This is a genomic window from Catenovulum agarivorans YM01, from assembly GCF_000281085.1.
Lineage (GTDB): Bacteria > Pseudomonadota > Gammaproteobacteria > Enterobacterales > Alteromonadaceae > Catenovulum > Catenovulum agarivorans.
Map to the genome: position 1 here is coordinate 115343 of NZ_AJWM01000048.1, position 41242 is coordinate 156584.

The 41242-nt window shown below is 41.3% G+C and carries 33 protein-coding genes, 2 tRNA genes and 1 riboswitch; of the genes, 20 read left to right on the forward strand and 15 right to left on the reverse strand.

Annotation, left to right across the window (positions count from 1 at the left end; genetic code table 11):
- The first annotated feature begins 494 nt into the window (after positions 1–494).
- A complete protein-coding gene (locus WSC_RS0101120; RefSeq protein ID WP_016954073.1) occupies positions 495–815 on the forward strand; it encodes a hypothetical protein in 321 nt (106 codons plus the stop codon).
- Between the two features lie 38 nt (positions 816–853).
- On the opposite strand, the gene WSC_RS0101125 is transcribed toward WSC_RS0101120, so the two are convergent.
- The 5 genes from WSC_RS0101125 to WSC_RS0101145 form a co-directional block, all read right to left on the reverse strand.
- On the reverse strand, positions 854–1672 hold the full coding sequence (locus WSC_RS0101125; RefSeq protein WP_169315450.1) for a DUF1338 domain-containing protein: 819 nt from the start codon (positions 1670–1672) through the stop codon (positions 854–856).
- Positions 1673–1764: 92 nt separating this feature from the next.
- A complete protein-coding gene (locus WSC_RS0101130) occupies positions 1765–2286 on the reverse strand; it encodes a GNAT family N-acetyltransferase (protein ID WP_016954075.1) in 522 nt (173 codons plus the stop codon).
- 85 nt (positions 2287–2371) lie between these two features.
- Entirely contained in the window at positions 2372–3967 is a 1596-nt protein-coding gene (locus WSC_RS0101135) for a cation:proton antiporter family protein (RefSeq protein ID WP_016954076.1), read from the reverse strand.
- A 131-nt stretch (positions 3968–4098) separates the two neighbouring features.
- Positions 4099–5880, reverse strand: a complete 1782-nt coding sequence (locus tag WSC_RS0101140; RefSeq protein WP_016954077.1) for a sodium:solute symporter family protein — start codon at positions 5878–5880, stop codon at positions 4099–4101.
- A gap of 2 nt (positions 5881–5882) precedes the next feature.
- Complete coding sequence (locus tag WSC_RS0101145; protein WP_016954078.1) at positions 5883–6143, reverse strand: DUF4212 domain-containing protein; 261 nt, start codon at positions 6141–6143, stop codon at positions 5883–5885.
- A 235-nt stretch (positions 6144–6378) separates the two neighbouring features.
- On the opposite strand from WSC_RS0101145, the gene WSC_RS0101150 reads away from it, so the two are divergent.
- Positions 6379–7431, forward strand: coding sequence for an aldo/keto reductase (locus tag WSC_RS0101150; RefSeq protein ID WP_016954079.1), 1053 nt, complete (start codon positions 6379–6381; stop codon positions 7429–7431).
- Positions 7432–7845: 414 nt separating this feature from the next.
- Here the strand turns inward: WSC_RS0101150 and tcdA are convergent, their stop codons facing one another.
- From tcdA to WSC_RS0101200, 9 genes are all read right to left on the reverse strand, one after another.
- A complete protein-coding gene (gene tcdA / locus WSC_RS0101160) occupies positions 7846–8649 on the reverse strand; it encodes a tRNA cyclic N6-threonylcarbamoyladenosine(37) synthase TcdA (RefSeq protein WP_026016599.1) in 804 nt (267 codons plus the stop codon).
- 88 nt (positions 8650–8737) lie between these two features.
- Entirely contained in the window at positions 8738–11476 is a 2739-nt protein-coding gene (locus tag WSC_RS0101165; protein WP_016954082.1) for a hypothetical protein, read from the reverse strand.
- A gap of 159 nt (positions 11477–11635) precedes the next feature.
- Positions 11636–13423: an allophanate hydrolase gene (gene atzF, locus WSC_RS0101170; protein ID WP_016954083.1), complete on the reverse strand. Its 1788-nt coding sequence runs from the start codon at positions 13421–13423 to the stop codon at positions 11636–11638.
- 4 nt (positions 13424–13427) lie between these two features.
- Positions 13428–17033, reverse strand: a complete 3606-nt coding sequence (uca, locus tag WSC_RS0101175; protein WP_016954084.1) for an urea carboxylase — start codon at positions 17031–17033, stop codon at positions 13428–13430.
- A gap of 91 nt (positions 17034–17124) precedes the next feature.
- Entirely contained in the window at positions 17125–17763 is a 639-nt protein-coding gene (locus WSC_RS0101180; protein WP_016954085.1) for an urea amidolyase associated protein UAAP2, read from the reverse strand.
- A gap of 10 nt (positions 17764–17773) precedes the next feature.
- Positions 17774–18484, reverse strand: coding sequence for an urea amidolyase associated protein UAAP1 (locus WSC_RS0101185; protein ID WP_016954086.1), 711 nt, complete (start codon positions 18482–18484; stop codon positions 17774–17776).
- Positions 18481–19263: an ABC transporter ATP-binding protein gene (locus WSC_RS0101190; protein ID WP_016954087.1), complete on the reverse strand. Its 783-nt coding sequence runs from the start codon at positions 19261–19263 to the stop codon at positions 18481–18483. The genes WSC_RS0101185 and WSC_RS0101190 overlap by 4 nt, the downstream gene beginning before the upstream one ends.
- Positions 19260–20084 carry an ABC transporter permease gene (locus WSC_RS0101195; RefSeq protein ID WP_016954088.1) on the reverse strand — a complete coding sequence of 275 codons (825 nt, stop codon included), beginning with the start codon at positions 20082–20084 and terminating at the stop codon, positions 19260–19262. The genes WSC_RS0101190 and WSC_RS0101195 overlap by 4 nt, the downstream gene beginning before the upstream one ends.
- 91 nt (positions 20085–20175) lie before the next feature.
- Complete coding sequence (locus tag WSC_RS0101200; RefSeq protein WP_016954089.1) at positions 20176–21207, reverse strand: putative urea ABC transporter substrate-binding protein; 1032 nt, start codon at positions 21205–21207, stop codon at positions 20176–20178.
- A 56-nt stretch (positions 21208–21263) separates the two neighbouring features.
- Positions 21264–21416: riboswitch (guanidine-I (ykkC/yxkD leader) on the reverse strand.
- Between the two features lie 221 nt (positions 21417–21637).
- On the opposite strand from WSC_RS0101200, the gene WSC_RS0101205 reads away from it, so the two are divergent.
- The 5 genes from WSC_RS0101205 (at position 21638) to greA (ending at position 28170) form a co-directional block, all read left to right on the forward strand.
- Positions 21638–22246 carry a flavin reductase family protein gene (locus WSC_RS0101205; protein WP_016954090.1) on the forward strand — a complete coding sequence of 203 codons (609 nt, stop codon included), beginning with the start codon at positions 21638–21640 and terminating at the stop codon, positions 22244–22246.
- 57 nt (positions 22247–22303) lie between these two features.
- A complete protein-coding gene (gene dapB / locus WSC_RS0101210; protein ID WP_016954091.1) occupies positions 22304–23101 on the forward strand; it encodes a 4-hydroxy-tetrahydrodipicolinate reductase in 798 nt (265 codons plus the stop codon).
- Positions 23102–23325: 224 nt separating this feature from the next.
- Complete coding sequence (gene carA, locus WSC_RS0101215) at positions 23326–24453, forward strand: glutamine-hydrolyzing carbamoyl-phosphate synthase small subunit (RefSeq protein ID WP_016954092.1); 1128 nt, start codon at positions 23326–23328, stop codon at positions 24451–24453.
- 22 nt (positions 24454–24475) lie between these two features.
- Positions 24476–27697 carry a carbamoyl-phosphate synthase large subunit gene (gene carB / locus WSC_RS0101220; RefSeq protein ID WP_016954093.1) on the forward strand — a complete coding sequence of 1074 codons (3222 nt, stop codon included), beginning with the start codon at positions 24476–24478 and terminating at the stop codon, positions 27695–27697.
- Positions 27694–28170 (forward strand): transcription elongation factor GreA, encoded by a 477-nt coding sequence (gene greA / locus WSC_RS0101225; RefSeq protein WP_016954094.1) that lies wholly within the window; start codon positions 27694–27696, stop codon positions 28168–28170. The genes carB and greA overlap by 4 nt, the downstream gene beginning before the upstream one ends.
- A gap of 60 nt (positions 28171–28230) precedes the next feature.
- Here the strand turns inward: greA and yhbY are convergent, their stop codons facing one another.
- Positions 28231–28527: a ribosome assembly RNA-binding protein YhbY gene (gene yhbY / locus WSC_RS0101230; protein WP_016954095.1), complete on the reverse strand. Its 297-nt coding sequence runs from the start codon at positions 28525–28527 to the stop codon at positions 28231–28233.
- A gap of 83 nt (positions 28528–28610) precedes the next feature.
- On the opposite strand from yhbY, the gene rlmE reads away from it, so the two are divergent.
- The 13 genes from rlmE to truB all read left to right on the forward strand — a co-directional run bounded on the left by rlmE (position 28611) and on the right by truB (position 41106).
- Positions 28611–29240, forward strand: coding sequence for a 23S rRNA (uridine(2552)-2'-O)-methyltransferase RlmE (gene rlmE / locus WSC_RS0101235; RefSeq protein WP_016954096.1), 630 nt, complete (start codon positions 28611–28613; stop codon positions 29238–29240).
- A 21-nt stretch (positions 29241–29261) separates the two neighbouring features.
- Positions 29262–31220 carry an ATP-dependent zinc metalloprotease FtsH gene (gene ftsH / locus WSC_RS0101240; RefSeq protein WP_026016600.1) on the forward strand — a complete coding sequence of 653 codons (1959 nt, stop codon included), beginning with the start codon at positions 29262–29264 and terminating at the stop codon, positions 31218–31220.
- Between the two features lie 53 nt (positions 31221–31273).
- Positions 31274–32098: a dihydropteroate synthase gene (gene folP / locus WSC_RS0101245; protein ID WP_016954098.1), complete on the forward strand. Its 825-nt coding sequence runs from the start codon at positions 31274–31276 to the stop codon at positions 32096–32098.
- A gap of 1 nt (position 32099) precedes the next feature.
- Positions 32100–33437, forward strand: a complete 1338-nt coding sequence (gene glmM / locus WSC_RS0101250; protein ID WP_016954099.1) for a phosphoglucosamine mutase — start codon at positions 32100–32102, stop codon at positions 33435–33437.
- An 87-nt stretch (positions 33438–33524) separates the two neighbouring features.
- On the forward strand, positions 33525–34292 hold the full coding sequence (tpiA, locus tag WSC_RS0101255) for a triose-phosphate isomerase (protein WP_016954100.1): 768 nt from the start codon (positions 33525–33527) through the stop codon (positions 34290–34292).
- Positions 34293–34631 (forward strand): preprotein translocase subunit SecG, encoded by a 339-nt coding sequence (gene secG, locus WSC_RS0101260; RefSeq protein ID WP_016954101.1) that lies wholly within the window; start codon positions 34293–34295, stop codon positions 34629–34631.
- Between the two features lie 16 nt (positions 34632–34647).
- Positions 34648–34733 (forward strand) — tRNA-Leu (locus WSC_RS0101265).
- Between the two features lie 76 nt (positions 34734–34809).
- Positions 34810–34886: transfer RNA gene (locus WSC_RS0101270), tRNA-Met, on the forward strand.
- Positions 34887–34969: 83 nt separating this feature from the next.
- A complete protein-coding gene (rimP, locus tag WSC_RS0101275) occupies positions 34970–35425 on the forward strand; it encodes a ribosome maturation factor RimP (RefSeq protein WP_026016601.1) in 456 nt (151 codons plus the stop codon).
- A 24-nt stretch (positions 35426–35449) separates the two neighbouring features.
- Entirely contained in the window at positions 35450–36958 is a 1509-nt protein-coding gene (gene nusA, locus WSC_RS0101280) for a transcription termination factor NusA (protein WP_016954103.1), read from the forward strand.
- Positions 36959–36978: 20 nt separating this feature from the next.
- Positions 36979–39663, forward strand: a complete 2685-nt coding sequence (gene infB, locus WSC_RS0101285; RefSeq protein ID WP_016954104.1) for a translation initiation factor IF-2 — start codon at positions 36979–36981, stop codon at positions 39661–39663.
- Positions 39664–39744: 81 nt separating this feature from the next.
- Entirely contained in the window at positions 39745–40170 is a 426-nt protein-coding gene (gene rbfA, locus WSC_RS0101290) for a 30S ribosome-binding factor RbfA (protein ID WP_016954105.1), read from the forward strand.
- 33 nt (positions 40171–40203) lie between these two features.
- Positions 40204–41106, forward strand: coding sequence for a tRNA pseudouridine(55) synthase TruB (gene truB / locus WSC_RS0101295; RefSeq protein WP_016954106.1), 903 nt, complete (start codon positions 40204–40206; stop codon positions 41104–41106).
- Positions 41107–41242 lie beyond the last annotated feature (136 nt).

The following is a 41242-nucleotide window of genomic DNA, read 5'->3' on the forward strand; positions in this document are numbered from 1 at the left end:
TTTCCTATAGTGTACTGGAACTGGTATTGCTTGAATAATTAGGGCAGGGAAGGTCAAGCTGGTTGCAGTGATTCGGCGCTTTTTACATTGTGCAATATAGGGAAATTGCTAGAGCAATAACTTTTTTATTGCTGTATATTTTTTGTGTTATGTCTAGCTATGGTATTCCTAAAATTTAATCGAGATTATTCTTCTTATGCAAAGGTCGCAACACCAATGTATGATGGGGGTTGGGAGTTAGGGACAATGAACCAACCTCCGATTGCATGGATGCAATCGGCGAGCGACCACGGATGGCTAGAAGCGTTTGGTGAATTGACCCTAACTCTCAAGCCCACTTGCACCTATTTACCAGCGATTTCATTTTGTGAAATTTTGCTCACAACACACCAATTCAACTTGGTAACTACAGAGGTGCTATGATTGTTGTTTATTTATTCACCTAGTTGTTCTATATTTAACAAAGAAATTCGCACGATTTTAAGGTGAGTAGTATGGCGATTAATTCAATTCAATCTGGTTTAAATCAATCAATTTTGCAGCAAACATTTGCGCAAAATAAACCATCGTTAACCGCTAACTCAATCAACCTTGCTCAACAAAACCAAGCGCAAACAAAAGAAGAGTTACTCGCCGGCGTTGCTGCTCAGCAAATAGGTGTCACTGGTAACTTATTATCCGGCATAGGCAAGGGCGACCCTTTAACAGATAAGCTAGTATCTTTTTCCGTGCAAGCCAACACTGCGTTAGCGAATAGTAAATTACCAACAGATGTTGGTAATGTTGTTGGGCGCATTATCAACGAAACAGTTTAAGCTAGCTTTTAGTTACTCTGTTATCCCCCAAATCCAGATTACTGATTTCTATCTGTGCTTTGGAAAATTTTATCTGCTGAATTTGGTACAAAACCATCAAACTGTTGGCCATCTTCATCGCTAAAACGCTGAGCAAATTCGTAATAACAGGTAGGTATAGAATACATACCATCATTAAATGGCATTTTTTTCTGATACGCCAAAGTAGATGATTGCAGCAGCCTGTCTTGTTCAGAGCCCTTAATTTCACCGCCATGCACATTCAGTTTATAACCAAGGAGTTTTAGTGATTGATTGACTTGCTCTATATTTATACTGTCACCACCTTTGGTTTTTAAGCTATTAACCAAAATGGTAAAGTGATTGGCGTGAAAACCTAGCGCTGCCCACCAAGCCGCATATTCAGACACGTTTGCCAGCGCCAAATATTCATCATAGGTACACGACCACAAGCGGCCAGCATATAATAAACGTTCTGTTTTTAATTTATTCGCCGGAATTTGTGCCACTTTGTCGGTTAACAGCTTTTGCACCTTTGTTGGAAATTCATTCAAGATTAATTGTGAGATAAATATTTTTGGCCAACTCGTTTCTGTTGGGTGTTGGTAATATTTCGCTTTAAGCTTTTTTTCAGTGAAGTTATAGGTATCTTGTTCAACAAATCCATATTTTTCAAAAAACTGCGCGAGGACAAATATATTGATATCAGGGTGATCAAGTGTGCGCAGTGCAATATGGTCATTGACGACTTGTTGATTGGGCGACAACAAATCATGGATTTTATCCGCATCAGGGTTGAGGGCGACATAATCAACCCAGAGCTTGTGCATTAAATGAGGAAAGCTTGGACGTGCCATAACACCACCCATTGAGCATTATTTAATCTAGTCAGTATAGTCGGGGATTTGTAACTGCGCTATGTTGGGTATGCTGACACTGTGCTGCTATTTCAAAGCTCCATCTGCATCCACTGAGTTTGCTCTTGCGGTTGTCCATAATATTGCCATTGGTGTTTGCGGAAAAATCGCATGGCTAAATTGTTATTGATGTTTATTTTGCTTAAGAGCTGCTGCTTTTGTTGTTGTTTAAAATAGCCATACACGTGCTGCAATATCACCTCTGCAAAACCTGAACTACGATATTGGCGGCGTAAAAAGAGGTTGTTTAAATAATTCGAGTTCGCTTGGTTATCACTACTGTATTCAATTAAACCTATTACTTCATCGTGCCAATAAACCAGTTCAATATGATAATCCGCTTGGTTAATTTTTTGCGCCAAAGTTATTTTGTTACTAGCAGGACAAAAAGCTTCAACGTGTCCTTGATTGAGGAATTCAAGCTCGCGGTAAAACTCTAAACAAGTGTCTACTTGGTTGGCATCAACCGCAATATATTTAAGTTCGTTTTCTAATTGAGGGAGCAGTTGTTGAGCAACTGATTTGTGTGTAGATGGCTTGTGTGGGGGCATCATACCTTACTTCCTGTAGTCAAATTTAGTGTGTGTAAAAAATATAGTTGCTGAGTCTTACCCCCACAAGTAAGACCAGCAAAAAAATTTATTGATGTGCTAAAGGTAAAGCCGAATCAGCTTGCCTTAACAGGTTTAAACTTTCTTTGGCAAAACCTGTACCTATCTCTTTGTGGTAGTTAAATACAGTATGAGCGCCAGCTTTAACTAACAATTCGCTTTCGTCTGTGTATTGAGATATCGCCGCTATTTGCCCTTGGTAGTTACATAGTTTCAGCTGCATAATGACGTTTTTCATGTCGGCTAAAGACGGCAGTGCAAGCATTACTAACTGAACTTGATGTAAGTTTATTTGTTCCCAAAATTCGATATCTTCAGCATCCGCTAAAGCAACTTTCCTGTTGGCTAGGTTATGTTTATCAATGCGGTCGGAATCAGCATCTATCCCCCAGACTTTCTCACCAATTAATTCCGACAAAGCATCGTAACTACCACTACCGACACGTCCCATACCTACTATCAGTACTTCGGCTGAGGTTGGTAAATTAGGGCAGGTATTGTTGACCGTTGCATCGGCTTCATATTTAAGAATGTGCTTTTTATAGCGGCTAAAATATAAATGGGCATTTTTGAATACTAGGCTGCTAACGATAAAAGATAAGGTTACTGCGATAGCAATTGCAACTAACCAATCTGGCGCTAACCAGTTTTTCTCAACTGATATTTTCGCAACAATTAAACCAAATTCACTAAAGTTGGCTAGTGCCATAGCCGTCAAAAAGCTGGTACGTGCACGCAATTTTAGTTTCGCCAATATGTAGAAGAAAATAGCGAATTTAACTGGTATTAGCGCAACAAGTGTTATGGCTAACGCGAAGGTTTCCCATGTAGGCAGTGCGGTAAAACCGATAGAGATAAAAAAGCCAATTAAGAACAAATCTTTAAAGTTCATCAAAGATTTATATAACTCGTTGGATTTAACGTGTGAGCTTAATAGCATGCCAGCTATAAGTGCGCCTAAATCACCTTTTAAATCAACCGCATAAAAGAGTTCATAACCACCAAAGGCAAAGCAGAAACCAATTAAGGGCAATAACTCACCGTGACCAGCTTGGTCGAGTAATTTATTGAAGATTTTACGCGCTGGAATCAGTAGCACCAGCAACAATGCCCAAATGCTTGGTAATGCGCCTAAGGCCGCAACTAAAAAGATCACGGCAGCAAAGTCTTGAATAACTAAAATACCAATTGAAACTTTACCGTGGCGGGTTTTCAGCTCACCGGTTTCTTCGAGTATTTTTGCCACACAAACTGTACTTGAAAAGCTCAAGGCAAAACCTATTAATGCTGCGGTTTGCCATGAAATATCAAATAAAGCTGTGGTGGTAATAACCCCAAAAAATAGACTGCCGAGTGCTACAATAACTGTGGTGATCACCATAGGGTGGATCGCACCACCGAGCACAACTTTATCAGTCAGTTCTTTAACTTTTACTTTTAAGCCTATGGTAAAGAGTAGCAGGGTGATACCGAGATCTGCGAGGGTTTCCACGTTTTGCAAAGGCGAAATGCCATAAGCGTGCATAGCAAAACCTGCAATTAGATAGCCTATCATAGGTGGCAAACCTATTTGTTTTAACGCAAATCCAAAAACAAAAACGATGAGAATCCAATAAAAATCCATGCAGAAAACCCTGTAACCAAGTTAACACCTATCATAAAGGAAAGCTTGAACTGTGTTAAGCATGACTTTTAGTGGTTTTTCAAATAGCTGGATAAAGCAGGCCACTTGGCAGCAACCTGCTAATAGAGGAGTTAAGGCGTACGAATATCTTCAACTAACTGAGCAATTTCAGCTGGTGGCTCTGCAGTTGTGCGTGCAACCACATTAGCTACAGTAAAGTTGATTAATGCGCCAATTGCACCAAAAGCTTCCGGTGAAATACCTAACCACCAATTATCAGGGGTATTAGCAAATAATTCTGTACCTTGCACAAAGAAGAAACCTTTGTACGCGAAGATATATAATAATGTAGTCAACAAACCAGCTAACATACCTGCAATTGCACCATGGTTGTTAATGCGTTTGCTAAAGATTCCCATCATAAGCGCTGGAAAAATACTCGCGGCAGCTAAACCAAAGGCGAGGGCAACCACTTGAGCTGCAAAACCAGGTGGATTTATACCTAAATAACCAGCGATTAAAATTGCCCCTGCCATAGCCATGCGACCCGCGTTCAGTTCTGCTTTTTCTGAAATATCTGGTTTAAAGGTGCGTTTTAATAAATCATGCGAAATAGCTGAAGATATTGCCAATAATAAGCCAGCTGCAGTTGAAAGCGCTGCTGCAATACCGCCCGCTGCAACTAAGGCGATCACCCAATTTGGCAATTGCGCGATTTCTGGGTTAGCTAACACCATAATGTCGCGGTCAACTTTAGTTAACTCATTACCCTGCCAACCTTGTTCTGCTGCTTTGGCGGCAAAGTCTGGGTTTTTGTCATTGTAATATTGTATTTGGCCGTCGCCGTTTTTATCTTCAACTTGCAGTAAACCTGTATTTTCCCAAGTGCTAAACCATTGCGGTTTGTCGGTTACTTCAAGTGAGTTAACTTTTGCGGGTAAAGCTTGTTCTGTACCAGCGACTTCAGTCACTTCAGGCTGGACGGTTTTTAACACATTAAACATCGCCATAGCACCAACAGCAGGTGCTGTGGTGTATAAAATTGCGATAAATACCAACGCCCAACCTGCAGAGCTACGTGCTTCTTTAACACCGGGTACGGTAAAGAAGCGAATTATTACATGTGGTAAACCGGCTGTACCTATCATCAATGACATGGTGAGTAGAAACAAATTCATGTCAGAGCCTTTTTGCTCGGTAAATGCCGCAAAACCGAGATCTTTGAGGGTGGCATCCAGTTTATCGAGGAGATAAATTCCATCCCCGCTGGCCATTTCAGAGCCTAAGCCTAATTGTGGCAGTGGATTGCCAGTTAATTGCAGTGATATAAACACAGCTGGTACTGTGTAGGCGAAAATCAAAATCACATACTGGGCGATTTGGGTATAGGTAATGCCTTTCATGCCACCTAATACAGCGTAGACAAATACAATCGCCATACCCACCATTACGCCAGCTTCAAATTCGATTTCTAAGAAGCGGCTAAATGCAACACCAACGCCTTTCATTTGGCCGATTACATAGGTAATAGACGCGACTAGTAAACAAATGACAGCCACTATGCGTGCGCCATTAGAGTAAAATCTATCGCCAATAAATTCAGGTACAGTGAATTTGCCAAACTTTCGTAAATAAGGGGCAAGTAACAGCGCCAGTAAAACGTAGCCTCCAGTCCAGCCCATTAGGTAAGCGGATGCATCATAACCAATAAAGGCGATTAGTCCGGCCATAGAAATAAACGAAGCGGCTGACATCCAATCGGCTGCAGTTGCCATACCATTGGCTACAGGGTGAATGCCTTTACCTGCGACATAAAATTCGCCAGTGCTGCCAGCGCGGGCTAGTATGGCAATACCCATGTAGATTAAAAAGGTGCCGCCAACAACAAGGTAGATCATACTTTGTAAGTCCATTTTTATTCTCCTTGTTGGTATTTTTGGTCGAGTTTATTCATTTGTTTGGCGTAGAAAAATATCAAGCCGACAAAGGTGTAAATGGAACCTTGTTGGGCAAACCAAAAGCCTAGCGGGTAACCACCTAAACGCCATTGGTTAAAAAAGTCAGCCGCAAGTATGCCAGCGCCAAAAGACACAACAAACCAGACGGTAAGACAAATTGCTAAAAGTTTGAGGTTGGCTCGCCAATACTGTTGAGCCGGCTTGAGTGAGTTAGCCATGTTTTTCCCTAATTTTATAATGTTTATATTTTGTTTCCTAAAAGTTAGCATGTATTGATATTAGGTTAAATGGAAAAATGTCTACTGGTGGCATTTTATGTTCGTTTTTGACAGGCCCTAGCTTTGTTGCCAATCAAGCAATAGATTGGAGTTAATTCACTTATTTATCTGTTAACCTAGCTTTGTTATCTTAAACAGTATTTGTTAAACGCTTTTTATTGGGATAAAACGAATAATGAAATATAGTCAATTAGGCTCAAGTGGTCTGTCAGTATCACGCGTTTGTTTAGGCACTATGACTTGGGGCAATCAGAACACCCAAGAAGATGCAAATGAACAAATTGAATATGCATTAGCGCAAGGTATCAATTTTATTGATACAGCAGAGATGTATGCTGTACCTCCCAGCCCAGAAACTTATGGCGCAACAGAAACAATCATTGGTAATTGGATTAACGCGAATAAATCTCGCAGGGATGAATTTGTGTTAGCCAGTAAAATTGCCGGCAATGGCATTCCGTGGATACGTGATGGAGGGGATATTACTGGTGAAGCTGTCACTAAGGCAATTGATGCTTCATTGGGGCGTTTGCAAACAGATTGTATCGATTTATATCAATTGCATTGGCCAAACCGCACATCCCCGCATTTTGGTAAGCACATGCCAAACTTTATCTCTTTTACTGATGTGGATGCAGAGCAGCACACAGCGCAAATGCGCGAAATTTTGCAGGCTGCCGAGCAAGCGGTAAAAGCAGGGAAAATTCGTTATTTAGGGTTATCCGACGATACACCTTGGGGCATTAATCAGTTTGTGCAATTGAGTAAAGAATTCAACTTGCCACGTATCACGTCAATTCAAAATGAGTTTAGTTTGTTACATACCAAAGACTGGCCGTATTTAATTGAAAACTGTGTCCACCAAGATGTTGCTTATTTACCTTGGTCTCCGCTAGGTGGTGGTGTTTTAAGCGGTAAATATTTAAATGGTGCGAAACCTGAAGGTTCACGTTGGAGCCAGTCGCAACGCAATGGTTTGTTCCGCGATACTGAAAACACGCATAAAGCCGTTGCTGCATATAAACAAATTGCTGAACAACATGGCATGACAGCAAGTCAGTTAGCGTTGGCTTGGTGTGATCAGGTGGATGGTGTTACTTCTACTATTATTGGCGCTACTTCGATGGCCCAGTTGAAAGAAGATATAGATGCTTTTGCTATTGAGTTATCAGAAGAAGTTTTACAGCAAGTGGCTGAAGTTCAGCAACAATACCCAGCACCTTTTTAGGTGTTTCGAATCCGCTGTGCACTAGGTGGCATAGAAGCTCAAGTTGGTTGGGATATTTTTTGAAAAATCGCTGCAAGGCCATCCATGGCCCGCTCTCAAACGGTATCCCTACCGATTGGAAGTTTTTCAAAAAACACTCCCAACCAACTTTCACACATCAATTCAGCTGCTAAAAAGAAGTTTCTGCAAGAAGTTAAATTGTTCGGTAAAAGTAGGCTTAAATACGATTGGTTGGAAGGCTGAAGCAGCGCTTGAAGTGGTAATAAAGTGCTGGGGCAATAACTTAGAGCAAAATCTCTTTTTCAGGGATGAAAAAGCGAAGCTTACATGGACGTACTTGCAGCGTTTTTGCGAAAGTTATGGCCTAGCACTTTGTGGCATAGTTCATTGAGTCTAGCAGCAACTATTGCCGAATTATTTATTACCACTAACTCTATTCAAAACCAAAGATGCAGCAAAAAAACCAAAGGTGCCAGTAACCACTGTGGCGGCACCAAAACCCGTCGCACAATCTAACTTAGCCACTTCACCACTTTCAGGTTTGGCTAAACTAGTCTGCCCACAGGCGGTTGGATACTTTAACTGCTCAGTAGAATAAATTGCCTCTACGCCAAATTTACGTTTGGTATTTTTCGAAAAATTATACTCGCGGCGCAAAGTATTGCGCACCTTAGCCAGTAACGGGTCTTGAATGGTTTTGGCAAGGTCGGCCACTTTAATCTGTGTAGGATCTAACTGACCGCCTGCGCCACCAATAGTGACAATGCGAATTTTATTGCGTTTGCAATGGGCAATCATGGCCGCTTTAGATAAAACACTATCGGTAGCGTCCACCACATAATCAAGGTCGCTAGTTAAATATTCAGCTAAGTTCTCTTTAACGACAAAATCTTCTACTGCGTTCACAACACAATCTGGATTAATCAGTTTAACTCTTTGCTCCATAGCTAAACTTTTAGATTGACCGTACTGTCCGGTCACCGCATGAATTTGCCTATTGGTATTCGAAACACAAATATCATCTAAATCATACAAACTGAGTTTACCAATGCCACTGCGCGCGAGTGCTTCAACAATCCAACTACCAACACCACCTAAACCAACAACAGCCACGTGTGCAGCATTAATTTTTTGTAGGCCTTCAACGCCATATAAACGCTGGGTACCACCAAAGCGGTTGTCGAAATTGTCTGTACGCACTGTAAAACCTTGAGTCATTTGCGATAAAGGCGCGATTATAGCCAAAGATTGGCAAAAAGTGCAGCGCTCAGCACTCGATATTGAGTGCTGAACCTAAACAGTCGTTTTATAGAGGTAGGTTAAAACCAAATTGGAACTTGTTTTGCTCAGTAATTAAATCATCGTCGCTATATATATACTGCAGGCCAAGGGTTACATTGAGTTTGTTGAGCGTTAGCACGTCAAAATCTAAACCCAAAACCATTTGGTTGATTTTTACATCAACTAAATTGTTTGCTTGCTCAATATCATAGTGCCTAAACGCTAATGCCAGTTTCTCTCGGCGCAATGAGAAGGGCGACTTTAACGAATACCATGACAAGTTGAATACTTTAGATGCAGAAATTTCGGCGAAAGAAACCGATTTTGCAAATACATCACCTTTAAGTGAAGGCAAAACAAATTTACTTGGATCTGGATTGGTAAATTCGTAGGTGTCTTGCAGCTCAACACCTAAACGATTGAGTGGATCTACGTTTTGTAAGTTGGTTTGTGAATGTTTTATCTTTCCTTGTAGATAAAATTCATTGGCAAGGTCAGTTGCAAGCAACATTTGTCCGCCGGTTATCTTGCTTTCTCTATCTTCAGTTGCGTAGGCGCTCGCGGCAAAAGCCTCGTTATACAACCAGCTATTTGCATAATGTTCAGTGCGGCTGATATTTAATGCGACAGACAGCGGTTCACGTTCGTCCAACTTATAATCTTGATAATAGTTGGTGTCTAATTCGGCGCGCCAGAAACCTGATTGCAAAAACGGAATTTTAATTTGTGCAGCAAAACCAGAGTCGCGTGTTTGCGTTGTTGCATCATTATCAAAACCATTGTTGGCGACATAATAGGCTTGTAAGCCAGTCAACAAAAAGGTTTGGTTATTACTGATGCTGATGCCAACCAGATCTGAGTAATCACTGTCGCGCATTGCCCACAAACCAATTTGTGTTCTATCTAGCGGGTCGGCTATTAATGCACTAACGCTATACAAGGTCTTGATTTCTTCTTCGCCTTTGTCGTTTTCTTCGGTGACACTGCCAAGCGCGATATGGCCACCACTAAACCTGAGGTTATTGAATAAACCATAGGTTTTTTCATCGGTGATTTTTTTATCGGGTAACTCAGTAACGGCCACTTGCGGTTGCTGTTCAGTTGTTGCTTGTTTGTCCCAAACTAGCTTAACCACAAAAGGTGTTTGTTGGCTGATTTTGGGTGTTTCAAGTGAATAATAATATTCGTCTTTAGATATGGCCGAAACTAACACTTGGTCATTAACTAATTTAGCATCCACCACGTTATCTGCGGCTAATACACGTTCAATAGACCCTTGGTTGGTTCGGTATAAGCTACTGCCGTGTTCACTATTGGCAATAAAATAAACATGGCCTTGTTTATCTACATCAACCACTATGCCGTAGTGTCCGGTAAAGCTAACCAATGCTTGGTTATTTTTAAATAAGGTACGCTCGCGGCCACTTTGGACAAAATAGTATAGGTTATCTTGATGAACGAGCACTGAAGAATTTACTTGCGCAAATAACTTATCGCCGACATATAACTGCGGTTGTTCAAATGATTTACTGCTTTCAAAATAAACCGCACGGCCATCAGTTAAATATCCTTGGATAATTTTGCCTTCGCTGCCTGGTTTTATATGTGCACTTTCATCAAATAAACCTTGTTGGCTGCGCCACACTGAGGTTTTTCGGCCTGAAACAGTATAAAAATCATCGCCTATCGCAAATACTTTGCCTAAGGCTAGCCTGGTTTTATCTGACTTTAGACTCGAATTTTGTATATTAAATTGCTGCAGAATTGGCGCACTCACCGCATCTGGATTGGTTAAAAATATAATCTGCTCAGCTTGTCTATTCATAGGCGCAAATTGTTTTGAGCTGGTTATGATTTTGCCATTGGCTAATTGCATGTCTTGTGCGTCTTGTTGCAATTTTTGTTGCCAAGCAAACAAACTGTCGTTGAAATTTACCCCTAAAGTATTACGCATTGGACGGTTAACCATAAACGGCCAATACCAGTGGCGCGAGCGCATTTTAAAATATTTGTTAACTTTGTCTAAGCCATACTGCTCAGCTAAATAATGCTGATATTGCGAGCCAAAAATATAAAACCCTTCAGCATAAGGGAAGTTAAGTGTGTTGTTGTACATGCGTTCAGGGGTTAAATAACCTGCTTTGGCGTGTACGTTAGTCATGGCGCGATATAAACCACTATATAAGCGGCCACCATTGCCGTGCCAAGACTCGTTTAAGATGGCGTTGCCTTCTAAAATAAAACTAGATTCAAAAATATTTGGATTAATGCTCGGAATTATCGGCGTCATTAAACTGCCATTGCCTAACACTTTGTATAAGGTTTTCGAAACAAAGTTATTTTTTGCTGTAGTTTGATAATTGTGGGCCGTTTCGTGCAACAACAAAGTATCTAACCAAGAGGTTGCGGCAAAATAATCGACCATTTGCGCACCACCCATGTAATTTATTTGCCTGGTCACTGGGAATGGCGTGGCAAAACCATTGGCAATTTGATTATGTGACGACATCAAACCTACATACAAAGTATCATCTAATTTAAAACCAAAAGTTTTTTCATACTGGTGCTGTAAATATTCTTCAACTGCGGCAGCGTGCTCTGCATGTTCTTTATGCTCTTTAGGGAAGATAAGTCGGGTATTGGCCACATCTTTGGTGTAATAGGTTTCATCGTGCGCAACCGATGTCGAATTTTGTCCAACCAGTCCTTGTGCTTGCGTTTGTGCCGAGATTGCTAACGCGAGCAATGCAAAATATTTGTACATGTTATTCCTTGAACTTATTCTATTGAGTTTTAGGCAATTTTTAATTTCTGAATCATAGCAGAACAAGATGAAGAAAATAATCGAATTAAATATTAAGGCTGGATGAAGGTTTACCCTACAGGACAGCAGGGCAAACCTTGAGAATGATTAACCTAAGGACTAATGGGATTGTTTGTATTTACGCCAGCTAGCAAACTCACTGATATTCTTGCCACTTTGTGCTGTGCTTTCGGCAATAAACCCACTGACAAAACGGCCATCGGCTAATTCAACTTTACCTATGCCTAGCGGTTCGGCGATACCTTTTACAAAAGAGGCAAAATGTTCAGTTGGCATACGCCATACTTCCACTTCAAAGCTTTGAGTGGCACCTGTTGAACGAATTAATGCAGGACGTTCAACTTGGCCTGGCACCGAATACATTTGATACGCTTTGGCGGTTGTAGTTTGTTCAAGCAATAAGGCGTTGCGTTCTAACAATTGCCAGTTTAGCGCCATGCCGGATAAATGCGCACCACACACGGCAATATCGATAAATCCGCTGTTCTCATTAGTATTCAGACTGTCTTTATTAAACGGCCATTCAGTTGCGCCTAATGTCAGCTGATTTTGCTGCATCACTTTATCTGCGTAAGCCAACAACTTTTGATCTTGCATCGCAAAACTAAACAGGGTAACACCAAATGGCATTTTTTTATCGGTAAACCCAGTTGGTACAGCAATCGCTGAATAATCCAATAAATTCATAAAGTTGGTGTAGTAACCCAAATTTGAGTTATAGCCAATTGGATTTTCATTAATCTCTTTACGGGTGTAATGCCGACCTGCGGTTGGCGTGAGTAAAAAGTCAGCTTGGCCAACAATTAAGTCCGCCTGCTTTTTTAACGCTTGCAGTTGATACAGTGCAGCAAAACAGTCAGTTGCTAAAGGTTTATTGCCTGAGCTGATAATAGTGCGGGTGACATCCAGCATTGCTTGTGGATTATTTTCAATAATATCCTGTGTTGCGATATATCGTTCGGCAACCCAAGGGCCTTCGTACAGGAGTTTTGCCGCTTGCAGCATAGGTGAAAAATCTAGCTCAAGTTTAGCGCCACCCAACGCTTCAAGCTGACTAACCGCTTTGGCAAATTCGGCCTGATAAAAATCATCCGCAAAAAATTCGAGTTGATCAGCTAAAGGTACAGCAAAGGTAAAACTGTCTTTTGTCAGTACCGGCTTTTGGTTTGCGAGTGGATTGGCACGCGAATAACAATCCTCGCCGTCATATTGTGCGGCAACCTGAAATACCTGATTAGCGTCGCTCGCGGTTAACGCAAAAATACTGACACAATCTAAACTGCGGCATGCTGGCACTACACCAGAGGTAGATAACAAACCTTTACTCGGTTTCAGACCAACTAAATTATTAAAGCAGGCCGGCACACGTCCCGAACCTGCGGTATCTGTCCCCAATGCAAAACTAACAGTGCCTAATGCAGTTGCAACCGCTGAGCCAGAACTTGAACCACCGGAAATATAATCAGAGTTAAATGCATTAGGTGTTTCACCATACGGTGAGCGAGTGCCAACTAGACCGGTCGCAAACTGATCTAAATTGGTTTTACCAATTGGGATCGCACCTGCTTCTATTAGTTGCTGCACAACAAAAGCCGACTTTTCTGCCACATAACTAAACTCGGGGCAGGCGGCTGTTGTTGGCACACCGGCTAAATCAATATTGTCTTTTATCGCAAAGGGTACGCCATATAGAGGATGAGTTTGTGGTGATTTATTTTTTAATCCGTCTAAATAGGGTTTAAGTTCAGATTCATTTAACAGATAAATCCAGACCGATTGCTGAGTTTTGGCGTGTTGAACTAGGCTTAATATTAAGTTATCGGGTGTAATAAGCTTGTTTGTATAAGCCGAGTGCAGTTCACCAATGGTTAAATTTGTTTGATTCATGTTGTTATTCACCTTGTAAAATCATTAATGCTTGACCGGCTTGTACTTGCTGACCTTCTTTAACTAAGACTTTGACTATTTGGGCATTTTCAGTCGCGGCAATATCAATTTCCATTTTCATCGACTCAAGCACAATCATAGATTGACCAGAGGCAACTTGTTGGCCGGCTTGGCTAGTCACTTTCCACACGCTACCGGCTGCGCTTGCCTCCATTAAGTATTGGTTATCTGCAAGTTGAATTTCTTCACTTTTTTGCTCTGCATCTGCTTCGAATGAATAATTCAGTTGACCTGTGCGTTTCCACTCAGCCATTTCGGCGGCAAAAGCTTGTTCTCTTTGTTTGGTGAATTGTTCAATGTCGTCTTGATTATCTTGCCACTGCTGAATCAGTTCAGGCATAGAAACTGTGGCGCTTTCTATTTTGGGCTGCCATTTACCCAAGGGGAAATCTTCACGAATTTGCATTAACTCTTCATGGCTGACCGGATAATATTTAACCTGATCAAATAAGCGTAGTAACCAAGGTTGATTAAATACATGATTGCTGCGATAGCGATTCCACATTTGCACAGTGCGACCAACAAACTGATATCCGCCCGGACCTTCCATACCATAAATACACATGTAAGCGCCGCCAATACCCACTGAGTTTTCAGCTGTCCAAGTACGTGCTGGGTTATATTTGGTGGTCACTAAACGGTGGCATTTATCCAGTGGCGTAGCCACTGGTGCACCTAAATACACATCGCCCAAACCTAGTACTAAATAATGAGCGTTAAATACAATATCTTTGACCTGTTCAATGCTTTCCAAGCCATTAATACGTTTAATAAACTCTAAATTGGAAGGACACCAAGGTGCATCTTTACGTACAGATTGCATATATTTATCAATGGCTTGCTGACAGGCTTTGTCATTCCAACTTAGTGGCAGGTGGACGATACGCGATTCAAAACTGAGTTTACGCGTATCACCTAGTGCTAAATCCACTTGCTTAACTGTTTGAATTAGAGAGGCTAGATCAACCAGTAAGTTATCGTAATGGATTTGCAGTGAACGAATGCCCGGGGTTAACTCTAAAACGCCATGAATGTTTTCAGCCTGTAAAGCTTCTAACAAGGCCTGCACTCGTGCACGTAAGGTTAAGTCTAAAACTAATTCACCATATTCAACCAATAAAAACTTATCGCCAGCGGCGCGAAATACTAGGCCAGGCTCACCATCATCCGTTTCTAATCTATCTAAAATAGGTGTGGTAATAGCCGTTGGTGCATAATCACAAGCTTGTTTGGCCAACTTGGCAATTTGGCTATTTTGTGCGATTTCAATTTGTTTAGCTGACGCTAAATCAACTACTTCAAAATTTAAGTTATCTCCGGCTTTTAACTGACCAAGTTTCCATAAATCTGCAGCAATGACTGTGAAGGGGCAAACAAAACCACCTAAACTTGGGCCATCAGGGCCTAATATAACTGGCATATCACCAGTAAAATCAACAGTGCCAAATGCATAAGCATTGTCGTGAATGTTTGATGGGTGCAAACCTGCTTCGCCACCAGTTTCACGTGCCCACTCAGGTTTAGGGCCTATTAAGCGAATACCTGTACGGCTGGAGTTATAGTGAATTTTCCAAGTATGCGACTGAATGGTTTTAATATCTTCTTCAGTGAAAAAGTCTGGCGCTCCATGTGGGCCGTATATCACACGCAAGGTCCAATCCTGGGTGACTGGCGCAATTACATCTTGTGGAATTTGCTTAACTGGCTGCAAGCTCACTTTTTTAGCAATAGATAAAAAGTCACCCATGCGCAATGCACGGCCACAATGTCCACCAAACTGACCTAGGGTAAAGGTACTTTTGCTGCCCAAATAATCTGGACATTGAATGCCGCCGCTTACCGCCATATATGCGCGGGCGCCAGCTGCCGTTACTTTGCCTATTTTTAACGTTTGACCGGTTTTAATATTTATCACCTGATGGTTTTGCTGAGGCTTGTCGTCTAAAGTAATTTCAATTTCAGCCCCTGTGATCACTACCTGGCAACCTTGATAAAACTTTAAGCTTGGTCCTTGCAGGGTTATTTCTAAGCCAGCTGCATCATCTGGGTTGTTTAATAAACGGTTGGCTAACCTGAACGAATAAAAATCGAAAGGGCCTGATGGTGGTACACCTATATCCCAATAACCTGTGCGTGCTGGGTAATCCTGAATTGTGGTCATGGTTCCGGCTTTTAATACTTCAAAACCGGCAAATTGCGCCTGAAAATTATTTAAGCTGCGGGTGAAAATCTTGCCTTGTTTAAAATTATCGTCTGCTAAAATTTGCTGAACATAATCAATATTGGTAATGACGCCATAGACTTTTGCATCAGTTAAGGCTTTATCTAGTTTGGCAATTGCACTATCGCGGTTATGCGCATGTACTATGACTTTTGCGAGCATAGGATCAAAAAATGGCGAAACCGTTAAACCAGCTTCAACCCAGTGGTCAACCCTTACACCATCAGTTGGCCATTCAACCTGAGTTAATAATCCAGCTGACGGCTGGAAGTTTTTTGCTGGGTTTTCAGCATAAATACGTGCTTGAATAGCATGGCCTACAGGTTTAATTGTATCCAATGCCGATAAATCTAATGGCTGATTTTGCATGCTTTCGCTGAAAGCCACTTTTAACATCCATTCCACCAAATCAAGCTGATAACACATCTCGGTGACTCCGTGCTCAACTTGTAGGCGGGTATTTACTTCTAAGAAGTAGAATTTGTCTTGTTCGTGATCGTAAATAAACTCAACTGTGCCAGCATTTAAATAATCAATTGAAGCCATTAAATTTTTTGCTGTGGCTAACATAGCGTTGCGTGTAGCCGCTGGTAAGTTAGCTGCTGGGGTTTCTTCAATGACTTTTTGGTTACGACGTTGGCTAGAGCAGTCGCGCTCACCTAAAGTGACCACTTGACCAAAACCGTTGCCGATAACTTGCACTTCTATATGGCGGGCTTTTTCAACAAATTTTTCGACAAATACACCATCGTTGGCAAAGTTTTGTGCGCCTAAATGTTTAACATTGACAAAGGCTTTTTCAAGCTCAGCGCTTGAATCACATCTTTGCATGCCGATGCCACCGCCACCTGCGGTGCTTTTTAGCATGACAGGGTAGCCAACTTTTTCAGCAAAGCTGACTAACTCTTGTATGTCTGAAATCAGGCCACTACCTGGAACTAATGGCACATTGGCTTTTTCTGCGATTTCACGCGCCTGATGTTTTAACCCAAAGTCGATCATTTGCTGAGCACGCGGACCAATAAAGGCGATATTTTGTTGTTTTAATTTGTCAGCGAAGGTCGCGTTTTCACTTAAAAAGCCATAACCCGGATGGATCGCCTGTGCGCCGGTTAGTTTGGCTATTTCAATTATTTTATCTTGATCTAAATAGGTTGTAGCTGCCGCACCTGGCCCCAAGCTGTAAGCTTCGTCAGCTTGGGTTACGTGTAATGATTCTTTATCTGCTTCTGAATAAACGGCAATGCTTTTTATACCGAGCTTTTTTAATGTGCGAATGATTCGACAGGCGATAGCGCCCCGGTTTGCGATAAGAACTGTGTTAAACATGGCGTTTTACTCGTCTTTGCGGGTCGTCCCGCATCAAACTTGTACAAATATTCAGGTCGTCCTGAATATTGAGCCGAATGGCTGTTTTGAATTAATTCCAGATTAAAACTTCAATCGGAGTTGGGTTATATGCGTTACAAGGGTTATTCAGCTGGGGGCAGTTAGAAATCAATACCACCACATCCATTAACGCCTCTAACTCAACATATTTGCCAGCACCACTAATGCCATCTGCAAAACTCAATTTGCCATCGGCAGTAACAGGTACATTCATAAAAAAGTTAATGTTATGCGTGATGTCTTTTTTACTTAAACCCAGCTCTTCATTTTCAGCAATCGCTAATAACCAGCTGTCTCGACAAGCATGCATGCACTTTTTTTCAAGTGCATAACGCACTGTATTGCTCTCAGTAGCGCAAGCGCCACCTATGGTATCGTGTCGGCCACAGGTATCTGCAACAATTTTTAGCATAGGATTACATTCGTTCGACATTAGCACTGTACCAGCTGTTAGATACAAGTTACCTTGCTCACGTATGGTGTCGGTTGCGCTATAGCGCTCACTTGGGTCGTTGGCGTTGTAAAACAAAGTATCAGCCGCCTGATTGCCTTCTAAATCCAAAATACGAATTGTTTGGCCTTGTTTAACCACTTTTAAATAATAATCACCGGCATCAACTACTTCTTGGCGAATTGCTTGTCCGGCTTGTAACTTACTTTCTTTAATCACAATCTGACTCCTACAAACCTAAGTGATATAAACGATTATTTTCATAACCGCGCTGATTTTCTGCACAGGAATTTTTGCACAAATCATCTTCAGTCATTGGCGCTGATTTTAAAATTTGGTACTCAACTTCAAATTCCGGATAGTCAGTATCTGTATTTAGCGGGTGCGGACAGGTATGGAATAACACTAAAGTATCCATTTCAAATCTCAGCTCAATAAAATCACCGGCTTTTGATTGCTCAGTTGAATAAGTCAAATTACCTTGATCATTCGGTTCAACTTTACTGAATAAATTTAGGTTTGCGGCTAAATCTTGTTTGTTTAAACCGTATTTGGCTGCTTCAACTAAAAACGCATCGTGGCCGTTTTGTTTCCAGTTGTTTCTGTGGTTTTGGTAATCACGTTTGCCCCATTTTTTTTCAACCTGAGCTGCATTGCTGCTACCACAAACAGTGTCATGCCAGCCAAAGCTGTCTTCAGTAATTGCACAAAAAATGCGTCCCATATCTGAATATAGACAATGGCCTTTGGTGAGTTTAAAAGTGTGTTGGCACTTTAATGTGTCGGGGGCGTTATAACGTTCAAGTAAATTTTCAGGGTTGTAAAATAAAACGCCAACATTAGCCCCTCCGGTTTTGTCAATTAAACGTAGGCTAGTACCACGCCGCATTTTCATTGACCAATGTTTGCCTGATGGCAAAGTGTCTTTGTATAACATCATAGATTAGCTACCTTCTTTACGTACTTTTCAGCTAGCGATTGGCCTGTGGCCAGGTGAGCTGGTTCATTTAATTGCAAGTCATAAGTAATTTGTGCACCGTAAGCGCTTGGCACTTGAGGGTCTTGGCGCACCTTATCAAACACCCAAAGGCGTGAGCCCAAGTCAAAACCCTCTTGGATATCATGTGTCACCATAAAAATGGTTAGTTTGTTTTCTTTCCAAACTTTGCGAATGAGTTGGTGCATATCTTTACGAATACCTGGATCGAGCGCGCCAAACGGTTCGTCTAGCAATAAAATTTTCGGTGATTTCATCAATGCTTGGGCAATGGCTAGACGCTGTTGCATACCACCAGATAACTGATGCGGATATTTGTCTATAGCATGGGCTAAACCGACTGCTTGAATAAATTCGAGTGCTTTATGTTTTATTGCCTGTTTTTGTTTGCCAAAAGTACGGCCGAAAAATTTCGATGCAGCAAATTCGTCAGCTATCATGACGTTTTGTAAAACGCTTAAATGCGGAAATACCGAGTACTTTTGAAAAACAATGCCACGTTGCTCATTTGGCTCAGCTGCTATCGGTTGGTTATCAAGTAAAATTTGTCCTTTGGTAGCAGTTTCGCTGCCTAAAATCATTTTGAGCAAAGTGGTTTTACCGCAACCAGATGCGCCGACCATTGAAACAAATTCGCCTTCATTAACGCTGAGATTGAGCCGCTCAAGAATTTGCACGTCACCGTAAGATTTCCAAACGTTGTCAATTTTTAATAAACTCATTTGCCAGCCTCCTGTTGGTGATACCAAGGAAAACACAGCTCAGATATTTTGCGCAGACTAAAATCCATAGCAAAGGCTAGTGCGGTAATCCAAAGTACGTAAGGTAAGATCACGTCCATTGACATGTAGCGCCGCACTAGAAAGATTCGATAACCTAAACCTTCTTGTGCTGCAATAGCTTCAGCGGCAATTAAAAACAGCCAAGCAGTACCGAGTGAAAGCCTAACTGCCGTGATTAATCTAGGCATGATTTGTGGCAAAACCACTCGAATGGCAACTAACCAAGTATTGGCCCCTAGCGTTTGTGCTTTGACAATAATTTCTGATGGCAACTGTCGGACTTGATTTTGGATATCTCGAATAATAACTGGCGCTGTACCTATTATGATCAGCATAACTTTGGCTAATTCACCTAATCCAAAACTAATGAATAATATAGGTAAAATCGCCATAGGTGGGATCAGAGATACAATGGTAATCAGGGGGGAAAAGCCAGTACGTAATACAGGTAATAAGCCCGATAACATACCAAAGAGTAACCCTGCTGAAGCGCTAATCAGTACCCCTAGGCCAATACGATATAAACTCGCGCCTGTATCCTCCCAAAATAAATATTCACCGCTGCGTTTATCTTCGGTAAATGCCATACGCTCAACTGCATCAGAAATTTGCGTAAAGCTTGGTAGTAACTTATCGTAAGGGTTTTCGGCTAATCTTTCGTTTGAAGCATTCCAATACAAGATTAAAATAACTACAAAAGGAATAATCGCTAAAAACCCTTTAAGCGGACGCGATGGCTCTATGTTCATTAATTTTTTCATAGGTCACTTCTGTAATGGCTTAAATTCGATGAAATGCAGCGCAGGCGTGTATATATACTAGCTACCAGCGCTACACATTGAGTTTTAATGCTTATAGTTTTCCATCTACTGCCATTTGCATGTAGCTTGGGTCGAAACGTAGCTTGATATTTTGTGGATTACCAAATACGCCGTTTGGGGTTTCAATGCCGATAAAGCCAGCATCGGGTGCACCATCTCCGAGTAACCCATGTTCAAAAGAAAACTCAGCAACGTATTTCATTGTTTTGGTTAAACTTGGGTCTTGCGTGAAAGCCACTGCATCTTTGGCTGAATAGAACATCTTAGTGCTGGCTAATTGAGCTTTATAGCCGGCTAAGTCTGTACCTGATGCTTTAGCCATATGCTCAAGCACAGCATCGTCCGACATCTTCTGCATAATTTCGTACCATGCACCGGTTAAGGCTTTGCCGAATTTGGGATTAGCTTTCAACGTTGCTGTATTGACCACCATTAAGTCAATTATTTCGCCAGGAATGTTTGATGAATCAAAAACTTTGTTTGCACTAGGCTGTTTTTCTATTTCAGACAGTAGTGGGTTCCATGTCACCACTGAAGTCACATCTTTTGTTGAGAAAGCAGCAACTAAATCAGCATCGGATGTATTTACCACATCTACATCCCGTTCAGATAAACCGACGGACTCTAAACCACGCGCCAATAAATAATGCGATACACTTAATTCGACTAAATTAATTTTTTGCCCTTTAATTTCAGATAAGGTCGCTTTATCTTTTAATACAACACCGTCGTTACCATTGGAGAAATCGCCGACAATTAAGGCTGTGCTATCGACAAAACTGGCAGCTGGAATGGTTAAAGCATCCATGTTGGTCATGCTGCAGGCATCAAATTGCCCAGCAGTGTATTGGTTGATTGATTCGATATAGTCGTTGATTTGTACTACGTCTATTTCAATATCGTATTTGTCGGCCCACTTTTTAATAATGCCCGAACTGTCGCCGTATTCCCAAGGCATCCAGCCAACGTAAATTGACCAACAAATCGAAAATTTATCTTTTGCGAAAATACTGCTTGGGGTGAGTAATGCGAGTAGTAGGGTGAGCGTTGTTATACTTTTCATGTTGCGTTCTCCAAAGTTTACACGGTTTCTGGGCACAGGAGGTCTAATTAAATTGAACCTCCCGGGCTTTTATCCCGCCGTGTAACCCTTGCTTGCGCAAACACAAAAACCACAAGCAACATTGCTATAGGAAGTTGTGCAGCTAGGTTGGTAACTCTCGGACCAGACATTTATTCATCAAATAAACCGGAACCCTAGTCGCCTGTTTAGCTTCGTGCTGGTTCAATTTAATTGAACCCCTGCAGTTATTTATCAGCATATACTATGCCAAAGATGAATTAAACACTTTTTATTGGCTCTGTAGAATGAGGGTGTTTATTTAACGTAACATACAGCTAAAGTTGTCACTGTTTGGTGAATGTTTTTGGTGCGTTTGCATTGTATTGGTGCTTTGGCAAACAATAGGAAAATTTAGTTTGGGAGAATAACAATGTTAATAGATTTAGCTAAGCTAAGTCCGACGGAAATCTATTTTTTAATGACACAAACGGTTGTGCCTAGGCCGGTAGCTTGGGTGTTAACGCAACATAAAAGTAAGCATTTCAATTTGGCGCCGTATTCGTATTTTACTGCGGTGAGCAGTGAACCGCCTTTATTAATGTATTCAGGTGGTAAAAAGCCAACGGGCGAGCTGAAAGATTCGATCGCTAATTTTGAATACAACAAACATTGTGTTGTGCATATTGCCTCTGCTAGTCAAGTGCAGCAAATGCAAGATAGTGCCAATACGTTGGCTGCTGAAGAATCGGAGATAGATGCTTATAATATTGAAACAACTGAGTTTGATGGCTTTCCACTGCCTAGGGTTAAAGATTGTCCAATTGCATTTGGCTGTGAGTTACATCAAACAATTGAAATGGGTGATAAACCACAAACTTTAGTTTTTGTTGAAATTAAACAAATATATATTGCCGATGACGTAGTGGGGTTAGACGCCAAACAAAGATTGAAAACCGATGTACTCAGAATAGACCCCATTGCCCGTTTGGGTGGGCGTGAATATGCCAACTTAAAAGAAATCGTTTTGGCAAAAATTTGAAATCTACAGTAGAGCGACTAAAATGCGCGCAGAATTGAATTATTAGGTAAAGTAAAAATGACAAAAATCGGTATTTTCGGCGCAAATGGCCGAATGGGTCGTGCGTTAATAGAAGCGTGTGAACAAAACGAAGCGGTAACATTACATCAAGCATTTGTCCGTGAGGGCTCAGCATTTAATGGTATTGATGTAGGTGAAATTGCTGGTATTGGCAATTTAGGTTTACCTGCGCAAGTTTGTACTGATGCTGCTTCTGCTGACGTGTATATAGATTTTACTTTGCCGGATGCCAGCATTAACAACATTCGTTGGTGTGTGGCTAATAACAAACCTATCATTATTGGTACCACGGGTTTTAGCAAAGAACAATTGGCAGAAGTAAAAGCTGCTGGTGAGAAAATTCCTGTTGTTTTTGCTGCAAATATGAGTGTTGGTGTTAATTTATTGTTTAAGTTGCTCGAAATGGCAAGTAAAGTCATGGGCGACTACACGGATATCGAAATTTGGGAAGCGCACCATAGGTTCAAAAAAGACGCACCATCAGGCACTGCTCTAGCTTTAGGTCAAGTTATTGCCGATACATTAGGCCGTGATTTAGACGAAAAGGCTATTTATGGCCGCGAAGGTAACACAGGCGAAAGACCGCGTGATGAAATAGGTTTTGCGACAATTCGCGCTGGTGACATAGTGGGTGAGCACACAGTGATGTTTGCCGATATTGGAGAGCGCATCGAAATAACCCATAAAGCTTCTAGCCGTTTAACTTTTGCAAAAGGCGCAGTAAGAGCGGCACATTGGTTGAGTGATAAACCAACAGCGCTTTACGATATGCAAGACGTTTTAGGCTTGAAGTAAAGATTAAACTTATAATTTTGTCTGTTTTAGGTTTTTTTTGTGCTTAAACGACTATTTGTCATGGTTTTGCAATTTTTATTAGCAAAAAAGAATGAATTCATCTAAAATAGACAAGATTTATCTGCAGCGAATTGAAAGTTCGCTCTCATTCACATTCAAAGAATTTCAAGAACGGGTTGCTGTTGTTCAAATGGCTCCCGTTTTTTAATGTTCAGGAGGTCGTTTTGGCTGAAACCGCCTTGCTAGTGCTACAAGATGGCACTGTATTCAAGGGCACCTCAATTGGTGCTGAGGGGATGTCTGTTGGTGAAGTAGTATTTAATACTTCTATGACAGGTTATCAGGAAATATTAACCGATCCATCCTATGCTGAGCAGATCGTAACTTTAACCTATCCTCATATTGGTAACACAGGTACCAATGCAGAAGATGAAGAGTCTGCAAACATTTGGGCTAAAGGCTTAGTTATTCGCGATCTTCCACTACTAGCTTCAAACTTCAGAAATCAACAAAGCTTATCAGAATATTTGCAAGCGCGCGGTATCGTAGCAATCGCAGATATAGATACACGTCGTTTAACACGTGTTTTACGAGAAAAGGGCGCACAGAACGGCGCAATTATTGTTGGCGATGACGCTGAAAAAGCATTAGCGGCTGCAAAAGCTTTCCCTGGTTTGAAAGGCATGGATTTAGCCAAAGAAGTAACAGTATCTGAAAGCTACCAATGGAATGAAAAAACTTGGCAGTTAGGCGAAGGCCACCAAGTTCAAACTGAAAAACAGTTTAAAGTAGTTGCATATGACTTTGGGGTAAAACGTAACATTTTACGCATGTTGGCTGACCGCGGTTGTGACTTAACAGTTGTGCCAGCTCAAACACCAGCAAGTGAAGTGTTGGCAATGAACCCAGACGGAATTTTCTTATCAAATGGACCTGGTGACCCAGAACCATGTGATTATGCAATTGCCGCAATTAAACAAATTCTTGAAACAGACATTCCTGTATTTGGAATTTGTTTAGGTCACCAATTGTTGGCATTAGCCAGCGGTGCACAAACTCAAAAAATGAAGTTCGGCCACCATGGTGCTAACCACCCAGTGCAAGACATCGAGTCGGGTGTGGTTATGATTACCAGCCAAAACCATGGTTTTGCGGTTGATGAAGCTTCATTACCAGCAAACTTAGTTGCAACGCATAAGTCTTTGTTTGATGGTACTTTGCAAGGTATTCATCGCACGGATAAACCAGCGTTTAGCTTCCAAGGTCACCCTGAAGCTAGCCCAGGCCCACATGAGGCGGCGGTTTTATTCGACCACTTTATTGAGTTAATGCAAGCTGCAAAAGCTAAATAACGAGCCAGATAGAGAGACTGCAATGCCAAAACGTACTGATATAAAAAGTATTTTGATTCTTGGAGCTGGCCCTATTGTTATCGGTCAGGCCTGTGAATTTGACTATTCAGGTACACAAGCCTGTAAAGCTTTAAGAGAAGAGGGTTATCGAGTTATCTTAGTTAACTCTAACCCTGCAACTATTATGACTGACCCTGAAATGGCGGACTCAACTTATATTGAGCCAATTCATTGGGAAGTGGTTGCTAAAATTATTGAAAAAGAACGTCCGGACGCTGTATTACCAACTATGGGTGGTCAAACCGCACTAAACTGTGCGCTTGATTTAGACCGCCATGGTGTTTTAGCTAAATTTGGTTGTGAATTAATCGGCGCAACAGCTGATGCAATCGACAAAGCTGAAAACCGTGAGCGTTTCGACAAAGCGATGAAAAACATCGGCCTTGAGTGTCCGCGTGCTGAAACTGCGCACTCAATGGAAGAAGCTATGGATGTATTATCACGCATCGGCTTCCCATGTATTATCCGCCCTTCATTTACTATGGGCGGCTCTGGTGGTGGTATCGCTTATAACATCGAAGAGTTTGAGGAAATTTGTACTCGTGGTTTAGACCTATCACCAACCAACGAATTATTAATTGATGAATCATTAATTGGTTGGAAAGAGTACGAAATGGAAGTGGTTCGTGACAAAAAAGACAACTGTATCATTGTTTGTTCAATTGAAAACTTTGATCCTATGGGCGTTCACACTGGTGACTCTATTACAGTTGCACCAGCACAAACCTTAACTGATAAAGAATATCAAATCATGCGTAATGCCTCTATGGCAGTACTGCGTGAAATCGGCGTAGAAACCGGTGGTTCAAACGTACAGTTTGGTATCAACCCTGATACTGGCCGTATGGTTATCATTGAGATGAACCCTCGTGTATCTCGTTCATCTGCGTTAGCGTCTAAAGCAACTGGTTTCCCAATTGCTAAAATCGCCGCTAAATTAGCAGTTGGTTATACGCTAGATGAACTAGACAACGACATCACAGGTGGTAAAACACCAGCATCGTTTGAGCCTTCAATCGATTATGTTGTAACTAAGATCCCAAGATTTAACTTCGAAAAATTTGCCGGTGCAAACGACAGATTAACCACTCAAATGAAATCTGTTGGTGAGGTAATGGCAATTGGCCGTAACCAACAAGAGTCAATGCAAAAAGCATTGCGTGGTTTAGAAGTGGGTGTAAGTGGTTTTGATCCAATTATCGATATTACCGACCCTGAAGCGAAAGCGAAAATTCGCCATGAGTTAAAAGAGCCAGGTGCAGAGCGTATTTGGTACATAGCGGATGCTTACCGTGCTGGTTGGACAACAGAAGAAATTTTTGCAATTACCAAAATCGATAAATGGTTCTTGGTGCAAATTGAAGACATTATTAAATCTGAGCAAGCTATCTCTGATAAAGGTTTAGCTGGTTTAGATAAAGATTTCTTATACAGCTTAAAACGTAAAGGTTTTGCTGATATTCGCATCGCTGACTTAATTGGTGTTGCTGAAAGCGAAGTACGTAAAAAACGTCAACAATTTGAAATCTTCCCGGTTTACAAGCGTGTTGATACTTGTGCGGCAGAATTCTCTACTTCTACTGCTTATATGTATTCAAGCTATGACGAAGAGTGTGAAGCGCAACCAACTGATAAAGATAAAATTATCGTATTAGGTGGTGGCCCTAACCGCATCGGTCAAGGTATTGAGTTCGACTACTGCTGTGTACATGCTGCTATGGCATTGCGTGAAGACGGTTACGAAACCATTATGGTTAACTGTAATCCTGAAACCGTATCAACTGACTACGACACATCAGACCGTTTATACTTCGAGCCTGTTACTTTAGAAGACGTTCTTGAGATTGTTCGTTTAGAAAAACCTAAAGGTGTGATCGTTCAATACGGTGGTCAAACACCACTTAAACTAGCACGAGCTTTAGAAGCGAATGGTGTACCTATTATCGGTACTTCACCTGATGCAATTGACCGAGCAGAAGACCGTGAACGTTTCCAACAAGCAATTGAGCGTTTAGGCTTAAAACAGCCACCAAATGCAACGGTAAAAACAATGGAAGAAGCTTTGGCTAATGCAGCTGATATCGGCTTCCCATTAGTTGTTCGTCCATCTTATGTATTAGGTGGCCGTGCAATGGAAATTGTTTACGATATTAACGACTTAAAACGTTATTTGAACGAAGCGGTAAAAGTATCTAACGACTCGCCAGTATTGTTAGACCGTTTCTTAGATGACGCGATTGAAGTAGATATCGACGCTATCTGTGACGGCGAAAAAGTAGTGATTGGCGGTATTATGGAACATATCGAACAAGCGGGTGTTCACTCTGGTGACTCAGCCTGTTCATTACCTCCATATTCTTTAAGCCAAGAAATTCAAGACGGTTTACGTGAACAAGTAACTAAACTTGCATTTGAATTAAACGTAATCGGCTTGATGAACACTCAGTTCGCAGTTAAAGATAACGAAATTTATTTAATTGAAGTTAACCCGCGTGCAGCACGTACTGTGCCGTTTGTATCAAAAGCGACTGCTATTCCATTAGCTAAAGTTGCCGCACGTGTTATGGTTGGCCAGTCTTTAACCCAGCAAGGTGTAACTAAAGAAATTATTCCACCTTATTACTCAGTTAAAGAAGTGGTTATTCCATTTAACAAATTCCCAGGTGTAGACCCTATCTTAGGCCCAGAAATGCGCTCTACTGGTGAGGTTATGGGTATTGGTGATACATTCGCTGAGGCCTTTGCTAAATCTCGTTTAGGTGCGGGTGATTCTGTGCCAAAAACTGGCCGTGTTTTATTATCTGTTCGTGACAGTGATAAAAAACGTGTTGCTGAGCTTGCAAAAGAGTTAACCAAAATTGGTTATCAAATTGATGCAACTAAAGGTACTGCGGTTATCATTGAAGAAGCGGGTATCGAAGTACGTACAGTTAATAAAGTTTCTGAAGGTCGCCCACATATAGTTGACCGTATTAAAAACGGTGAGTATACCTATATTGTAAACACCACAGAAGGTCGTCAGGCTATTACTGATTCTGTACCAATTCGCCGTGGCGCTTTACGTTATAAAGTAAACTACACAACTACGTTAAATGCAGCATTCGCTACTTGTTTAGCGCATGAAGCTGACGATAGAAATGTGGTTAACTCTGTACAGTCGTTACATCAAAGGGTAGAAGCATGAATCAATTTCCAATGACAGTTTTAGGTGCAGAAGCACTTAAAGCCGAACTTGAAGATCTTAAACGTGTTAAACGGCCGCAAATTATTGCGGCTATTGCTGACGCACGTGAACACGGCGATTTAAAAGAAAACGCTGAATACCATGCTGCACGTGAGCAGCAGGGTTTTTGTGAAGGTCGCATTCAAGAAATTGAAGCTAAGTTATCAAATGCACAAATTATTGATGTGACCAAAATGCCAAATAATGGTCGAGTTATTTTTGGTGCAACCGTTAGTATTGAAAATGTCGAAACGGGCGAAGAAGTAACTTATCGCATTGTTGGTGATGATGAAGCTGATATTAAGAAAAAATTGATTTCAGTAAACTCACCAATTGCGCGTGCCATGATAGGTAAAGAAATCGACGATGCATTTACTCTAACAACACCTTCAAGTGAAGTAGAGTACGAAATTGTTAAAGTTGAATATATTTAACGATAACGATTAGCGGATTAAAAAAGCCGACTTAATGTCGGCTTTTTTGTAGTTTGATGATTAAGCTTTAGGAAGTGTGATCTTTTTCTCTTCCGAAGCCTTATATAAAATTAACGTATGGCCGATAGTTTGTACGTGAAAGGCTTGAGTTTCACGCACAATTGCGTCTATGATGGCTTTTTTTAGATCGCGTTCATCGGTTGGAATTTTAACTTTAATTAATTCGTGATGGCTCAAAGCGTTTTCAACTTCAGCTAAAACGCCTTCAGTTAAACCGTTATTACCAAGTTGCACGACAGGTTTGAGCGAATGTGCTAAACCTTTTAAATATTGTTTCTGTTTAGTGGATAAGTTCATATTTTCACTTTTTGGATGACAAAGCTTGAATTTTCGGTATTTTAACGCCATCTAAAGCGTATTACTAATTAAACCCACTTATAATGGTACAGAAAAAGAAATCCGCCAGTAGTAAACGCTGGTTAAAAGAGCATCACGACGACCACTATGTGCAAAAAGCACGCAAAATGGGTCTACGTTCTCGTGCTGTGTTCAAATTAGAAGAAATTCACAATAAAGATAAACTGTTTCGCCCAGCTATGACTGTAGTGGATCTCGGTGCTGCACCGGGTGGATGGTCGCAATACGCTGTTGAGCAAGTTGGCCAAAAAGGTGATGTGATTGCTTGTGACATACTCGAAATGGACTCAATTGCTGGGGTAGATTTCCTGCAAGGTGATTTTCGTGAAGAAGCTGTGCTAAATGCACTGTTAGATCGTATACAGGGTAAGTGTGTTGATGTATTGTTGTCGGATATGGCGCCAAATATGAGTGGCAACGAAACGGTAGATCAGGCAAGATCCATGTACTTGGTAGAATTAGCACTGGATATGTGCAAACAAGTACTGAAAAAAGATGGTAAATTTGTAGTAAAAGTTTTTCAGGGAGCGGGTTTCGATCCATTTCTAAAAGATGTTAGAAGTGCATTTAAGCAGGTCAAAATTCGCAAACCAGATTCGTCGCGTGGCCGTTCACGTGAAGTGTATTTTGTAGCATCTGGTTTCAAATATTAAGTCGACAAAGAGGTTAGTGTCTTGAGTGATATGGCAAAAAACTTAATTTTATGGGTCGTTATTGCTGTTGTGTTAATGACCGTGTTTCAGAGTTTTTCACCTGGTGGTGGCTCTGAACGAAAAGTGGAATACAGCACCTTCGTAAAAGAAGTTGATCAAGGCATGGTGCGTGAAGTTAAAATTGACCCGCAGACAGGGGTTATTATTGGCACACGCAGAACTGGCGACAAGTTTGAAACAGTCTTCCCAATGCGTGACGACAAAATTTTAGACGAATTATTAAATAAAAATGTAAAAGTAGAAGGCATCGAACCTGAAGAGCCTAGTTTACTAGGAACCATTTTTATTTCTTGGTTCCCTATGATTTTGCTTATCGCAGTATGGATTTTCTTCATGCGTCAAATGCAAGGTGGCGGCGGTAAAGGCGCTATGTCATTTGGTAAAAGCAAAGCGCGCTTAATGAGCGAAGACCAAATCAAAACGACTTTTGCCGACGTTGCTGGTTGTGACGAAGCAAAAGAAGAAGTAACAGAATTAGTTGATTACTTGAAAGACCCAAGCAAATTCCAAAAATTAGGCGGTAAAATTCCTAAAGGCGTATTGATGGTGGGTCCTCCAGGTACAGGTAAAACTTTATTAGCTAAAGCAATAGCGGGTGAAGCGAAAGTTCCTTTCTTTACCATTTCTGGTTCAGACTTTGTTGAAATGTTTGTGGGTGTTGGTGCTTCACGTGTGCGTGATATGTTCGACCAAGCGAAAAAATCAGCGCCTTGTATCATCTTTATCGATGAAATTGATGCAGTAGGTCGCCAACGTGGTGCTGGTTTAGGTGGTGGTCATGACGAACGTGAACAAACACTTAACCAAATGTTAGTTGAGATGGATGGTTTTGAAGGCAACGAAGGTATTATAGTGATTGCTGCAACCAACCGTCCTGATGTACTTGACCCTGCATTATTACGTCCTGGCCGTTTTGACCGCCAAGTTGTGGTTGGTTTACCGGATGTTCGTGGCCGTGAGCACATTTTAAAAGTACATATGCGTAAAGTGCCTTTAGGTGATGATGTTGAAGCATCTTTAATTGCACGTGGTACACCGGGTTTCTCTGGTGCAGATTTAGCAAACTTAGTTAATGAAGCCGCATTGTTTGCTGCGCGTAACAACAAACGTCTTGTTTCAATGGAAGAGTTTGAAAAAGCTAAAGACAAGATAATGATGGGCGCAGAGCGCAAATCTATGGTGATGAGCGAATCTGAAAAAGAAATGACAGCTTATCACGAAGCAGGTCACGCTATTGTTGGTCGTTTAGTACCTGAGCATGATCCAGTTTACAAAGTCAGTATTATTCCACGTGGTCGTGCCTTAGGTGTGACTATGTATTTGCCTGAGCAAGACAGAGTAAGTCATAGCAAACAACATTTAGAAAGCATGATTGCGAGTTTATACGGTGGTCGTTTAGCTGAAAAAATCATCTATGGTATGGATAAAGTAACCACAGGTGCTTCAAACGATATTGAAAGAGCTACCGAAATTGCACGTAAAATGGTTACTCAATGGGGTTTATCTGAAACCTTAGGGCCAATTTTATATGCAGATGAAGAAGGTGAAGTTTTCATGGGACGTAGCTCAGCAAAATCTAAGAGCATGTCAGATGAAACCGCTAAAGCAATTGATGTTGAAGTGCGTTCAGTACTAGATCGTAATTATCAATTAGCCGAAAGCTTGCTAAATGAAAACATAGATATTTTGCATACAATGAAAGATGCGCTAATGAAGTATGAAACTATTGATGCAAAACAAATTGATGATTTAATGGCGCGTCGTGATGTACGTCCACCACAAGATTGGACTAAAGATCAAGACAACAAACCACCTAAATCAGGCTCTGATACTGCTACAGAATCAAAAGCTGATTCTGCAGAACAAAGCAAACCAGAGCAAAGTGTTACGTCCGACACTGACGATTTAACCGCAAAATAACAGCTTTAAACAAAAAGCCCCTTAACGGGGCTTTTTAATAGTTATACCCATTAATGAAAATACAACAGCTTATTCAACAATCTTCTCGCCCGCTAGTCATGGGCATACTCAATGTTACGCCCGACAGTTTTAGTGATGGTGGCCATTTCCATTTATTAGATTCAGCCCTTATACATTGCCAACAAATGTTGGATTTAGGTGTGGATATTATTGATATAGGAGGAGAGTCAACTCGCCCGGGTGCTGAATATGTGCCATTAGAGCAAGAAATGCAGCGCGTTTTACCTGTGTTAGAGCGTATCAAACAAGAATTTGATACTTATGTATCCATTGATACCTATAAACCTCAGTTGATGGCTGAAGCGATTAACTTAGGTGCAGACATGATTAATGATGTGCGCGCACTCGCTGAGCCTGAAGCATTAAGTGTAGTGGCAGCTTCAGAGGTAGATGTGTGTTTAATGCATATGCGCGGTAATCCTCGTACCATGCAGCAAAACACTGAATACAGCAATGTTGTGGATGAAGTAAACAACTTTTTGCAACAACGCATTCAAGCTTGTCTTGATATGGGTATTAAACCGCAGCGAATTTGTATTGACCCAGGTTTTGGTTTTGGTAAATCGGTTGAACAAAATTATCAGATGTTGCTGCAGTTTGAACAGTTTCAACAATTAGGTTATCCGGTGTTAGCCGGTTTATCACGCAAATCCATGTTGGGCGCAGTTACGACAAAAGAGCCTGCAGAACGAATAGATGCCAGTGTTGCTGCTGCTACAATAGCGGCAATGAAAGGCGCAAATATAATAAGAGTGCATGATGTCGCGCAGACGATAGATGCTATGGCAGTAGTCGCTGCCACTTTAAAGGAGCAATAAAATGAGTAGACAATATTTTGGAACCGACGGTATTCGTGGTGAAGTAGGTAAAGGGGTTATTACCCCTGAGTTTGTTATGAAGTTAGGTTGGGCCGTTGGTCGAGTATTATCTAGCCAAGGTACACATAAAGTTTTAATTGGTAAAGATACGCGTATTTCCGGTTATATGTTGGAATCAGCGCTAGAATCTGGTTTGTCTGCAGCCGGGGTTAATATTGGTTTATTGGGCCCAATGCCAACACCTGCTATTGCTTACTTAAGCCGCACTTTTAGAGCGGATGCGGGTATTGTGATTAGCGCATCACACAATCCTTATCAAGACAACGGTATTAAATTCTTCTCGCGTAATGGCACTAAGTTAGGTGATGAAATCGAATTGGCGATTGAAGCTGAAATCAACAAGCCTATGACCATAGTAGAATCTTCTAAATTAGGTAAAGCAAAACGCATTGATGATGCCGCTGGTCGTTATATCGAATTTTGTAAAAGCCGCTATCCGTCGGATATGTCATTGAAAGGTTTAAAAATCGTCGTTGATTGTGCCAATGGTGCGACATATCACATAGCGCCGAATGTTTTACGTGAACTGGGCGCTGAAGTGATTGAAATTGGGACGTCTCCGGATGGTGTCAATATCAATTTGAATTGCGGCGCAACTTCATTAAAAGCTTTACAAGAAAAAGTATTAGAAATCCAGGCTGATGTAGGTTTTGCGTTAGATGGTGATGGTGACCGTTTAATGATGGTTGACCATAAAGGCAATGTAATTGACGGTGATCAGTTAGTCTTTATTATTGCACGTGACGCACTGCGCCGTGGTGAAATGCATGGTGGTGTAGTTGGTACTGTTATGAGCAATTTAGGCATGGAAATTGGCGTTAAGCGTTTAGGTATTCCATTTGCTCGCAGTAAAGTGGGTGACAGATATGTACTTGAATTATTACAACAAAACGGCTGGTACATAGGCGGTGAAAGCTCGGGTCATATCATTAATTTACATTCAACTTCTACTGGTGACGGTATTATTTCGGGTTTACAAGTTCTACGTGCAATGCAAACCTCAGAAATGTCGTTATATGAACTGAGTTTAGGTATGGATAAATACCCACAAACTCTAATCAATGTGCGATACGCTGATGGTCAAGAGCCATTAGAAACTGACTTAGTTAAACAAGCTGTTGCGGATGTAGAAGCCAGTTTAGGTGATACAGGCCGTGTACTGATGCGTAAATCCGGTACTGAGCCTGTTATTCGTGTTATGGTTGAGGGTGAAAATGCAACAGTTGTTGAAGATCATGCAAAATCAATTGCGTCAGCAGTTGAACAAGCGGTGAAATAATCTTCTGTTTTGATTTTTAATTGTAATTTTTCTTGTAACCATGTCAGATGATAGTTACAATCTCGGCCGCTTTTAGACGGAGTGGTTATGACAAGACGCAAACCAGTTGTTGCAGCTAACTGGAAAATGAATGGTAGCAGACAGTTAGTTGACAGTTTGCTACAACAAATTAAACAGTCAGGTGTCGACCAACAGTTGGATGTAGTGCTTAGTCCACCGGCAACTTTATATAGTTATGTTGATAATGCGATTAAGCAGCTAGATGTAAATGTTTTTCTAGCTGCACAGAATATCAACGAATTAGACTGCGGTGCTTACACAGGTGAAATATCCGCCCATTTAGCCAAAGAAAGTGGCTGTAATTGGGTGATTTGTGGCCACTCTGAAAGACGTTCATTGTTTAACGAAAGTTCTAAAACAACGGCGCAGAAATTTATTAAAGCACAAAGTTTAGGTATGAAGCCGGTACTTTGTGTTGGTGAAACCACAGAAGAGCATGAACAAGGTAAAACATATTCGCGTTTAACTGCGCAAATTGAAACCATTCTGCACTTAGGTGGGATAGATGCGATTAAAGATTGTATCATAGCTTATGAGCCAATTTGGGCTGTAGGCACAGGTAAACCAGCATCACCAAAACTAGCTCAAGAAGTGCATAGATTTATTCGAGGCATGATTGGTGCAATTTGTGCTGAAACAGCACAAAGCATACGTATTTTATACGGTGGAAGTGTAACCCCTGATAACGCTGATGTTATGTTTAGTCAGCCAGATATAGATGGTGGTTTAATTGGTGGTGCCAGTTTGGTTCCAGAAAAATTTATAAAAATATGTCAAGCGGCTTTGGTGAAATAGATGTTTGAAGTTTTAATTTTTGTATACATAGTAGTATCGGTTGCCTTAATTGGATTTATTTTAATTCAGCAAGGTAAAGGTGCTGATATGGGCGCTTCTTTTGGCTCAGGTGGTTCAAGTACTGTGTTTGGTTCGTCAGGTGCGGGTAACTTTTTAACTAAATCCACTTCAGTATTAGCAACAATCTTTTTTATCTTATGTTTGTTGTTAGGCGGCATGTCAGCGAAAAAAGCTGAAACGACTGATGAGTTTTCAGATTTGCAAGCACCTGCTGTTGAGCAGAGTGTAAATGAAGAGATCCCAGCTGCTGAACAAGCAACTAACGAGATCCCTGAATAAAAGCAAATTTGCTTTTGCCGTGGTGGTGGAATTGGTAGACACGCCATCTTGAGGGGGTGGTGAGCTTAGCTCGTGCGGGTTCAAGTCCCGCCCACGGCACCAAATATAAAAAAGTAACACCGGTGCAAGTATTAGGTTTGAATTTAACAATTTGAATCACTATAATGCTTGCCATTGACGCGGGGTGGAGCAGCTTGGTAGCTCGTCGGGCTCATAACCCGAAGGTCGTTGGTTCAAATCCAGCCCCCGCAACCAACCGGTTTTATTTATGTGTTTGAGAAGCCCCGGTCGCAAGTTCGGGGCTTTTTATTTTGTGTTTTGAAAAATCAGAGGTCATTTTGTCAAAACAAGATATCAAGCTTGATAGCCTAGTTGCTCAAGCAGTAGCTGTTACAGGTTTTACCTTTTGGGGTTTAGAGTTCTTCCGAGCGGGGAAAAACTCAGTCTTGAGAGTTTATATTGACCATGAAAATGGCATAGGTGTTGATGATTGCGCTGAGGTGAGCCGCCAAGTAGGCTCAATGCTGGATGTAGAAGATCCAATTAGCGGCGAATATGTCTTAGAAGTTTCTTCGCCGGGTATGGATAGAGTTTTGTTTAAAGCTGAACAATATCCAGCTTATGTAGGCGCAAAGTTAAACGTCAAAACCAAAATGCCAATTGAAGGGCGCCGTAAATTTAGCGGCAAACTAAATAGTATTGAAAATAACTGCATCGTATTGGAAGTTGATGATGCAGAGTATGAGATTCCATTTAAAAATATTGAAAAGGCACAAGTAGTTCCACAATTCTAGGAACACTGGTAGCGAGGCTGAATAATGAACAAAGAGATCTTGTTAGTAGCGGAAGCTGTATCAAATGAAAAAGCGGTTCCTCGTGAGAAAATTTTCCAAGCGTTGGAATCGGCTATATCTATGGCCACTAAGAAAAAGTACGAAGGTGATATCGAAATTCGTGTGAGTATCGACCGTAAAACCGGTGACTTTGTTACTTTCCGTCGTTGGATGGTGGTTGAAGACACAGGTAATCGTTTAGAAAACCCATTTTCTGAAATTGGTTTGGAAGCGGCGCAATACGAAAACCCAGAAATTCAATTAGGCGAATATGTAGAAGAAGAAATCGAATCTATTGAATTTGACCGTATTACGACCCAAACAGCTAAACAAGTAATAGTACAAAAAGTACGTGAAGCTGAGCGCGCACAAATCGTTGAAGAATACGAAGAAAAAGTTGGTGAACTTTTAACTGGTGTGGTGAAAAAATCAGGTCGTGAAGGTGTGATTTTAGATTTAGGCAGCAATGCTGAAGCTATTATTCGTCGTGAAGAATTATTACCACGCGAAACTTTCCGTCCAGGCGACCGTGTTCGTGGTTTATTATTTGATATCAAACCAGAAGCGCGTGGCCCACAATTAATGATGAGCCGTACTCGTCCTGAAATGCTAGTTGAACTATTCCGTATCGAAGTACCAGAAATTGGTGAAGAAATGTTGGAAATTCGTTCAGCAGCTCGTGATCCAGGTTCACGTGCAAAAATCGCGGTTAAAACTAACGACAAGCGTATTGACCCTGTGGGTGCTTGTGTTGGTATGCGTGGTTCACGTGTTCAAGCTGTTTCAAGTGAACTAGATGGTGAGCGTATTGATATTGTGTTGTTTGACGACAACCCAGCTCAATACGTAATCAATGCTATGGCGCCAGCTGATGTTGCATCAATTATTGTTGATGAAGACAAAGGCACTATGGATATCGCTGTGGAAGCGGATAACTTAGCTCAAGCAATTGGACGCAGCGGGCAGAATGTAAGACTAGCGAGTCAATTGACTGGTTGGGAACTCAATGTGATGACAGTCGCGGATATGAACGAGAAACATCAGGCAGAGAATGACAAGTTAATGTCATTGTTTGTTGACAAACTCGACATAGATGAAGACTTTGCCACTGTTTTGGTAGAAGAAGGATTCTCTAGCTTAGAGGAAATTGCATACGTACCAGTGAACGAATTACTGGATATTGAAGGATTTGATGAAGACATTGTTGAAGAGCTTCGTACCCGAGCTAAAGCAGCTTTAACAACTATGGCTTTAGCAAATGAAGAATCATTAGAAAACACCGAGCCAGCTGAAGATTTACTGGCGCTAGACGGTCTTGACCGCCATACAGCATTTGTTTTAGCCAGCAAAGGCGTGTGTACCTTAGAAGACTTAGCCGAGCAGGGGATTGACGATATCTCTGATTTAGAAGGCTTAGATGAGAAAAGCGCAGGTGAATTAATCATGAAAGCCCGTAACATTTGTTGGTTTGGTGGCGAGAACGAAGCTGAATAAATCGGCGGAGGTAGAACTGAATGTCAGAAGTTTCGATAGATAAACTTGCCGCAGACGTAGGTACATCGGTTGATAAGCTAGTACAGCAATTTGCTGAAGCTGGTATTAATAAAACAGCAGATAGCCAAGTAACTGAGCAAGAAAAACAAACATTATTGACGCATTTAAGCAAATACCATGGTGGTGAAGAGCCAACTTCACAACCAAGTAAAATGACTTTGCAACGAAAAACCAAAAGCACATTGAGTGTTGCTGGCAATCATGGCAAAGCTAAGTCAGTACAAGTTGAAGTACGCAAAAAGCGCACTTATGTAAAAGCTAGCGCTGTTGAGGCAGAGAAAGCAGCAGAAGAGCAAGCGAAACGCGAAGCTGAAGAAGCCGCTAAAAAAGCAGCCGAAGAGCAAGCAAAGCGCGAAGCTGAAGAAGCAGCGAAAAAAGCAGCAGAAGCTAAAGCTAAGCAAGAAGCTGAAGAAAAAGCCAAACGTGAAGCGCAAGCTCCACAAGCTGAAGTAACAGCGAAAGAAGCTGATAAAGCAGTTAAAACTGAAGCGAAAAAAGCGCCAAAACACGTAGAGACTGAAGAAGAAATTGCTTTACGTAAGAAAAAAGAAGAAGAAGAGCGCAAAAAAGTTGAAGCTGAAGCGGCACGCATTGCAGAAGAAGCTAAGCGTTTAGCTGAAGAGAACGCTGAGCGTTGGGCTGCTGAAGAAGCGCGTCGTAAAGAAGAAGAGAAGAAAGAAGTGCATAGCCATTCTTCTCGTTACGCACAAGAAGCTGAAGCTGAAGCTGACCGTCGTGAAGAAAAAGGTTCACGTCGTCGCAAGAAGAAAACTTCTAAGAAAGACGAAGAAGCGCAAGCACAGGCGAGTAGTCGTGCTGTTAAAGGTAAACGCAAAAAAATTGCTACGCCTAAAAACATGCAACATAGCTTCCAAAAACCAGTTGCACCAACTCAACATGAAGTTCGTGTTGGCGAAACCATTACTGTTGCAGACTTAGCAGCGAAAATGGCGGTTAAAGGCACAGAAGTCATCAAAGTTATGATGAAAATGGGTGCTATGGTGACGATTAACCAAGTTATCGATCAAGAAACTGCATTGTTAGTTATCGATGAAATGGGTCACGTTGGTAAAGCGGTTAGCGAAAACGCGTTAGAAGAAGATTTATTGGCAAACCGTGGTGAGCAGACTGAAATTCGTCGTCGTCCACCTGTTGTGACCGTAATGGGTCACGTTGACCACGGTAAAACGTCATTACTTGATTATATTCGTCGTGCAAAAGTTGCATCTGGCGAAGCTGGTGGTATTACTCAGCACATTGGTGCATACCACGTTGAAACAGACCAAGGTATGATCTCGTTCTTAGATACCCCTGGTCACGCCGCGTTTACCGCTATGCGTGCTCGTGGTGCTAAAGCAACTGATATCGTAGTGTTGGTTGTTGCAGCAGACGATGGTGTAATGCCACAAACAGTTGAGGCTGTTCAGCATGCTAAAGCAGCTGGTGTACCTTTAGTTGTTGCTGTAAACAAGATAGATAAAGAAGAATCAGATCCTGATCGTGTTAAAAACGAATTAGCGCAACATGACGTAATCCCAGAAGACTGGGGCGGTGATGTGCAGTTCTGTCACGTATCGGCAAAATCAGGTCAAGGTGTTGATGAGTTATTAGAAGCGATTCTATTACAATCTGAAATGCTTGATCTTGACGCGGTTCACGAAGGTTTAGCATCAGGTGTGGTTATTGAATCAAAACTTGATAAAGGTCGTGGTCCAGTTGCAAGTATCTTAGTTCAGTCTGGTAGCTTGAAAAAAGGTGACATCATTTTATGTGGTTTAGAGTACGGTCGTATCCGTGCGATGAAAGACGAAAATGGTGTAGACATAGAAGAAGCTGGCCCATCTATCCCAGTTGAGATTTTAGGTCTTTCTGGTGTACCAGCAGCGGGTGATGAAGCCACTGCAGTTAAAGATGAGAAGAAAGCACGTGAAGTATCACTTAAACGTCAAGGTAAATTCCGTGAAGTTAAGTTAGCACGTCAGCAGAAAGCTAAGTTAGAGAATATGTTCTCTAATATGACTGAAGGTGATGTTAAAGAGCTTAACATAGTACTTAAGTCTGACGTTCAAGGTTCACTTGAAGCGATTTCTGACTCCTTGACTAAACTGTCGACTGAAGAAGTTAAAGTTAAAATTATCGGTAGCGGTGTTGGTGGTATTACTGAAACTGACGCAACATTAGCTGCAGCTTCACAAGCGATTATCTTAGGTTTCAACGTTCGTGCTGATGCAACTGCGCGTCGTACCATTGAAACTGAATCGGTTGAACTTCGTTATTACAGCGTTATTTATGACCTAATTGACGAAGTTAAGAAAGCTATGACTGGTATGTTAGAGCCTGAATTCAAACAGGAAATTATCGGTCTTGCTGAAGTTCGTGATGTATTCCGTTCACCTAAGATTGGCGCGATTGCTGGATGTATGGTTACTGAAGGTGTTGTGAAACGTAACAACCCAATCCGTGTATTACGTGAAAACGTAGTAATCTACGAAGGTGAATTAGAATCACTACGCCGCTTTAAAGATGACGTTGGCGAAGTTCGTAACGGTACTGAATGTGGTATCGGCGTTAAGAACTACAATGACGTTAAAGTCGGCGATATGATTGAAGTATTTGAAATCGTTGAAGTTAAACGCGAACTATAATCCTTCAGTTATTGTAGGTAACGTATTTAAAGGGGCCTAAGGCCCCTTTTTGCGCTCAATATCAATAGAGTTTAAGAGTATATGGCAAGAGAGTTTTCCAGAGCCGATAGAGTTGCTCAACAAGTGCAAAAAGAAACTGCACAAATTTTACAACGTGAACTTAAAGACCCACGTGTAGGCATGGTGACCATTTCTGAAGTGGAAGTGTCACGCGATTTAGCTTACGCAAAAATCTTTATTTCGTCCTTGTTGCAAGATGAAGAAAAAGCTAAAACCAGTGTTAAACAATTAAATGAATTAGCACCTTATATCCGTTCTTTGTTGGCCAAACGTTTGCGTATGCGCCACGTTCCGTCAATTAAATTTGTCTTGGATACCAGTTTAAATGAAGGTATTCGTATGTCTGAGTTGGTTGATAAAGCGGTGAAAACTGATAAACAAAAATCAGATCAGTTTAACTCGGATGACGCTGAGCAAGCGCAAGACGATGAACAAACTAAAGATTAATTGTAATAAGTAGTAGATAGCTAGAGGGTTATTGTGGCGAATAAACGCACATTTATAGATATTAATGGCATTGTTTTATTAGATAAGCCACAAGACATCAGTTCAAATAAAGCGCTGCAAACCGTGCGCTTTTTATACTCAGCAAAAAAAGCAGGACATACAGGTGCACTTGATCCGTTAGCGACCGGTTTATTACCTATCTGTTTTGGTGAAGCAACTAAGTTTAGTCAGTTTTTATTGGATGCGGATAAAACTTATCAAGTAACAGCTAAGCTTGGTGAACGTACTACAACCTCTGATTCTGAAGGAGAAGTGGTTGAAACGCGTGACGTGACTTGTGACGAGGCGCAAATTCGCCAAATGGTTGAAAGTTTTGTTGGGGTACAAGATCAGCAACCTTCGATTTATTCAGCATTAAAATATCAAGGTAAACCTTTGTATTTTTATGCACGGCAGGGCATTGATGTACCTAGACCGATTCGTCAAATTGAAATTTTTTCTATCACAATCGATGAAATTGCCTTACCTAACGTTAAGATGACAGTACATTGTTCAAAAGGTACTTATATCCGCACCTTAGTGGATGATTTAGGTGAAAAGCTTGGCTGTGGTGCGCATGTTATTCAATTACGTCGTACTCAAGTAACTGGCTTTGACGGTTTGCCTATGTTCGATTTACCAACTTTACAAGCTATGAGTGAAGCTGAGTTGGCGGAAAAATTGTTGCCTATGGATGCGGGTATTCAGCATATTCCGGTTATTCAGTTAACTGATGAGTTGGCAGATAGATTTAGCAATGGTCAACGTATCAAATGGTTGGAAGGCGACTTAGGTACATATCGTGTTTATCGCGAGTCGAGCAATACTATGTTAGGTGTTGCTGAGCTTGAAGACAATCGTAATTTGCAGCCGAAAAGATTAGTGAGTCAGAATTAGTTACTGAATTATTGGTTGCTGCTGATTTGGTGGTAACTAAGGTCAAGCTGATAGTGATATTTTTCGCAAAATCGCTGCAAGGCCATATATGGACCCACTCCGTTTGCAAGTAATTTGATTGATTAAAAACTAAAAT

What these genes read in the sequence shown, in the direction of transcription:
- WSC_RS0101120 (WP_016954073.1), top strand. Translation starts at nt 495, where the DNA reads ATGGCGATTAATTCAATTCAATCTGGTTTAAATCAATCAATTTTGCAG.
- WSC_RS0101125 (WP_169315450.1), bottom strand. Translation starts at nt 1,672, where the DNA reads ATGGCACGTCCAAGCTTTCCTCATTTAATGCACAAGCTCTGGGTTGAT.
- WSC_RS0101130 (WP_016954075.1), bottom strand. Translation starts at nt 2,286, where the DNA reads ATGATGCCCCCACACAAGCCATCTACACACAAATCAGTTGCTCAACAA.
- WSC_RS0101135 (WP_016954076.1), bottom strand. Translation starts at nt 3,967, where the DNA reads ATGGATTTTTATTGGATTCTCATCGTTTTTGTTTTTGGATTTGCGTTA.
- WSC_RS0101140 (WP_016954077.1), bottom strand. Translation starts at nt 5,880, where the DNA reads ATGGACTTACAAAGTATGATCTACCTTGTTGTTGGCGGCACCTTTTTA.
- WSC_RS0101145 (WP_016954078.1), bottom strand. Translation starts at nt 6,143, where the DNA reads ATGGCTAACTCACTCAAGCCGGCTCAACAGTATTGGCGAGCCAACCTC.
- WSC_RS0101150 (WP_016954079.1), top strand. Translation starts at nt 6,379, where the DNA reads ATGAAATATAGTCAATTAGGCTCAAGTGGTCTGTCAGTATCACGCGTT.
- tcdA (WP_026016599.1), bottom strand. Translation starts at nt 8,649, where the DNA reads ATGACTCAAGGTTTTACAGTGCGTACAGACAATTTCGACAACCGCTTT.
- WSC_RS0101165 (WP_016954082.1), bottom strand. Translation starts at nt 11,476, where the DNA reads ATGTACAAATATTTTGCATTGCTCGCGTTAGCAATCTCGGCACAAACG.
- atzF (WP_016954083.1), bottom strand. Translation starts at nt 13,423, where the DNA reads ATGAATCAAACAAATTTAACCATTGGTGAACTGCACTCGGCTTATACA.
- uca (WP_016954084.1), bottom strand. Translation starts at nt 17,033, where the DNA reads ATGTTTAACACAGTTCTTATCGCAAACCGGGGCGCTATCGCCTGTCGA.
- WSC_RS0101185 (WP_016954086.1), bottom strand. Translation starts at nt 18,484, where the DNA reads ATGATGTTATACAAAGACACTTTGCCATCAGGCAAACATTGGTCAATG.
- WSC_RS0101190 (WP_016954087.1), bottom strand. Translation starts at nt 19,263, where the DNA reads ATGAGTTTATTAAAAATTGACAACGTTTGGAAATCTTACGGTGACGTG.
- WSC_RS0101195 (WP_016954088.1), bottom strand. Translation starts at nt 20,084, where the DNA reads ATGAAAAAATTAATGAACATAGAGCCATCGCGTCCGCTTAAAGGGTTT.
- WSC_RS0101200 (WP_016954089.1), bottom strand. Translation starts at nt 21,207, where the DNA reads ATGAAAAGTATAACAACGCTCACCCTACTACTCGCATTACTCACCCCA.
- WSC_RS0101205 (WP_016954090.1), top strand. Translation starts at nt 21,638, where the DNA reads ATGTTAATAGATTTAGCTAAGCTAAGTCCGACGGAAATCTATTTTTTA.
- dapB (WP_016954091.1), top strand. Translation starts at nt 22,304, where the DNA reads ATGACAAAAATCGGTATTTTCGGCGCAAATGGCCGAATGGGTCGTGCG.
- carB (WP_016954093.1), top strand. Translation starts at nt 24,476, where the DNA reads ATGCCAAAACGTACTGATATAAAAAGTATTTTGATTCTTGGAGCTGGC.
- greA (WP_016954094.1), top strand. Translation starts at nt 27,694, where the DNA reads ATGAATCAATTTCCAATGACAGTTTTAGGTGCAGAAGCACTTAAAGCC.
- yhbY (WP_016954095.1), bottom strand. Translation starts at nt 28,527, where the DNA reads ATGAACTTATCCACTAAACAGAAACAATATTTAAAAGGTTTAGCACAT.
- rlmE (WP_016954096.1), top strand. Translation starts at nt 28,611, where the DNA reads ATGGTACAGAAAAAGAAATCCGCCAGTAGTAAACGCTGGTTAAAAGAG.
- folP (WP_016954098.1), top strand. Translation starts at nt 31,274, where the DNA reads ATGAAAATACAACAGCTTATTCAACAATCTTCTCGCCCGCTAGTCATG.
- glmM (WP_016954099.1), top strand. Translation starts at nt 32,100, where the DNA reads ATGAGTAGACAATATTTTGGAACCGACGGTATTCGTGGTGAAGTAGGT.
- tpiA (WP_016954100.1), top strand. Translation starts at nt 33,525, where the DNA reads ATGACAAGACGCAAACCAGTTGTTGCAGCTAACTGGAAAATGAATGGT.
- secG (WP_016954101.1), top strand. Translation starts at nt 34,293, where the DNA reads ATGTTTGAAGTTTTAATTTTTGTATACATAGTAGTATCGGTTGCCTTA.
- nusA (WP_016954103.1), top strand. Translation starts at nt 35,450, where the DNA reads ATGAACAAAGAGATCTTGTTAGTAGCGGAAGCTGTATCAAATGAAAAA.
- infB (WP_016954104.1), top strand. Translation starts at nt 36,979, where the DNA reads ATGTCAGAAGTTTCGATAGATAAACTTGCCGCAGACGTAGGTACATCG.
- rbfA (WP_016954105.1), top strand. Translation starts at nt 39,745, where the DNA reads ATGGCAAGAGAGTTTTCCAGAGCCGATAGAGTTGCTCAACAAGTGCAA.